This window comes from Mesorhizobium sp. C120A (assembly GCF_030323105.1).
In the GTDB taxonomy this organism is placed as follows: domain Bacteria; phylum Pseudomonadota; class Alphaproteobacteria; order Rhizobiales; family Rhizobiaceae; genus Mesorhizobium.
Map to the genome: position 1 here is coordinate 5,317,160 of NZ_CP100476.1, position 55,179 is coordinate 5,372,338.

Consider the following 55,179-nt stretch of genomic DNA (forward strand, 5'->3'; position numbering starts at 1 on the left):
AACGGCAGATTGTAGCTGTGCCCGGTGACCAGCGGATAGGCGTCGGCCTGCAGGCGCACTTCGCCAGGCGTTGGCGGCGCGAGCACGTTCATGTCCTTGGTGCGGTCGCTGGTCTCGAGCACCGGCGGATTGTCGAGGTCCGTCGAAATGTCCCTCAGGGGCGGCGTGGTCGCCGCCAAATAGGTGGCAAAGCCGTAGGGCGTCAGCACCAGCAGCGCCAGCAGGGCGCCGACCGAGAGGTCGCGGCCGCCACGGTCACCGAAATGCCACAGCCGGGACAAAGCGAGGCCGGCAAACAGCAAAGCGAACGCGGCAAGCAAGGCGACGATCGCCAGCACCCACAGGAAGGCCGGCGTTTCGACCAGTTCGAAATGATGGCCGGCCAGCACGGTGAGCAGCAGGACCAGGGCAAAAGCGCCCGTGCGCCGCGACCAGCCGGCCGCCTTCGATGTCTGCCGCTCGTCAATTTCCATTGTCTTCAGCACCGCCCCAACCCGCACAGACGCTTAGAGCAAAGGATGCTCAAATTGAACATCCCCTGCCCTAACGTTTTTGCGGCCGGTAGCTTGAAGGTCAAGGAAACGCACGGTCCCGGTCAATCCGTCGGCAGGCGGTAGTCGCTGAACTGCTTGCGCAAGGTGATCTTCTGGATCTTGCCGGTGGCGGTGTGCGGGATTTCACTGACGAAAGCGACGTCGTCGGGTATCCACCATTTCGGCACCTTGCCGTCCATGAACGCCAGTATATCGGCCTTGCTCGGCTCCTTGCCGGGCTTGGCGACCACGACCAGCAAGGGCCGCTCGCCCCATTTCGAATGATGGACGCCGATCGCCGCGGCCTCGGCGACATCGGGATGGCCGACGGCGAGGTTCTCCAGGTCGATGGTCGATATCCACTCGCCGCCCGACTTGATGACGTCCTTGGCGCGATCGGTGATCTGCATGTAGCCGCCGGAATCGATATGGGCGACATCGCCAGTGTCGAACCAGCCGTCCTTGTCGAACTGCTCGGCTCCGACGCCGCCATAATAGGCGCTGGCGACGGCTGGACCGCGCACCTTCAGCCGGCCGAAGGTCTTGCCGTCCCAAGGCAGTTCCTTGTCGTCGTCATCCGTCACCTTCATCTCGACCCCGAAGGGCGGGTAGCCCTGCTTGCCCTGGATATCGAGCCGGTCCTCGCCCTCGAGCGCTTGATACTGCGGCTTCATGGTGCACAGCGTGCCGAGCGGTGACATTTCGGTCATGCCCCAGGCATGGATGACTTCGACACCGTAATTGTCCTGGAATTTCCTGATGATGGCGCGCGGGCAGGACGAGCCGCCGATGACGACTTTGCTGAGATAGGGAAGCTTCTTGCCGGTGTCTTCCAGATGCTGCAGCAGCATCATCCAGACGGTCGGCACGGCGGCGCTGAAGGTCACCTTCTCGGTGTCGAGCAGCTCGTAGATCGAGGCGCCGTCCATCTTGCAACCGGGCATGACCAGCTTGGCGCCGATCATCGGCGCGCTCTGGCCAAGGCCCCAGGCATTGGCATGAAACATCGGCACGACGGGGAGGATCGTGTCCCGCGCGGAGAGGCCCATGGCGTCGGGCATGGCAGCAATCATGGCATGCAGCACATTCGAGCGGTGGCTGTAGAGCACACCTTTGGGATCGCCCGTCGTGCCGGAGGTGTAGCACATGCCGGCTGCGGTGTTTTCGCCGAAAACCTTCCAGGCGAAGTCGCCATCGGCCTCGTTCAACCAGTCCTCATAGGCAACCACATTCGACAGCGTCGTTTCAGGCAGATGCGCCTTGTCGGTCAGGACGATCACCTTTTTCAGCGATTTGACCGCGCCGGCGATCTTTTCCAGCAGCGGCATGAAGGTCAGGTCGACGAAGATCCCTCTATCCTGCGCATTGTTCATGATCCAGACGATCTGCTCGGGGAACAAACGCGGGTTGAGCGTATGGTAGATGGCGCCGATGCCCATGATGCCGTACCAGGCCTCTATGTGGCGCGCCGTGTTCCAGGCCAGGGTCGCGATGCGGTCGCCGAGCACAAAGCCATCGCGCTCCAACCGTTGAGCGACCTTGAGCGCGCGGCGATGAACTTCAGCATAGGTGGTGCGAACGACAGGACCTTCGATCGAGCGCGAGACGATCTCGCGCGTCCCGTGCTGCCGCTCGGCATTGTCGATCAGCTTGTGGCAGAGCAGCGGCCATTCCTGCATCAGTCCGAGCATCTGGTTCCTCCCATTGCTTCCTCGTTTTTCCCGTCTTTTGTTCCATTGTGGGACGAACGGACGGATTGTCCAGCCATGACGTCTCCAACCGTTAACGGCTGAAGCAAGCAGTGATCGAAAGGCGGGGAAAACCGCCACAATCCGGCCATCGTCGACGTTAAGGTTCGTTAACGGGGTAGGGGTGCGGATTGGCGACTGAAAGAGGTTCGCATGGACACGCAGCTCGACGGCAAGCAGATCGACGGCAAGCAGATCGATTACAGGCAGATCGACGACAGGCAGCTGGATGACAGCGAGGCCCAAGACGTGCAGTTGGACGATATTCAACTCGACGACAAAGAGCTTGAAGACACGCTTGCCGCAAGTCTGGCCGATCTCGTGCCGGAGGCCAAAAAGGTCTCCGAAGACGAATTTGTCGAGGTGGTCGGCGGCGCCCTTGAAGCGGTCGGCGGCACGCTGCTGTTCAAAATGTGCGTCCAGAACGAAGGCGAAGGCCAGCATGTCGCCGCCGCATCGATCGGCGATGGCGGCAATCGCCAGTTCCTGCTGCTCACCTTGCCGACAGGCGGCGGCCCACTGAAGGTCGAGACGACGTCAAGAAGCACCAACCCGGTAGCCGGTATTGCCGCGGCCTATGCCGGCCTCATGGACGTGTTCAAGACCGCAGCCTGAGCATTCCACGCGGGATCGTTTTTAGTGATCGGAAGGCCAGCTCTGGGCTACTGGCGAAGGCTTGCGCAACGGGTTCTCCAGACACATTTTAGAGACATGGGAAGCATCCCGCACGCTCTCAATCGGACTGTGCTCCCAATCGAACAAGGAGAACCCCGCATGGACCAGATCGCCAACCCCGCCCCCGGCTTTCAGAGCAATCCCGGCAAGGTCATCACCGTCGAACCCTATCGCGGTACCGTGGTCGTGCGTGCCGGCGATACGGTGATCGCCTCATCGACGCGGGCGAAGCTTCTGTCCGAACCGCCCTACCGCCAGGCATTCTACATCCCCTTCGAAGACATCGACTTCACCCAGCTCGGCAAAACCACCCTGTCGACCCACTGCCCCTACAAGGGCGACGCCAGCTACTGGAGCGTGCTGCCGGCCAGCGAGACCGGCAAGGACGCAATGTGGGGCTATGAGCAGCCGTTCGACGAAATGGCTGAGATTCGCGACCACGGCGCCTTCTATCCCGACAGGGTGACGATCGAAGCAGCACCGGCCTGAGCAAGCGACTCAAGCCGCCGTTGCTCGCTTCGTCATCCCAGGGTCTTCGCGACGGAGCTTCGCTCCTGTTTCATCCTGGGATGACGAAGCTCAGAGGCCTCGGCTAATCTCAAACGTCGGCGACGTCAGTCCAAAGGCGGTGAAACTGCCTGCCGCCGCCTGATCCTAATCAGTCGTCCCGTCGTTGCCGACACCGTCGGCGTCATCCAGCCGCACGAACATCAGCCCCTTGGCCTTCAGCGCGAGCAGACCTTGCACGACGCCCTCGCCGGCGGCGTGGGTCGGCTGGTTGATGTGGGCGATGATGACATCGCCATCCTTGGCGGCGGCGATGCGCCGGGCGGTTTCTTTTGCGCCGAGCAACGAGCCGCCATCGCCGTTGATCGAAAAGCCGGCGACCTTGAAGCCAAGCTTGCGGATCATGGCGATAGCCGACGGGCTGTATTCGGCGGTCGCGCCGCGAAACCATTTCGGCGCCGGCTCGCCGGTGCCAGCGAGAGCGGCAGCGCCCGATTCGACTTCGGCCTGCACCGCTTCCGGGCTGCCGGCGCTGCGGATGCCATAGATCTTGCGCGGCGTGTCGACGGCCGGGATGTGATGGCCGCCATGGTTTTCCAGTTCGAACAGGTCCGGATGCGCGCGCATGATCTCGACGGCGGCGGCGTTGCGCTTCAGCCAGATACCGGTGACGAAGATCGTCGCCGGAATCCGGTTCTCCACCAGCGCCGACAGGATCCTCGTATCGGTCTGGCCGCCGCAGGCGTCGAGCGTAAGCGCGACGCGGCCGACACTGCTACCGTCCTCAGCCTTCAGATGCAGCGCCGGCTCGACAAGCGGCGCGGCCTGGGCCGAGGACACGGCCACGATAGATAGCGCCAAGGCGCAAAACAGCTTTTGCAAGGGATGCCTGTCTTGTCTGAGAATCGGCGCTGTCATAGCCGCATCCCAGGACCCGCAACAAGGCGGAAATCGGGATAGTGGCCGTGAGAAAGCTGATATCCCGACAATGTGACCGCCGCGCACCGTCAGACGGCGTGTTCCAGTTCCACATGCGTGCGTGACAGGACTTCGCGCACGGCCGCGACGACCGGTTCGACCTCGAGGCGCCAGACGCAGCAGGCCTTGCTGGGATCGAGCGGATTGCACAGGCTGCCCGCCACGCAATTGCACGGCATGGATGGCTGCAAGGCGAGGCTGGGCACGCCGACCGGTCCCCAGACGGCCGGGCTGGTCAGGCCGAAAAGGCCGACAACCGGCGTTCCGGCCGCTGCTGCCATGTGCATGGGGCCGCTCTCATTGCCGACAAACAGCCGCGCCTGCTGCAACACCGCCAGCAGCGTTTCCAGCGACAGCGCGCCGACGAGGTTGACGATCGACGCGGCACTGGCGAGGATCTGCTCGGCCGGCTTGCGCTCGTCAGGGCCGCCGACGAGTACGAAATCCAGTCCGGTTTCGCGCGAAATCGTGTCGATCACGGCGGCAAAGCGTTCATGCTGCCAGCGCCGGCCGTGAAAACTTGCGCCGGCATGCACCGCGATAAAGCCGTTTGGCCGCAAATGGTGTTTGTCCAGCAATGCCTGGGCCCTCGCCGTCTCCATCGGCAATGGCCGAATCGACGGCACCCGCACGCGCAGGCCGACGCCGAGCGGCTCGAGCGGCGAAAGGTAGCGGTAGAGATAGTGACGTTCGCCAAAACCGAACGGCTCGGCAAAGACATTGGCGGGCTGGCGCTCATGCCAGCGCAGCGGCCTTTCCGGAGGATTGTAGCCGATGCGGGTGCTGGCGTTGAGGAACCTGACGATGAGCCGCGATGTCTTTGAATCGGTGAGGTCGATGGTCAGGTCGAAACGGAATTGGCGCAGCTTGCTGATCATAGAATAGAGCTCGCGCCCACGCTCCAGCGGGGTGCCGCGCATGGCGGCGCGGCGGAAGCTGACGACCTCGGCGGCGATGCCGTGCGCGGTGACGAAACTGGCGAGGCGCGCCTCGCAGAGAAAGACGATCCTGACACCGGGATATTCGAGCTGCAGGTTCTTGGCGAGCGTGGAGGACAGAACAATATCGCCGATGAACTTGGTCTGGATAATCAGGATCGAGCGGAAGGGTCTGGGCGAAATCTGTAACATCTTTTTCTCGGCACCGGGCGGGTTGGGGGGCCGTGAAATTGGGAAGAAACGATGTCGGGATTGCGTGTTGGGGCGCGCACATCAGCGTGAATTTGCTTACAAAATCGTAAGCTTAGCGCCAAACGGCCACCCACGGGTGGCCGTTTCATCGATACCGAAAGGACTGTGTCGAAATCAGGATGCCGCGGCGCTCTTTTTGGGGCGCGGCACTGCTGTTTTGGCAATCTGCACCGCGGCTTGGGCTGCGGCCAATCTCGCGATCGGCACGCGGTAGGGAGAGCACGAGACATAGTCGAGGCCGACCTCTTCGCAGAAGCGGATCGAGGCCGGATCGCCGCCATGTTCACCGCATATGCCGAGCTTGATGTCGGGCCGTGTCGCCCTGCCCTTTTGCGCAGCCATGCGCACCAGTTCGCCGACGCCCTCGATGTCGAGCGAGACGAACGGGTCCTGCTCGATGATGCCTTTCTGCCGATAGGTCTCGAGGAAGGACGCCGCATCGTCGCGCGAGATGCCGAAAGTGGTCTGGGTGAGGTCGTTGGTGCCGAAGGAGAAGAACTCGGCCGTAGCAGCGATGACGTGGGCGCGGATCGCCGCGCGCGGAAGCTCGATCATCGTGCCGGTGAGATAGTCGATCTTGACGCCGGTCTCGTCCATGACAGCCTTGGCGACCGCATCGATGCGCGCCTTGACGTAGTCGAGCTCCTTCACCAGGCCGACCAGCGGCACCATGATCTCGGGAACGACCAGCGCGCCGGCTTTCTTGCCGGCCTCGACGGCTGCCTCGAAAATGGCGCGCGCCTGCATCTCGGCAATCTCGGGATAGGAGACGGCGAGGCGGCAGCCGCGATGGCCGAGCATCGGGTTGAACTCGTGCAGGGCTTCGGTGCGCTGCCTGAGCTTGTCGAGCGAGACGTTCATGGCGGCGGCGACCTCCGCCACCTCCGCTTCCGTCTTGGGCAGGAATTCGTGCAGCGGCGGATCGAGCAGCCGGATCGTCACCGGCAGGCCGGCCATGATCTCGAACAGTTCGAGGAAATCCGAGCGCTGCATCGGCAACAGCTTGGCAAGCGCGGTGCGGCGGTCCTTCTCGGTATCGGCCAGGATCATCTCGCGCATGGCGACGATACGCTCGCCGTCGAAGAACATGTGCTCGGTGCGGCAGAGGCCGATGCCTTCGGCGCCGAAGGAGCGCGCCATGCGCGCATCGAGCGGCGTCTCGGCATTGGTGCGCACCTTCATGCGGCGCACCGCATCGGCCCATTCCATGATGGCGGCGAAATCGCCCGACAGTTCCGGCTGCAGCATCGACACGGCGCCCTTCAGCACCTGGCCGTTGCTACCATCGATGGTGATGATGTCGCCCTTGCGGAAGGTCTGGCCCATCGACATCAGCGTGCCGGCCTTGTAGTCGACACGCAGCGAGCCGGCGCCCGAAACGCAAGGCTTGCCCATGCCGCGCGCGACCACGGCGGCGTGGCTGGTCATGCCGCCGCGCGTGGTCAGGATGCCTTCTGAAGCATGCATGCCGTGAATGTCTTCGGGGCTGGTTTCGATGCGCACCAGGATTGCCTTGCGACCTTGCGTCTTCAGATCCTCGGCATCGGCGGACGAGAAGACGATCTCGCCGGTCGCGGCGCCCGGAGAAGCCGGCAGGCCGACGCCGATGACATCGCGCGCGGCCTTGGGGTCGATGGTAGGATGCAACAGCTGATCGAGCGAGGCGGGATCGATGCGGGCGACCGCCTCCTCCGTCGTGATCAGCTTGTCGCGCGCCATTTCGACGGCAATCTTCAGCGCCGCCTTGGCGGTGCGCTTGCCGGAACGCGTCTGCAGCATCCACAATTTGCCGCGCTCGATGGTGAATTCGAGATCCTGCATGTCGCGGTAGTGCTGTTCCAGGCGGTCGGAGATGTCGACGAAGGACCGGAACGCGTCCGGCATCAGTTTCTGCAGCGACGGCTTGTCGGAGCCGGCGGCGATGCGCGCCGCCTCGGTGATGTTTTGCGGCGTGCGGATGCCGGCTACGACATCCTCGCCCTGCGCGTTCACCAGGAATTCGCCATAGAGCATCTTTTCGCCGGTCGAGGGGTTGCGCGTGAAGGCGACGCCGGTGGCCGACGTCTCGCCCATGTTGCCGAATACCATGGCCTGGACATTGACCGCCGTGCCCCAGCTTTCCGGGATGTCATGTAGGCGCCGGTAGGTGATGGCGCGGTTGTTCATCCAGCTGGAAAACACCGCGCCGATCGCCCCCCACAGCTGCTCGTGCGGGTCCTGCGGAAACGGCTTGTCGAGTTCCTCCTCGACCTTGGCCTTGTAAAGGGCGATGACGCTCTGCCATTCCTGCGCTGTCAGTTCGGGGTCGAGCTCGTGGCCGAGGCTCGCCTTCTGGTCCTCCAGGATTTCCTCGAACACTTCGTGGTCGAGACCCATGACGACATCGGAATACATCTGAATGAAGCGGCGGTAGCTGTCATAGGCAAAGCGGGCATCGCCGGAATCGGCTGCCAACGCCTCGACCGTCTCGTCATTGAGGCCGAGATTGAGCACGGTGTCCATCATGCCCGGCATCGAGGCCCTGGCCCCGGAGCGGACCGAGACCAGAAGCAGCTTCGACGGATCGCCGAAACGGCGCCCCGTCAGCTGCCCGATATGGTCCAGCGCCTTGACGACATCGGCCTGCAACGCGGCCGGATAGCTGTTGCCGTTGGCGTAATAGGCGTTGCAGACTTCGGTGGTGAGGGTGAAGCCCGGCGGCACGGGCAGGCCAAGACTGCACATCTCGGCCAGATTGGCGCCTTTGCCGCCGAGAAGGTTGCGGTCGCCCGCACGTCCCTCCGCGGCGCCATCGCCGAAGGTGTAGACCCATTTGGTCATGCTCGCCCTCCAAGTCCTCGGAAGATAGAACACCGGGGCCAAGACCCGGTTCCCCCGCGTTCCGACCCGAGCGTTATTATGCTGCAGTGCGAAAGGCAAGGTGTGGCAGCGAAGCCCGGCGACTACAATCGATTAAGCAAAAGCTGCGTCGAAAAGACTTGCCGGATCGCTGCCCAGGATATAGAACATATAGGGAACAAGTTGGGAGCAGCGTGATGAAACTCAACGGAAAACTCGACTATCTCGAACTGCCCGCGACCGGCGCGACGCTGGACAGCGTCAAGGCTTTCTACAGCGCCGCCTTCTCGTGGTCGTTCACCGATTACGGGCCGACCTATTCGGCCTTCGGCGAAGGGCTCGATGGCGGCTTCCAGGCCGATGCAGCGGAGGCGCCGGCGAAACCATTGCCGGTGCTCTATTCGCAGGATCTGGAAGCAACGCTCGACGTTGTCGAAAGCGCCGGCGGCACGATCGTCAAGCCGATATTCTCGTTCCCGGGCGGCAGGCGGTTCCATTTCACCGATCCCGCTGGCAACGAGTTGGCGGTCTGGGGCGAATAGCGCGTCCCCGCGCCAAGCGGTGGATCAGTTTTGCACAGTGGCCAACTCGGCATTGAGCTTTCGTGCCGCTCGTCCTATAAGGCCGCGCGCAACGGGCAAAGCTCGCTTGCTGGGGCGTCGCCAAGTGGTAAGGCATCGGTTTTTGGTACCGACATTCCCAGGTTCGAATCCTGGCGCCCCAGCCAAATCACATGCCTTTGGAATCAATGATTTACCGACCTTATCGATGGCTGCCGTCAGGAGCTATCTGACTCCCACGCGACCCCGACTCCGTTGACAGAGCCGGGGCCGTGCGGAGAGGATCAGTAATCGTTGTCGTCCTGGATGACGACGGGATGATGCCGATGATGTCGATAATAGCGATGATGGCTGCGCTCGATCGAGCCGGTCACGATGACCGTATCCCGGCGATGATGTCTGCGGCCGTGGTCGTAGAAGGCAACCGTGCCGTGTCTGCGGTGATGAAGGCGTTGACCCTGGTCATTGATGACCTTTACGCTCCTGTGATGATGTCGATGGTGGGTCGTGATGACCACGTCAGCTTCGGCTGCCGGAGCTATCGTCGGCATGGCAATGAACAGCGCCAAGGCGCTCACGATCATTGTTTTCATTGTAATATCTCCACCTGCTAATTATCCCTTCGCGGGGATAACCGCGTCCCATCCCTTTGGTTCCGAGTAGCGTCGTCGGTCCACGGGCGCGATCAGTGACGGCTGCTCCCGTGCAACACGGCGTATCGAAAGAAGAAGTTGCGACAGCAGCTCCTGTTGGCAACTTCTGGTAAAGGCGCTCTTTCAAGCCGACCACCAGGGTTACGCCACTCGACAAAGGAGCGCTGCACAGGACCCTTCTATGTCGTCGCGTTCGATCTCCTGATCTGTGACGGGAAACACCCGTCTTGCGAGGAAGACCGTCGGCACAATTTGTGAGATTTACGAGACCAATCAGGCCATCTTAGATCGCCTAAGTCGGGCCGTCTCAGATCCCGTAAGAAAGTGCAAGGTAAACCACCGGCGCCAAGATCAGCAGAACCGCGATTCCGATAACCACTGCGATTGCCAGGCGCTCTGTTCGCCTGACAAGCTCAGCGACCTTGTCGTCGTCAGCCGATGGTATGAGGTCAAGAACGGAAGAAACCTCCGCAGGACTGTCGTTGTCGTTTGCGGGTCGGGTTGCGCCGTCACGCACAGATCTCTGGACAAAGGTCACTGTTAGCCTCGCTATTGAAACGCACGCCGTTGGCGGTGTCACGACAATCGGGTGCCCGCTAACCTCTCAGGAATGGCGGGCACCCGATTGACCACCGATGAAGGGACTCATGCTCGGCAGCCCGGTTCCAATGTATCGGGAGGGCATAGGTTGCCCGCCTTCAGGCCTATGGCTCCGACGTCAGGACTTCAGTCATACCCTGTTCGGACCTTGGTCTGGCAATCGACGAAGCGATGGCCGCCATTTTGTTTCGACGCAGAAAATGCGGGAACATTAGTAGGCTCTTACGAGTTCACTCCCAGCAACTAGTTCGGGAGAGATACGGTGAACAACATAATCTGGCTCATCGGAGCAGTCGTTATCGTGATTGCGATACTGAGCTTCCTGGGCTTCCGATAAACGTGGCAGCTGAATTGCGGTCGGAGCCTATTGCCATCTGCGCCTTGTAGGCATCGCTTTCGCGTTGGCCGGGCGCTTTGCATGTGGGCTTTGGCGTTCGCTCTCAGGTGGCGCTTAAATTCCTTCTCTTCGAACCTTACAGAATGCGCGTCGCAAGCAGGTCGCAAGGGCGACGGTCCTATTGCAACAGTCGGATCGACGCCATCGCCGACGAAATCAACAAAGCATGCTGCGTCAGCTCGCCTCGCGCATCGCCTCGGCGGCCTGCAGATCGACCGAGACCAGTTGGCTGACGCCCTGCTCGGCCATGGTCACGCCGAACAGGCGGTTCATGCGCGCCATCGTGATCGGGTTGTGGGTGATGATGACGAAGCGCGTCTCGGTGGTCGCGGCCATTTCGTCCATCAAATTGCAGAAGCGCTCGACATTGTGATCGTCGAGCGGCGCGTCGACTTCGTCGAGCACGCAGATCGGCGCCGGATTGGTCAGGAACACCGCAAAGATAAGCGACATCGCCGTCAGCGCCTGCTCGCCGCCGGACAGCAGCGTCATGGTCTGCGGCTTCTTGCCGGGCGGACGGGCCAGGATTTCGAGCCCGGCTTCGAGCGGGTCGTCGGATTCGATCAGCTGCAATTCGGCCGTGCCGCCACCGAACAGATGCGAGAACAGCCGCTGGAAATGGCCGTTGACCACCTCGAAAGCGGCAAGCAGCCGTTCGCGGCCTTCGCGGTTCAGGCTCTGGATCGCTTGCCTGAGCTTGCGGATCGCCTCGATGATGTCCTCGCGCTCGGAAACGATGGCCTCCAGCCGGTCCGACAGTTCCTTCTGCTCTTCCTCGGCGCGCAGATTGACGGCGCCGAGCCGCTCGCGCTCAACCTTCAGCCGGTCGAGCTGGCGCTCGATGTCGGCCATTTCCGGCATCGGGCTGTCGGCTTCCAGGCCGGTATGGCGGATGACCAAATGCGGCGGCGTGTTCAGCGTTTCCTGGATGCGCGCCTCGACCTCGAGCCGGCGCTCGTCGGCGGCGGTCAATCGCTCTTCGGCGCGGACGCGGGTTTCGCGGGAATCGGCCAGCGACTGGATCGCCGCGGTGGCGGCCTTGTCCAGCTCGGCCTGCTTGGTCTCGGCCTCCTGCAAGCGGTCGGCGGCCGCCTTGCGCAAGGTCTCTGCCTCGGTCAGCTGCGACAGCAGCGCGCGGCGCCTGGCGTCGATCTCGTCGGGGGCGTCGGCCAGCGTTTCGCGCTCGGCCTCGGCCTCGGCCCTGCGCTCGCCGAGCGAGGCGATCTGCGTCGAGGCGTTTTCGGCCCGCTGCAGCCAGTTGCTGCGCTCGGCGCCGATGGCATCGAGCCGGCGCGTGCGCGCCTCGGCTTCGCGGCGCAGGCCTTCATGGACGGCACGCGCGTCGGCCAAGGTTGCGCGATCGCGGCTGACATTGGCGGCGGTCTGTTCGAGCTGAAGTTGCAGGTCGCCGAGATCGGGGGCGTCCTGCAGCAGCATTTCGGCCTCGGCGAAGGCGGCGGCCGTTTCTTCATGGCTGTCGACGATTCGCGCGCGCGCCTCGTCCAGGGCGGCGCGGCGGCTTGCCAGCTCGCCACCGGCCTTTTCGGCCTCGGCCAGCGCGCTGCGGGCGGCGTCCAGGCCGTGCTGGGCATCGCGCCCGGCCTGGCGGGCGTTGCGTTCGGCCTCGCTCGCCTCACGCAGCGCCTGTTCGGCCTGGGCAAGGGCAGCCTCTGCCTCACGCATCATCTGCGTCGCCTGCACCGCCTCGGCATCGAGCTCGGCCAGCCGGTTCTTCTGCGCCAGCCTCTGCGCGGCCGCGGTCGGTGCATCGGCGCTGGCGGTCAAGCCATCCCAACGCCACAGCGCGCCGTCACGGCTGACCAGCCGCTGGCCGGGGGCAAGCAGCGTCTGCAGGCGTTTGCCGTCCGCCGCATCGACGATGCCGATCTGCGCCAACCGGCGGGCAAGCTGCGAAGGCGCGCGCACCACGCTGGCGAGGCTCTTGAGGCCTTCCGGCAAAGCCGCATCGCCTGGTTCAACCTGGCTTTCGCCCCAATGCACCGGCGCGCTGCGGTCGAGCGGCACGTCGAGATCCTCGCCAAGCGCAGCACCGAGGGCCGTCTCATAGCCGCGTTCGACGCTGAGTTGCTCCAGTACCGACGGGAAAAGATCGCCGCTGGCGGCATTGAGGATCTTGGCCAGCGTGCGGGCTTCGGTCTCGATGCCGGCGAGTTCGGCCCTGGCATCCTGCAGCGGCGGACGGGCGGCACTCTCGGTGGCGCGCGCCTCGGCGACCGCCTGTTCGGCAGCAATGGCGCCGGCCTCGGCCTCCTCCAACCGGGCGAGCGCGTCCTCGACCAGAGCGCGCTTCTCGGCGGGATCGGGCAAGCCCGCAACCTTCGACACAATCTCGGACAATTCGCGGTCGACATCGGCCAGCTGGCGGGCAAAGCGATCGCGGCGTTCGGCGTTTTCGCGCAGCGTGCGTTCGATCTGATTGCGCGCGGCGGCGGCCTCGGCGCGTTCGGCGGTCAGCGCAGCGAGCTTGGCTTCGCTCTGCGACAGCGTTGCGCCGGCCTGCTCGAAAGCGGCCCGCGTCGTGGCCTCGCGTTGGGCGGCGCCGGCATTTTCGGAATTGAGCGTGGCTTCTTCCTCGCGCAGGCGCTCAAGAATATCCGCATTGTCGCGGACCATGCGCTCCTCGCGCGCGATGTCGCCGTCGAGCTGCTGCAGCCGGCGCTCGAGTTCGGCCTGGCGGGCGCGGATGCGGCCTGCCTCCTCCTCGATCTGCGCCTTGGCGATGGACAGGCGCTGGAAGGCGGCGGCAGCCGCGGCCTCGGCGTCACGCAGGTCCGGCAGCCGGTGGGCGCCGATGCCTTGCTCCCGGGCGGCAGCCATCTGGGCGGCGGCGCGGTCGCCGACCAGAGCTGTGGCAACCGCCAGCGCCGAACGCGCATCGCCCTCCTGGGTCTTGGCCAAGGTCCAGCGCAGATGCAAGAGCGTGGCTTCCGCCTTGCGGATATCGGCCGACAGGTTCTTGAAGCGCGATGCCTGGCGCGCCTGGCGCTTCAGGCTTTCGATCTGGCTCTCCAGTTCGCCGACGACATCGTCCAGCCGTTCCAGATTTTGTTCGGCCGCCTTCAGCCGAAGCTCGGCCTCGTGACGGCGCGTGTGCAGGCCGGAAATGCCGGCGGCCTCTTCGAGCAGCGCGCGGCGCGCCTGCGGCTTGGCCTGGATCAGTTCGCCGATGCGGCCCTGTCCGACCATGGAAGGCGAGCGCGCGCCGGTCGACTGGTCGGCGAACAGAAGCTGCACGTCCTTGGCGCGGGCTTCCTTGCCGTTGATGCGGTAGAGCGAGCCGGCTTCGCGCTCGATGCGGCGCGACACCTGCAATTCATCGGCGTCGTTGAAGGCGGCGGGCGCGGTGCGGTCCGAGTTGTCGAGGAACAGCGTGACTTCGGCGGTGTTGCGGGCCGGGCGCGTTCCCGAGCCGGAAAAGATCACGTCGTCCATGCCGGACGCGCGCATGTTCTTGTACGAGCTTTCGCCCATCACCCAGCGCATCGCCTCGACAAGGTTCGACTTGCCGCAGCCATTCGGCCCGACAATGCCGGTCAGGCCGCGTTCGATGACGAACTCGCCGGGTTCGACGAAGGATTTGAAGCCGAGGAGGCGAAGGCGCGAAAACTTCATTCGCGCCTGCCTATAAGGCACAAAGGTGCGCTGACGCCGAAGCGCAGTCGCTCCGGCGCCGCCTGGACGTCAGAGCAGAGGGTCGATGATGGCCGATATTTCCTCAATCGACATCGCACCTTTGTAGGTTTTCCCGTTGATGAAGAAGGTCGGCGTCGAGTCGACCTTGAATTCATCGGCGCCGCGCTTCTGGACCGATCTCACATCGTCCAGAAGTTTCTGGTCCGTCAAGCAGGCCTCGAAGGACTCCTGTGTAAAACCGGCGAGCTTGGAGATCTGCAGCAGCGCATCCTTGGTATTGTTGACGCCGACCCAGTTGGCCTGCTGCTTGAACAGCACGTCGACCATCGGGAAATAATTGTCCTTCGAACAGCGCGCCAGCATGAAACCGGCCTCGGCGCTTGGATCGAACGGGAATTCGCGCAGGATGTAACGCGCCTTGCCGGTGTCGATGTACTTCGTCTTCAACTCAGGGAAGGTGGTCGCGGCGAAATGCGCACAATGCGGGCAGGTCATCGAGGCATATTCGACGATGGTGACCTTGGCGTCATCCTTGCCGAGCTGCTTGTCGGGCAAAGCGCCGGGCTTCAGCAGTTCGGCCATGTCGACATTGCCGGAAGACTCCGGGACCTTGACGGCGGCCAGCGTGGCAGGCGTCGAAGCAGGCGCGGGAGCCGCAGGCTTCACATCCGCTGCTTTGGCATCCTCGCCTGAATCGCTGCATGCGGCGAGCATAGCCACTGCCGGAATGACGGCCAGCGAAGACAGGAGGTTTCTGCGGGACAAGCTACGGTTCATGCGAATCACCTGACTGTGGTTTGATTTTGCAACGCAAAGGCTAGAAAAGGCGAGAGTTGGCGGGAATTAAGGCATCGCCGTCCCCATTCCAATCGCCAAACTCTACATGCAGGATCACGAATGCGCGAGATAGATGACGCGTTCATGACCGACTGATTTCCAGTTGATTACCTTGGCCGCTTCCTTTGGCCAAGAATTGTGGCGCCAAGACGCTCCAGCGAGGCGCGCAAGCCTTCATCCTCGATCTTGCCGACGGTATCGGACAATTTGGCCTTTTCGACAGGAGTCAGTGCTCTCGGCGACGGTTTCGGCCGGGCTTTGTCCCCCAGCACCGGCTTTTGCACGATCCGGATCCTGCCGATCGCGTTGAAGCCGAGAAAGGCATTGACGCGGTTGATGATCTCGCCGGTCTCGTGCTGTAGGTGCAGCGCGGCCATGCCCTCGCAGGCGATGACCAGCACCGCCGGCTCGAACGGATCGTCCTCATGCATGCGGCGCGGCCACTGGATTTTTTCGGGGCGCGAATGGCCGGCGAGCCTGGGGCCGGCGATCTCTTCCCATGACTGCACCAGCCCGATCGAAATGCCGGCCCGCTTGCGCAGCACGGGGTCGAGGATCGCGGTCGCGAGATCGCTCACCGGAACGGGATTGCCGTAAGGCGTTCTCCCTGCCATGTACGTTCTCCAGCCACGCTCCTCACCAGCCTAGAGCCAGCCCGCGATCAATGGCACTGCACGAACAGACCCGCAAGGCCGCATCCGGACCAACTCTATCGGGAGAGATCGCCGCGCGTCTGCTTGCCTGGTACGACGCGCACCATCGCGAACTGCCGTGGCGGATCACGCCGCACGCCGCGGCCGGCGGTGCACGGCCGGACCCCTATCGCATCTGGCTTTCGGAAGTGATGCTGCAGCAGACCACGGTCGAAGCGGTAAAATCCTATTTTCGCGCCTTTGTCGAGAAATGGCCTGATGTGAAGGCGCTGGCGGCTGCGCCGGCCGAGGATGTGATGAAGGCCTGGGCCGGGCTCGGCTATTATTCACGAGCGCGCAACCTCAAGGCCTGCGCCGATCTGGTTGCGAGCCAGGGCGGCCGTTTTCCCGACAACGAAACGGGATTGAGGGAATTGCCGGGGATCGGCGCCTATACGGCGGCGGCGATCGCGGCGATCGCCTTCGACCGTCCGGCGGCGGTCGTCGACGGCAATGTCGAACGTGTCATCTCGCGGCTCTATTCGATCGCAACGCCGCTCAGCGAGGCAAAGCCTGAAATCCGCGCGCTCGTCGAAAGACTGGTTCCGCAGACAAGGCCGGGCGACTTCGCCCAGGCAATGATGGACCTTGGCGCCACGATCTGCACGCCAAGACGGCCGCGCTGCATGCTGTGCCCGGTGCGCGAGGATTGCAGCGCCATCCTGTCCGGCGACCCCGAGCGCTTTCCGGTCCGCCTGCCCAAGGTCGACAAACCACTCAGGCGGGGTGCCGCCTTCGTCGCCGAGCGCGGCGACGGCGCCATCCTGTTGCGCAAGCGGCCTGACAAGGGCCTGCTCGGCGGCATGACCGAGGTGCCGACCACAGGTTGGACAGCACGGATCGACGGTGCAACCACTTCGGAGGCAGCGCCCTTCCCTGCCGACTGGCGGCGCGCTGGAGAGATCGCGCATGTCTTCACCCATTTCGCGCTCGAGCTCGAAGTTTTTCACGCTCAAGTGAATAGTGATGCGCCGGAAGGGCATTTCTGGTCGCTGGCCCATGACATTTCCGGAGAAGCGCTGCCGACGGTCATGAAAAAGGTCATCGAAGCAGCGATACCGGGCGCAACCAAAAAGCACCGCCCCATTGACTAGCATTCGCTTTGAAAGGCCCGAAATGACTGAAATCCGCCATATCGTGTTCGACATCGGTCGCGTCTTGCTCCACTACGATCCGAACATTCCGTTCAGCCGCCTCATTCCCGATGCCGAAGAGCGCAAGTGGTTCTTCGACAATGTCTGCACGCATGACTGGAACATCGAACAGGACCGTGGCCGGACGTGGGAAGAGGCGGAAGCGCTGCTGATCGCGGATTACCCGGATCATGCTGAAAACATCCGCAATTTCCGACGCTATTGGAACGACATGGTGCCGCATGCCTATGAGGACAGCGTCGCCATCATGCTCGGCCTGATCGAGAGCGGCCACGACGTGACCATGCTGACGAACTTCGCCGCCGACACACTTGCCGAGGCACGACTGCGCTTCGATTTCCTTAGCCGCCCGCGCGGCGTGACCGTGTCGGCCGATATCCGTGAGATCAAGCCCGACCGCGCCATCTACGACCATCACGTCGCCGCGTTCGGTCTCGAACCGTCAGCCACGCTGTTCATCGACGACAGCCCCAGAAATGTCGATGGCGCCAGGGTGGCCGGCTGGAATGCTGTGCTGTTCACAGATGCAAAGACGCTCAAGGCGGACCTTGAGCGGTATGGCATCGCGACCTGAGCTACGCAGAGGGGTCGAAGGTAGCGCTTTATGGCGCCCCCCTCTGCCCTGCCGGGCATCTCCCCCACGAGGGGGGAGATTGGCAGCCTCGCCGACGGCTCTTTCTTACAACGTTGAAGGTTGGCGAAAACAATGAAGCGCGCGATCTCCCCCCTCGTGGGGGAGATGGCCGGCAGGCCAGAGGGGGGCGCCCTAGGGCGCCGACCTTTATGTGGTAGCGTCAGGCCCCTGCCCGCTCCATGCCGAGCCTGGCGATGCGGCGCAGTTCGTCGATCGGGGTCAGGCCGCCCGAGCGCTCATAGTGCCAGAAGGTCCAGCCGTTGCAGGCGTCCAGGCCCTGCACTTCGGCGCCGATCTTGTGGATCGAGCCGGCGCTGTCACCGATGGCAACCGTGCCGTCGGCGCGTACCTTGGCCGACCAGCGCTTCTTGGCATCGTAAAGCGTGGCGCCGGGCTGCATAAGCCCGGTATCGATGAGGCTGACAAAGGCGACGCGCGGCTCGGCGCGCTTGCCGGTGAGCACGGCGAGATCGGCGCTTTCCAGCGGCCGCACCGCATCGATGCGCTCGTTGGCGGCGTCGATATAGGCCTGTTCGCGCTCGATGCCGACGAAATGGCGGCCAAGCCGCTTGGCCACGGCGCCGGTGGTGCCGGAGCCGAAAAACGGGTCGAGCACGATGTCGCCCGGCTTGGTCGAGGCCATCATGATGCGGGCGAGCAGCGCTTCCGGCTTCTGCGTCGGATGCAGCTTGTCGCCATTGTCGTTCTTCAGCCGCTCGCCGCCAGTGCAGATCGGGAACAGCCAGTCGGAGCGCATCTGGATGTCGTCGTTCGATGCCTTCATGGCTTCGTAATTGAAGGTGTAGCCCTTGCCCTTCTGGTCGCGCGAGGCCCAGATCATGGTCTCATGCGCGTTCTGGAAGCGGCGACCGCGGAAATTCGGCATTGGGTTGGTCTTGCGCCAGACGACATCGTTGAGGATCCAGAAGCCGAGATCCTGCATCTTGGCGCCGACGCGGAAGATGTTGTGGTAGGAGCCGATGACCCAGATGGTGCCATTGGGCTTCAGCACGCGGCGTGCCGCCAGGAGCCAGGCGCGGGTGAAGGCGTCATAGGCCTCGAAACTCTCGAACTGGTCCCAGTCGTCGTCGACGGCGTCGACCTTGGACTGGTCGGGCCGGTGCAAATCGCCGTCGAGCTGCAGATTGTAAGGCGGATCGGCGAAGATGACGTCGATGGATTTTTCCGGCAGCCGGTCGAGCGCGGCGACACAATCGCCCTTGAGGATCGTGTCCAGCCACTCGGATTGCTGGGGGGCGTGGGAGAGGTCGGCGAGAAGACGCACGGCAGACATTTTTACACCCAAGGCACGCGTTACTGTTTACTCCCCGTTATGGTTACCGATCAGCGTAAATATTCGGTGAAGGACGCAACAGGCCAAGCAGCCCTGAGGTCGTCAATTTGCGCAGCCCGGCCCGTTGGTGTATGTCGCGCCGCTTGAGCCTTGCCGGGCCTCTCATCACCCTCCCTCGTTCGGATTGCCATGCCCCAGCCAGACCTTGTCATCTTCGATTGCGACGGCGTGCTCGTCGATTCCGAAATCATCGCAGCCCGCGTCGAGGCCGAATTGCTGACCTTGGCCGGATATGAAATCTCGGCTGAGGAATACGCCGAAACCTATGCCGGACTGACCTTCAAGGACATCATGATGCGGGTCGAGGCAAAGTCCGCGATCCCGTTCCAGGCCTCGATGATCGACCGGGCCGAAGAGCTGGTCGACCGCAAACTGCGCAGCGACGTGCGCGCCATCGACGGCGTGCGCGAGGCGGTCGCGGCGGTGACCGCGCCGCGCTGCGTCTGCTCGAACTCACGCTTGGAGCGGATCGAGTTCATGCTGGAGAAAGTGGGCCTGCTGCCGTTCTTCGCCGGCCGGATTTTTTCAGCGCTGGAAATACCAAGCAAGAAAACCAAGCCCGCGCCGGATGTGTTCCTGATTGCGGCGGAGCAACTCAACGCCAATCCGGCAAACACCTTCGTCATCGAGGATTCGGTGCACGGCGTCACCGGCGCCAGGGCCGCCGGCATGCGCGTGATCGGCTTCACCGGCGCCGCGCACAGCTATCCCGGCCATGCCGATGTGCTGACCGAAGCCGGAGCCGAAACCGTCATCCGCCGCTGGGCCGAACTGAAAAGTGTGATTGCCGCTCTGTCGGAGTGGTCGGACGCCTGAACCGATCAGTCCTTGGCTTTGGCCGATTTGGCCGGTTTCTTCTTTGCCCTGTTGTAGGCAATCGCGGCACGGACGAGCGCTTTCAGCGCATCCGCATCGATCTCGTCGCCCTCCGACACATCGATGGCGCGCCACACCTTGCCGTTGAGCCCGTTGTTGAACAGCCTGTCGGGATCCGGCAGGTTGGCGCCGTGGGAAAAGGTCAGCTTCACCTTGTCCTTGTGGGCGTTGCCGACGGCGATCATGCCGTCGCGCGACCATACCGGGCTGCCCATCCACTTCCACTCCTCGATGATTTCCGGATCGGCATCGAGGATGGTCTTGCGCAGGCTGGCCAACGTCTTGCCCCGCCAATCGTCCAGCTCCCGGATTCGGGCATCTATCCGCTCGGAGGCAGAGGCGCCTCCCTCGTCCTTGCTCGACATACTGGTCTTCATGGTCTGCCTCCGTTCACATCTTCTCGCCGGGCAATCGGCTGGCCTGCTTCACCCAGGAGGCGAAGCGGGCTTCGTCGATCTCTTCGCCTTCATGGATGTCGAGATAGCGCACTTCCTTTTGCCTTGAACCGCCGGGAGGCACAGGATCGAGCGACGTGCCGCGAAAGTAGGCGACTTTGACGTATCTGGTGAAGCAATGCAGGCTGAGGAACCAACCCTCGCCCTCGATGCCATAGAACGGTGAGTTCCACTTCACCGCCTTGCAGACGCCGGGGACGGCGCTGACGATAAGTGCGTCGATCCGGCGCCCGACATCGCTTTTCCAGCCCGGCATGGCAGCAATATATGCCTGCACCGGAGCGTCCCCATAGGCCTTCGGGATCTGCGGGTTGCCGCCCGAAAGCAGGACCGGCTTTTCCGGCTTGTCTGGGGCCGGTTTTGCGACCTTCGATTTTCCCGGCGCCTTGGCCATGTCCTACCCTTGCGCGCCCTGCTCGCCACGCGATCTCGCGACGTAAGGCAGCACGAACATATAGAGGCCACTGAACAGCAGCAGGAAGAGCGGCAGCAGCGGCGAATAGACCACCCAGGCCGGAGGTTGCTCGAATGCCATGGTGATGAAATTGGCTGCCACGGTCAGCGTGAAGATGATCGACAGCCAACGATGGGTTTGACGTATCCATTTGCTCAAGTTCATTGCAACCCTCCTCTTGAAACCAGCGCCTACCAACGCGCCAGTTGGGTGATCTGGATGAGATTGCCGCAGCTGTCGTTGAGCTGGGCGATGGTCGAGCCGGTCACTTCTGTCGGCGCCGTGGCGAACGCACCGCCGCGTCCCTTGATGCGCTCGTAATCACCCTTGACGTCGTCGGTGAACAGCATGAGCGCGGGCTGCCCCTGCTTGAAGATGGCCTGCTGGTAGGCCTTGGCGGCCGGATTTTCGTTGAGCGCCAGCTGTAGCTCGGTTCCCTCGGGCTCATCGGGTGAGATGACGGTCAGCCAACGAAAAGGCCCATTGCTGAAGTCGGCCTTCACGGCAAAGCCCAGCACGTCGGTGTAGAAGCGCAGTGCGTTGTCCTGGTTGTCCACATAGACGCTGGTCAGCTTGATCTTCATCGATTTCCTCCTTTTTGCATTCGGTTGCCCCCGCGGTCAGGGCGTGGTCCGGCAGGCTTCAATCCGGCTTCGCCAGAAGCTGCTCCAGCTTGGTGAGGAATTGCTGCCACCCGGCCCTGGCGCCGCCATAGGCCTGCTTCTGGCTCGGATGGAAACCCGACTGCTCGACGCGCAGATGGGTCCCCGTGCTGGTGGGCGTGAGCGTGAACGTCACCACGCTCTTCAGATTGTAGGCGGCATCCTCATGCGAAAAATCCCAGCTGTAGGACAGCGTCCTGCCTTGCTCGATGGCCAGCACCTCGCAATCGAGCACGCCGCCCCAGTCGCCGCGAAGATTGAAGCTGTGGCCGACGACAGGCTTGAAATCGTTCTTCATGAGCCATTCCTCCATCAGATGCGGCTGCGTCAACGCGCGCCAGATCTTCTCCGCCGGCCAGGATATTTCACGTTCGACGACGACGGTGCGCAGCTCGGGATTGCTCACTGGTCCATCCTTTTCAGCAGGTTCTCGAGATCATCGAAGCGGCTCTCCCAGAATCCTGTCATTTGAACTGTCCAGTCGGTCAGCGGGCCAAGTGCCGCGGGCTGGGCGCTGTAGTGGGTCTGGCGTCCGGCGTGGCGGTCACGCACCAGGCCGGCCAGCTTCAGGACGCCGAGATGCTTCGACACCGCCGGTTGCGAGACCCCGGACTGCGCCGTCAGCGCCCCACGGTCTGCTCACCTTGGCGGCACAAGCGCTCGAAGATGGCCCGCCGGGTCGGGTCGGCAAGCGTTCTGAACAAAGTATCGTGGGCGTCCGGCATCGGGATCAATAACCTGCGAGCTATTGATTGACGTATAACCGCCGGGATATGGATGAGTCAAGTGCGCTGGCGGAATGGATCGAGATTAAAGCGCAGACGCGACCTGCCGCAGGCGCACGCCTGCAGGATTACGATCGGATCGTTTGGATCTTTCAAAGAGTTGACCGGCACCGTCGCAGCAGCGACGGCGCCCAGGCGCTTAGTTCGTCGCGGGAGCGCGCTTCTTTTTCTTGCCGGACTTCTTGTCCGCCGCCGCCGGCGCGGTGTCGTCATAGCCGGCATAGACAGTGTAATCCCGGGCGGAGGGTTCGGGCACGACGACGTTGGGATCGGTGAACACGAATTGGGTGGCGGTCGAGGGATCGCTGACCTGGATCTGATAGGGGTGAATTTGCGAATAAAGCACGTCGGGGCCGTGCATGACGGCAATGCGGATCGGCATGGTGATGGTGCCGGGGGCGAACAGCGGTCCCGGCACGATCTTGCCGGCAACGCCAACCTTCATCGTCAACTGGCCGTTGGCACGGCTGCAATCGCGGCTCACATCGCTGATCGAGGCCTGGTAGATGATCTTGGCCGGATCCTTGTTCGGATCGACGATGGAGCCGTCAGGCGCCGTCTGCGCGGCGGCAGCGGCCTCGGCATCCTGTGCCGCATCAGCCTTTTTCTTTCTCGGCTGCGGCGCGCCCTTGGCGTAGGTATTGAAGTAGGCGGTGCCATCGCGCACCGTCACTTTCGGGCAGTAGGCCTGCAACTGGCTGGCGAGAACCTTGGGATCCTGCGGCGGTATTGGCGCATTCGGGTCGGTCTTCTTGCCGAAACCGAGATTGAGGATGCCATTGTCGCTCGATTGGCAACCGGCGGCGGCAAGCATAAAGCCGGTGAGCGCCAGACCCGCGACAAAGCGACGGTTGAACTTGTGAAACGCCATGAAACTGCACTTCCCTCTCGCAAAGTTGGTGACGTATAGCAACGCCACGGCAAAAATGCGACTGAGCCGGCTCGGAAAATTAACCAATTGCCGTGGATGAACCGGCGGCAGCAATGGACCTTGACGATGCGCTATGTGAGTACCCGCGGGGATGCACCCGTGCTTGGATTTGCCGACGCGGTGCTGGCGGGGCTGGCCCGCGACGGCGGGCTTTATGTGCCGCAGACATGGCCGCAGTTTTCGGCAGCCGAGATCCGCGCCATGCGCGGCCTGCCCTATGCGGACCTCGCCATCCGCGTGCTGACGCCGTTCCTCGGCGGCGAGATCGCCGCACCCGTCTTCGAGCGCCTGGTGCGAGAAGCCTATGCCACCTTCCGCCACCAGGCCGTCTGCCCGCTGGTGCAGACCGGCGCCAACACGTTCATCCTTGAACTCTTCCACGGTCCGACGCTGGCCTTCAAGGACGTTGCCATGCAGCTGCTTGCCCGGCTGATGGACCATGTACTGACTGAGCGCGGCCAGCGTGCAACCATCGTCGGCGCGACCTCGGGTGACACCGGCGGCGCCGCCATCGATGCCTTCGCCGGCCGCGACCGAACTGACATTTTCGTGATGTTTCCGCATGGCCGCGTCTCGCCGGTGCAGCAGCGGCAGATGACGACATCGACGGCCACCAACGTCCAGGCGCTGGCCATCGAAGGCAATTTCGACGATTGCCAGGGCCTGCTGAAGGATATGTTCAACGATCATGGTTTTCGTGATCGCGTGTCGCTGTCGGGCGTCAATTCGATCAACTGGGCCCGCATCATGGCCCAGATCGTCTATTATTTTTCCTCGGCGCTTTCGCTCGGCGCGCCGGACAGGCCGGCCTCCTTTACCGTGCCGACCGGCAATTTCGGCGATATTTTCGCCGGTTACGCCGCCAAGAAGATGGGCCTGCCGATCGAGCGGCTGATCGTCGCCACCAACGACAACGACATATTGGCGCGCACTTTCGCGACCGGTGAATACCGCACCAAGGGTGTGTTTGCGACGACGTCGCCATCGATGGACATCCAGGTATCGTCGAACTTCGAGCGACTGCTGTTCGAGGCCTGCGACCGTAACGCAGAGACGGTGCGGCGTTACATGGCCGGCCTCAAGCAATCCGGCGCCTTCACCATCGAAACCGCAGAAATCGACCGGATGCGGTCCGAATTCGACGCCGGACGCGCTGATATGGACGAGGTTGCCGCCACCATCCGTTCAACGCTCGAATCCAGCAATTATCTGCTCGATCCGCACACGGCCGCGGCCGTGCATGTCGCCGCCGGCAAGGCTGACGGTGCAGTGCCGATGGTGGTGCTGGGCACGGCGCACCCGGCCAAGTTCCCGGCCGCGGTCGAAGCCGCCTGCGGCGTGTCGCCGGCCCTGCCCGCATGGCTGGGGTCCTTGATGTCAGCCGACGAAAAGTACACGGTACTTCCATCCGACCTGAAAATGGTGGAAGATTACGTGAGCCGCCACTCAAGGGCAGCGCGTTAGGGAGTACTTGCCATATGGGTGTTGAGGTAAGCCGTCTGTCGAACGGCCTGACAGTCGCCACCGAAACCCTTCCAAGCCTCGAATCCGTTGCCCTTGGCGCCTGGGTCAAGTCCGGCGCCCGCAATGAGCGTGACGACGAGCACGGAATGGCCCATCTGCTCGAGCATATGGCCTTCAAGGGTACGAAAAGGCGGACGGCCTTCGAGATCGCCTCGGAAATCGAGGATGTCGGCGGCGAGATCAATGCCGCCACATCAGTCGAGACGACGTCCTATTACGCCAGGGTGCTGTCCGACGATGTGCCGCTGGCGGTGGATATCCTTGCCGATATCCTGCAGGAGTCCGAATTCGACCCAGAGGAACTGGAGCGCGAGCAGCATGTGATCCTGCAGGAGATCGGCGCCGCGCACGACACGCCCGACGACATCGTCTTCGACCGTTTCACCGAGACCGCCTTCCGCCACCAGACGATCGGCCGCTCGATCCTCGGCACGCCGGAAACCGTCAAATCCTTCACCTCCAAACAGCTGCATGATTTCATAGAGCGCCAGTATGGCGCCGAGAAGATGGTGATCGTCGCGGCCGGCGACATCAAGCATGACAATTTCGTGCGCGAGGTCGAAAAGCAGCTCGGCGGTTTCCGCAGCAAGTCCGACAGCACGATGCCGCAATATGCGCAGTATGTCGGCGGCGATTTCCGCGAGGATCGCGACCTGATGGACGCGCAGATCGTGCTCGGCTTCGAAGGCCGAGCCTATCATGTGCGCGATTTCTACGCTTCGCAGGTGCTGTCGATGATCCTCGGCGGCGGCATGTCGTCCCGGCTGTTCCAGGAGGTCCGCGAAAAGCGTGGCCTGTGCTATTCGGTCTATGCCTTCCACTGGGGTTTTTCCGATACCGGCATCTTCGGCGTTCATGCCGCGACCGGGCAGAGCGACATTGCCGAACTGGTGCCGGTCATTATCGACGAGCTGCAGAAGGCCGGCGAGAATATCCTTCAGGAAGAGCTCGACCGCGCCCGCGCGCAATATCGCGCCGGCCTGATCATGTCGGCTGAAAGCCCGGCCAGCCGCGCCTCGCAGATCGCCAGGCAGCTGCTTCTGTTCGGTCGGCCGATCGCCAAGGAGGAATTGATGGAACGGCTGTCGGCGCTGACCGTCGAGCGGCTGACCGACCTTTCGTCCCGGCTGTTTTCGACCAAGCCGACGCTGACTGCGGTTGGACCGGTGGGTACGCTCGCGCCCTATGAGGCGATTCTCGATTCGCTTGCGGGCACGCACACCACGGCCCGCAAGCTCGCCGTCTAAGCCTTCAAGCGCCGGTGTTCGCGCTCCCTTTCTTTCGCCGTGACCTGCCGGCACTGAAAGGCGACCGGGTCATGCTGCGCGTGCCCTACACCAACGACTATCGCGAATGGTCAGCGGTGCGCGGCGAAAGCCGTGCCTTCCTCGAACCGTGGGAGCCGCGCTGGACGCCCGATGAACTCGACCGCACCGCCTGGCGGCTGCGCATCGGCCGCTACCGCGAAGACTATGCGCAGGGGACAGCCATCGCCTTCTTCATCTTCGAGAAGGCGAGCGGCAAGCTTGCCGGCGGCATTACGCTCGGCAATATCCGCCACGGCGTCTCGCAAAGCGGCCATGTCGGGTACTGGATCGGGGAGCGGTTTGGCGGCCGCGGCCTGATGACCGACGCGGTCAAGGTGGTCTGCCGCTTCGCCTTCGATACGCTGAGGTTGCACCGGATCGAAGCTGCCTGTATTCCCGACAATGTCCGGTCGATCCGCGTGCTTGAAAAAGCCGGATTCCGGCGCGAAGGACTTCTGCGATCCTACCTCAGGATCAACGGCATCTGGCAGGACCACTACCTCTACGCCCGGATCGCGGACGATCCACCGGGCGCTGGAACGAAGGACTGATTTTTGACGAATTTCCTGCGAAACGGGTCGCTGTTGGCCTTTGTTCTGGCGGCTGTCGTCACGCTTTGCGCGGCGCTCCCGGCCTTCGCCGTCGAACCGATCAAGATTGCCCGCGACGACGTAGCGCTCGACCTGTCGCGCGCCGTCGAGATCTACCGCAACCAGGGCGAAAACTTCCAGGTGTCGACCGCGCCCGGCCCCGACGGCATCGTGCGGCGCATCGAGGTCGAGGCCAATGACGCGCGATCGAGCGGTGACTGGGCGGTGTTTGCGCTCGCCAACACCACCGACCAGCAGCTCGACCGGCTGATCGTGGCGCCGCATTTCCGGTTGGTGAACTCCGGCATCTTCTGGCCCGATCTCGGCGCCACCCGCATCGCCGCGATCACACCCAGCGAGGGCTTCGCGCTCGACCGCCAGTCAAGCTCCGACGCCGACGTGTTCCGGGTGACGCTGAACCCGGGAACGGTGATCACCTTCATCGCCGAACTCGCCTCGCCGAAGCTGCCGCAGGTCTATCTATGGGAGCCGGAAGCCTACAAGGACTCGGTCAATTCCTATACGCTGTTCCGCGGCATCGTCATCGGCATCGCCGGGCTGCTGGCGCTCTTCCTGACCATCCTTTTCGTCGTCAAGGGAACCTCGATGTTTCCGGCGACAGCCGCACTTGCGTGGGCGGTACTTGCCTATATCTGCGTCGATTTCGGCTTTCTGAACAAGATCATAGAGATATCGCCCGGCAACGAGCAGATGTGGCGGGCGGGAACGGAGGTGGCGCTTGCGGCGACCTTCGTGGTGTTCCTGTTCGCCTATCTCAACCTCAACCGGTGGCACGGCCATTTCAGCTATGGCGCGCTGGTCTGGATCCTCGGCCTGGTGCTGATTGCGGGTGTGGCCATCATCGATCCGGCCGTCGCCGCCGGTATTGCCCGGCTGTCCTTTGCCGCCACCGCGCTGACCGGGCTCGGCCTCATCATCCTGCTCGGTCTTCGTGGTTACGACCGTGCGATCATGCTGGTGCCCAGTTGGGTGATGGTGCTGCTATGGCTGTGCGGGTCGTGGATGGCGATCACCGGCATGCTCGACAACGACATCGCCCAGCCGGCATTGGGCGGCGGGCTGATCCTGATCATCCTTTTGATCGGCTTCACCGTCATGCAGCATGCCTTTGCCGGCGGCGCGCTGCATCAGGGCCTGTTCTCCGATCTCGAGCGCCAGGCGCTGGCCGTCGCCGGCTCCGGCGACACGGTGTGGGACTGGGACGTGCTGCGCGACCGCGTCGTCACCAAGCCCGACGTCAGCATCCAGCTTGGCCTCGCGCCCAACAGCCTGGGGGGTGCGGCCCGCAACTGGCTGCCGGTGCTGCATGCCGACGACCGCGACACGTTCCGCACCACGCTCGACGTGGTGCTCGAACATCGGCGCGGCCGGGTCTCGCAGAATTTCCGCCTGCGCGGCGCCGACGGGCACTACCACTGGTTCTTGCTTCGGGCGCGGCCGGTGATCGGCTCGGATGGCGAAGTGATTCGCTGCGTCGGCACCATGGTCGACGTCACCGAGCAGAAAAAGTCCGAGGAAAGGCTGCTGCACGATGCCGTTCACGACAATCTGACCGGCCTGCCCAACCGCGAACTTCTGATGAACCGGCTGGAAGCCATCATCTCGATCGCGCGCACCGAAGAGAAGGTGCGCCCGACCGTCTTCGTCATCGACATCGACCGTTTCAAGCAGGTCAATGACGGGCTTGGCATCTCGGCCGGCGACACCATCCTGCTCACCATTGCGCGCCGTTTGCACCGGCTGTTGAAACCGAAGGATTCGCTGTCGCGCTTTGCCGGTGACCAGTTCGCCCTGATGCTGCTCTCCGAACAGGAACCCTCCCGCATCGCGGCGGTGGCAGACGCCATCAAGCACGCCATCAACAACCCGATCACCTTCGCCAAGCGCGAGATCGTGCTGACTGCCTCGATCGGCCTGATCACCTGGACCTCGGCGCAGACTTCGGCAGAAGACATGGTCAAGGACGCCGAGCTTGCCATGCACCAGGCCAAGCGCTTCGGCGGCGACAGGATCGAGCCGTTCCGGCCGGCCTTCCGCACCGTCGGCACCGACCGGCTGCAATTCGAATCCGATCTGCGCCGCGCCATCGAGCGGCGCGAATTCACCCTTGCCTACCAGCCGATCGTGCGGCTGGAGGACGGCAGCATTGCCGGCTTCGAAGCGCTGCTGCGTTGGGACCATCCGCGCCGCGGCATGATCCCGCCCGGCGATTTCATTCCGGTCGCCGAAAGCTGTGGCCTGATCGTGCAGCTTGGGCTGTTTGCCATGCAGCAGGCGGCCGAAGACCTCGCCGGCTGGCAAAAGCAGATCGGCGACACCCCGCTGTCGGTGTCGGTCAATCTGTCCAGCCGCCAGCTGATCCGCCGCGACCTGGTCAGCGATGTCCGCTCGGTCATCGCCCGCGCCAATCTGAAGCCGCGCTGCTTCCGGCTCGAACTTACCGAATCGCTGGTCATGGACAATCCAGAGCAGACCTCGCATGTGCTGACCAAACTCAAGCAGCTCGGCATCGGCCTGTCGCTGGACGATTTCGGCACCGGCTATTCCTCGCTCGCCTATCTGACCCGCTTCCCCTTCGACACCATCAAGATCGACAAGAGCTTCGTCGACGACGCGACGCCGAAGCGGGCGGTGCTGCTCAAATCCATGGTCAACATGGCGCATGAACTCGGCCTGTCGGTGGTGGCCGAGGGCATTTCCGACGAAAGCGATGCGCTGGAATTGCGCCAGATGGGCTGCGAATATGTGCAAAGCTTCATGTTCGGCGCGCCGATGCCAGGCGACCAGGTGCTGAAGGCGTTGAAAGAGCAGTACCCGATGACGCAGGCGTGATGGGTGAGGCATGCGTCGTGCAGGCGCGTGGTTACATTGGAATGAACCCCGAAAATTAGCTGAAGCGACCGCGCCTTCGTCATCCTGGGGCGAAGCAAGGAGCGCAGCGACGCAGCGCAGACCCTAGGATGACGAAAGTGGCGGGCGGCTTCGGCTAGTCGCGAAGGTTCGGCGGAACGTCGGCGAGGCGAGGCCTCAGGCGTGCCCCGCGGCCAGGCTCAAATGCGCCAGATCAATTCCGATCGATGCCAGGATGCGGTCGTATTTGCGCTCGATGTCGGCGTCGAACAGAAGCTCCGGCGTGGCCGGACAGGTCAGCCAGCCATTCTCGGCGATCTCGGTTTCCAGCTGGCCGGCGCCCCAGCCGGAATAGCCGAGCGCCATCAACGCGCGCCGCGGGCCGCGGCCGGACGAGATGGCGCGCAATATGTCGACCGTCGCGGTCAGGCAGATATCGTCGGAGACGGTGAGCGAGGATTCCACCCGGTAGTCGCCCGAGTGCAGGACGAAGCCGCGGCTGCGGTCCACCGGGCCGCCATTGCGCACGACGAAGTCGCGGGCCTGCGCCGGCAGCCTGATCGCCTCCTGTTCGTTCATGATGCCGAGCTGCACCAGAAGATCGGGAAACAGCATCTGCTGCGTCTGGTTGATGATCAGGCCCATGGCGCCTTCATCGCTGTGCGCGCAGATGTAGATGACCGAGCGCGTGAAGCGATCGTCCTTCATGCCGGGCATGGCAATCAGAAACTGGTCGTCAAGAAAGCCGCGTCCACCGGCCGTCTTTTTGTGGCGCAAAAAGTCCATGAACGGGAGCGTAACGCGTTTCCGGGACGCCGAAAAGATGCGCCGCGTGCGATTCGGCCAAAGCCCAATGGTTGGAACAACTGGATCTTGAGTGCGAACTTCGCTCGGCCGATTGCTTGAACCCAACTGTTGCTTGCCCGAAGGTCACGCAAATATGATACGCAGAGCGCCATGAAAACATTGCGCGGCCATGAACTGACGATCAAATCAACGCCATGCAAAGCTTGAAAATCCTGCTGCTCGGCGCCGCCATCGGATGCGGAGCAGCCCTTCCCGCCGCCGCCTCGTCTTCCGACTGGTACAACAGCGAAGGGGGCAAGGTGCGGCTGGTGACAACAGGCAAGGCCGACGAGGCCGGTCGCATACAGGGCGTTCTCGACATCGCGCTCAAGCCCGGCTGGAAGACCTATTGGCGCGATCCGGGCGACGCGGGCGTGCCGCCGCAGATCGACATTGCGGCCAGCACCAACATCACCGATGCGGCGTTTTCCTTCCCTCCGCCTCAGCGCCATGACGACGGCTACGGCAAATGGGCCGGCTACAACCATCCGGTCTCGCTGCCGGTGACGTTCACTTTGTCGTCGCCTGGGGATGCGGCCGTCATCGACGCCGACATCTTTCTTGGCATCTGCGAGACGATCTGTATTCCGGTGCAGACGCGGCTGAGCGTCGATCCCGCCGCCGATCCCGACAATGCCGAGGATGCGGCGCTGGTGAAGGCTGCACTCGCCACCTTGCCCGCGCCTGCCAAGCCCGATTTCGGGATCAAGGTGCTGCCGGGCGACCATGAGACGCTGATCGTCGAGGCGACTTTTCCCGGCGATCCGGAGGCGGCGGATTTATTCGTCGCCGGGGGACGCGACTATATGTTCGGGGCGCCTGCACGCAGCGAAAAGGACGGCCGGCTGGTGTTTACCATTCCGATCCTCGACCGGCCGTCGACGACACCGACCGATGGCGGGTTGTATTACACCCTGACAAGTGCCGAAGGCGCGGTCGAGGGCGTTCTGCCGTTCCCCTGATACGGAACCCGATCCAGGCTTTCCCTTGATCCAGGCCTTGTCGGCGGTTGCGGGAGATGCCCGATTTCGCTATCGCAAGAAACCTTCCCTGCTTTTCACACGAGGACCATCATGACGATTGCCGTTGGCGACAAACTGCCCGATGCGACCTTCAAGGAAATGACCGCCGACGGCGCCAAGGTGATCACCTCGGCCGAGATTTTTGCGGGCAAGAAAGTGGTGCTGTTCGGTGTTCCCGGCGCGTTCACGCCGACCTGCAGCAACAACCACCTGCCGGGCTATCTTGAGAACCACGATGCCATCCTGGCCCGCGGCGTCGACACCATCGCCGTCGTGTCGGTCAACGACGTCCATGTCATGGGTGCCTGGGCCAATTTCACCGGCGGTCAAGGCAAGATCCTCTATCTCGCCGACGGCAATGGCGACTTCGCCAAGTCGATCGGCCTCGACTCCGACTATTCCAGCGGCGGCATGGGATTGCGCTCGAAGCGCTTCTCGATGATCGTCGACAACGGCAAGGTCACCGCGCTCAACGTCGAGACCAAGCCAGGAGTCGACACGTCGGGTGCCGCTCACATTCTGAGCCAGCTCTAAACCGCGGCGGCCGCCTCGGCTCATGAACGCGATGGCCTGACGACCACGCGCTTCCAGCCGGATTGCCTGCTTTGGGGGACATCGACGATGTTTGACATCATCTGGCGCAGCATTGCGATTGGCATCGGCGCCACGGTGCTGATGGATCTTTGGGCGCTGTTCCTGCATCTGGCGCTCAGCCAGCCGCGGCCGAACTGGGGGCCGCCCGGCCGCTGGGTCTGGCACCTTAGGGAAGGCAAGGTTTTCCACGACGATATCGCCCATGCCGCACCCTATGCGCATGAGCAGGCGCTGGGCTGGGCCTTCCATTATGTCACCGGCATCGTCTACGGCTTCATCCTGGTGGCGCTGGCGGGCACGGCATGGCTGGACGCGCCGACCTTCCTGCCGGCCTTCATCCTCGGCATGGTCACCATCGGCGCCGGCTGGTTCCTGCTGGCGCCCGGCATGGGCGCCGGCTGGGCTGCGTCAAAGCGCCCCAACGCGATGCAGATCCGCGCCTTCAACGTGATCTCGCACACGGTGTTCGCGCTCGGCCTCTACGGCACGGCCCTGCTGATCCGCTGAGGACAGGTTCTATCCGCTGGTCGCCAGCGGCTTCATCGCGGCTACGGTATCGATGATCTCCTGACATCCGCTTTAGCGCGGCGCCAGACTGTCTATCGGCCGCCATCCGTGGACGACGCGGCGCGTGCCGACATCATAGGCGAAGTAATTGCCGCCGCCGGCCGGCTGATCCGCCGCGCGGCTGATTGCGCGGCCGCTGAGCGAGAGCAGCAAGAGCGTTCCGACGCCGCCATGGCCGACGAAGGCAATGTCGCCGCCGTCGGCAGCACCCAGCACCGTTTCGACCTCGCTGACAATGCGTTGCTGGGCGTCGATGGCCCGTTCCCAGCCGCGAATGCTTTTGTGCGGATTGGCGAAGAACTGGTCGGCGACCGCCTCGAACTCCGGCGGCGGCAGGAAGCCGGTTGCCGACCGATCGTTCTCATGCATGCGCTCCTTCACCTCGACCGCGAGGCCGAGGTGTTTGCCAAGGATCTCGGCGGTTTCGATCGCCTTGCGTTCGGCCGACGAGACGACCCGCCGGATCGACCCGACCCATGGCTGCTCGAGCATGGCTGATGCTCGAGCCCGTCCGATCTCGGACAGCCCCCAGTGCGGCACGGGAACGTTGGCATCGATCTGAACCTGGGGATGGGCGATGTAGTATACGATCGGCATGAGTGAGGTCTCCTGCCGGTAGCTTGAGCTCAATAGCTCTGGGTCGAGCGCCGTGCCCGTGGCGCCGCAGGCTGCTTCTCGGATGCCGCCGGCTTCAGCGCCGCTTTCGGCGCCGCAGGTTTGGCTGAGCCCCTCTTGAACGGCGCCATGCCTTCCCTTGCGAGTTCGTCGGCGCGTTCGTTCTCGGTGTGGCCGGCATGGCCCTTGACCCAGTTCCAGGTCACCTTGTGGCGCCGATTGGCCTCATCCAGCGCCTGCCACAGTTCACCGTTCTTGACCGGCTTCTTGTCAGCGGTCTTCCAGCCGTTTTTCTTCCAGCCGTGGATCCATTTGGAGATACCGTCCATGACATATTTGCTGTCGGTGTGAAGCTCGACGGCGCACGGCTCCTTCAGCGCATTCAGCGCCGAGATGGCGGCCAGCAGCTCCATGCGGTTATTGGTCGTCTCGGCCTCGCCGCCCGACAATTCCCTGGTCTTGCCGTTGAAGCGCAGGATGGCGCCCCAGCCGCCGGGACCGGGATTGCCCGAGCAGGCACCGTCGGTGAAGATTTCAACCTGCTTGGTCATGTCAGTCCGTATTCCGAAGGCGACTTGATCGCGCGGTGGAAGCGCATGCGGCGGATATATTCGGTCGGATCGCGCTTCATGACCAGCCCGCCCTCGGGAACGGTCAGCCAGTCATAGAGCCGAGTCAACATAAAGCGCAGCGCCGAGCCGCGCGAAAGCATCGGCAGCGCTGCTTTCTCGCCATCGCTCAAAGGCCGCACGCTCTGATAGCCGGCCAGCAGCGCCGTGCCTTTGGTCAGGTTGAAGGAGAAATCCTTCTCGAAACACCAGGCGTTGAGACAGGTGGCGACGTCATAGGCGTAGAGGTCGTGGCAGGCGAAATAGAAGTCGATGAGGCCGGACAGTTTCTCGCCGAGGAAGAAGACATTGTCGGGAAACAGATCGGCATGGATGATGCCTGCCGGCAGGCCCTGCGGCCAATGGCGTTCGAAATCCGCGAAATCCGCGTCGACCTCGGCCGCCAGTCCCGGCTCGACCTCGTCGGCTCGGTCGCGCGAGGCATTCCAGAGTTTGCGCCAGCCCTCGATGGCCAGTGCGTTGTCACGCGTCATCGCAAAATCCTGCCCGGCCAAATGCAGTGCGGCGAGGGACTTGCCGACCTCCGCGCAATGCGCCGCTGTCGGCCGCCGCAGCGACAGGCCTTCGAGGAAGGTGATGATGACCGCGGGCCGGCCGGCCAGCGTGCCGATGACGGTGCCGTCATGCGCGGTCACCGGCAACGGGCAGGAAATGCCTTTGCGGGCGAGATGGCCCATCAGGCTGAGGAAGAACGGCAGGTCGGCCTTGTCGACGCGCTTCTCGTAGAGCGTCAGTATGTAAGAGCCGCTTGAGGTGTGCAGCAGGAAATTCGAATTCTCCGTGCCTTCGGCGATACCCTTGTAGGACAAGAGTTCGCCGACCGGATATGCCCTCAGGAACGCGCCGAGTTCGCCTTCATTGACGTCGGTGTAGACCGCCATGGGCTGTTCACGCGGCTCCGTTGACGAAGGCCATGTCGGCCCGCGTCAGTTCGACATCGCGCAGAACCCGCATGACTGGAAAATCCTCCGTTTCGGTGGCCGTGATCGCCAGGTCGATGGTCACCTCGAAGCGCTGGCGGAAGGCGTCGATGATCTCGTCGACGATGATCTCCGGCGCCGACGCGCCGGCAGACAGGCCGAGCGTCGAGATATTTGTGATGTCATTCCACGGAATTTCGGCGGCGCGCTGTACGAGAAGCGACATGGTGGCGCCGGCGCGCTCCGCCACTTCGACAAGACGGCGCGAATTGGAGGAATTGGGCGCACCGACGATCAGATAGAGATCGGCGCCGGCGGCGGTTTCCTTGACCGCTTCCTGGCGGTTGGTGGTGGCGTAGCAGATCGATTCGGCGGCCGGTGCATGCAGCTGCGGGAAGCGCTCCTGCAGCACCCGCAATATGCCGGCAGTGTCTTCGACCGACAACGTTGTCTGGCTGACGAAGCCGAGGGCTTCCGGGTCGGCGGGGGCAAAGGTCGCAGCGTCGGCTTCGGTCTCGATCAGCGTGACGGCGCCTTCCGTCAACTGGCCCATGGTGCCGATCACTTCGGGATGGCCGGCATGGCCGATCAAAAGCACATGGCGGCCGAGCCGCTGATGGCGCATCGCCTGCTTGTGCACCTTGGACACCAGCGGGCAGGTGGCGTCGAGATAGAAGAGCTCGCGTGCCTTGGCGTCGGCCGGCACCGATTTCGGCACGCCGTGGGCCGAGAAGACAACCGGCGACTTGCGGTGCTCGGCCGGGATTTCCGAGAGTTCCTCGATGAAAACCGCGCCAAGGCTTTGCAGGCCCTCGACGACATAGCGGTTGTGAACGATCTCGTGGCGGACATAGACCGGCGCGCCGTATTTCTTCAACGCCAGCACGACAATCTGGATCGCGCGGTCGACGCCGGCGCAAAAGCCGCGCGGCTGGCAGAGCCGGATCGTCAGCGGTGGTTTTGTGGCGGTCTGCAGCATGATTCCAGATCGGTTGATCGTATCGTGACGCGAAATGAGGTGTGCACCCCTGCCCTGTCAAGGGCAGTTGAGATCAGGTTGAATGGTCAACCTGATCCAACTCTTTGTTGGAGCATGATCTTGTCCGAAAAACCGGTTCCCAGTTTTCGGGATCATGCTCTGGATCATTCAGTCTTTGCCGGACGGCGCAGCCTGACGATCAGAACCGCGGCAAGAGCCGCCGCCAGGCCAAACCAGGTGAAGGCATATTGCAGATGAGAGTTCGGCAGGTCGATGATGGTGACGCCGCCGACCGGCAGCCCGCCCGGGTTCGGCGTCTTGTCGGCGTCGATGAAGATCGGCACCAGCACGGCACGCGCCGGCAGGCCGGCACTCGCCGCCATGGCATCGCGGTCCTTCCAGTAGAAGATGTTCTTGGCCACGTCATTGTCGGGCAGCATCATCGACGGCTTGGCCGGCAGCGGGTTGCGCGCCAGGCCGGTGACCGTGACCTTGCCGGTCACCTGCCCTTGCGGGCGCTTGGCGGCATCCTTGAGATCATAGGGAACGAAGCCGCGGTTGATCAGGACGTAGCGGCCATCGTCGAGGGCCAGCGGGGTATAGACGTTGAAGCCGGCGTCGCCGTCCCATGTGGCGTAGAAATGCCGCTCGCCGGAGTGCAGGAACGTCCCGCTGACGGTGACCGGCGTGTAGTCGACATCACCGGTGGCGGCGAATTCCTTCTCGACGTCCGCCAGCGGCCGCGGCGCTGAATGGGTGCGCTGGTCGATGGTCTGCAGAAGGGCTTCCTTCCAGTACAGGCGCTGCACCTGCCATGTGCCAAGCCCGAGCAGGATGACGAACACCACCAGGCCGAGGCCGAGCAGCAATGCCGTCTTCGGCCGCGAGCGGCCGGCGGGCTTGGTCAGCGCCTCGCTCATTGCCCCTGGTCCAGGCGGCCTTCGGCCGCCTTGTTGGCGTATTGAAGCGTCAGCAGCACCCCCTTGATCAGCCTCAGCGCCGTCAGGCACAGCGCCACGGCCAGCGGTATCCAGATGATGAAATGCAGCCACAGCGGCGGGCTCAGCGTCACCTCCACCCACAGCGCCAGCCCGACGACGATGAAGCCGATGATCAGGATGACGAACACCGCCGGGCCGTCGCCGGCATCGGCGTAGGAATAGTCGAGGCCGCAATTGTTGCAGCGCTTGCCGACGGTGAGGAAGCCGGAAAACAGCCGTCCTTCGCCGCAGCGCGGGCAGCGTCCGTGCAGGCCGGCCGAGATCGGCTCGATGGGTGGCCAGATCGCCCTATCTTCACTCATGGATAGTCATGCTTTACGGCTCGATTTCGATCAGCGTTCCATCCGGCACCATAGTCCAGATTTGGTCCATGTCGCAGTCGGTAACCCCAATGCAGCCATCGGTCCAGTCGACCAATTGAAGCAGCCAGCCCGACCAGCCGAATCCGTTGGCCATTGATGGGCGCCGAAAAGACGAAAGGCGACCGCGTTGCCGCGACCGCCCTTCTGATTTGTCGGTTCGGTGAAAGCCGTCAGTGGCCTTCGATCACCGCGCCGACCGATCCCCAGACGTAGATCGATGCGAACAGGAACAGCCAGACCACGTCGACGAAGTGCCAGTACCAAGCAGCCGCCTCGAAGCCGAAATGCTGCTTGGGCGTGAAGTCGCCTTTCCAGGCGCGGATCAGGCAGACCAGCAGGAAGATGGTGCCGATGATGACGTGGAAGCCATGGAAGCCGGTCGCCATGAAGAAGGTGGCGCCGTAGATGGAATCCTTGAAGCCGAACGGAGCGTGCATGTACTCGTAGGCCTGCACCATGGTGAACAGCATGCCGAGGCCGACGGTCAGCACCAGGCCGTTGATCAGGCCCTTGCGGTCGCCATGGATGAGCGAATGGTGCGCCCATGTCACCGTGGTGCCCGACAGAAGCAGGATGATGGTGTTGTAGAGCGGCAGATGGAAGGGATCGAGGACTTCGAGACCCTTCGGCGGCCAGACGCCACCAGTGAAAGCGGTGCGGGCGTAATTCTGCACTTCGCTCGGAAACAGGCTGGCATCGAAATAGGCCCAGAACCAGGCAACGAAGAACATCACTTCCGAAGCGATGAACATGATCATGCCGTAGCGCAGATGCAGCGACACGACGCGCGTGTGGTGGCCCTCATGCGCTTCCTTGATGGTGTCCGACCACCAGGCAAACATCGTGTAGAGGACGATGACCAGGCCGATGAAGAACAGCCATGGATTGGCGATGTTGTGGCCGAAAATTGGAAAATCGCCGTTCTTGAGATACTGCATCAGGGCGACGCCGCCGACTGCAGTCACCAGTGCGCCGATCGACCCCAGGAAGGGCCACGGGCTCGGGTTGACGAGATGGTAGTCGTGTTGTGGTTTTGCGTGCGCGTCTGCCATATCAACCCCCGAGATTTGCTTCGGTATCTGAAACTTTGCTGCTGCTGTTCGGCGTCGATGACGCCACCGGCTTGTTCTTTTGGACCGGGAACATCGTGTAGGACAGGGTGATCGTCTTCAAGTCCTTCAGTTCCGGCACGTTGACGATATCGGGATCCACATAGAACACGACTGGCATGTCCAGCGTCTCGCCGGGCTTCAGCGTCGTGTCGGTGAAGCAGAAACACTCGACCTTGTTGAAGTAGGGGCCCGCCAGTTCCGGCTGCACGTTGAAGGTGGCGCGGCCGGTAACGGCGCGGTCGAGCTTGTTGGTGGCGCTGTAATGCGCCTGCGTGGTCTCGCCGATCTTGATGGTGACCGAACGGGCGACCGGCTGGAACTGCCACGGAATGCCGTTGGTGTTGGCGTCGAAGCGCACGGTGATGTCACGGTCGAGGATGCGGCCGGCATATTGCTTTTCGGCGCGCTGCGTGGTGCCGCCATAGCCGGTGGCCTGGCAGAACATCTTGTAGAGCGGCACCGCGGCGTAGGCCATGCCGATCATGCCGCCGAAGAAGGCGACGCAGACGGCGGCGACGACGCGGTTGGTGTTCTTCTTCCTGGGATCGGTCACGGTCTGGCGGGTCATCATCGGCCTCATCCGGTATGGCCGAATTTCACGATGGTCGCGACGTAGAAGATGACGACCAGAATCGCCAGCGCGACGCCGATCGCCGCCGAACGGTTGCGCCGCGCCTTCTTCTGGCTTTCGGTCAGCGTGACCAGTTCAAGCTTCTTGTCGATCATAGTCATGCTCCACCGATGGCCAAAGCGCGACCGACGACACAGTCGGCAAGATAGATGGCGAAGATGGCGAAGAGGTAGAGCAGCGAATAGGCGAACAGAGCCTTGGCCGGCTTCATGACGCGGTCGCTATCGGTCATGCACAGCACTTTCCAGGCATACCAGACGAAGCCGGCGCCGAGAGCCACTGATGCGACGCCATAGAAGGCGGTAGTGAAACCGAGCACCCAGGGCAGCACGCCGATCGGCGCCAGGATCAGGGCGTAGGCAAAGATCTGGCGGCGGGTCGAGGCCTGGCCGGCAACGTTCGGCATCATCGGGATGCCGGCCTTGGCGTAGTCGTCGGACTTGAACAGCGCCAGCGCCCAGAAGTGCGGCGGCGTCCACAGGAAGATGATCAGGAACAGGACGAGGCTTTCCAGGCTCACCGTTCCGGTCACCGCGGCCCAGCCGATGACCGGCGGGATGGCGCCGGCGGCGCCGCCGATGACGATGTTCTGCGGCGTCGAGCGCTTCAGCCACATCGTGTAGACGACGGCGTAGAAGAAGATGGTGAAGGCAAGCAGCGCCGCCGACAGCCAGTTGACCAGCACGCCCAGGGTCATCACCGACAGCACCGAAAGCACAAGGCCGAAGCTCAGGGCTTCGCCGGGCAGGATGCGGCCGGACGGTACCGGGCGGCCGGCGGTCCGGCTCATCACCGCATCGATGTCGGCGTCGTACCACATGTTGAGCGCACCCGAGGCGCCGGCGCCGATGGCAATGGCCAGGATGGCGATCACCGCCAGCAGCGGGTTGATGGTCACGGGCGCAGCGACCATGCCGACAAAGGCCGTGAACACCACCAGCGACATGACGCGCGGCTTCAGCAGGGCGAAGAAATCGCCCGACGTGGCTTCCGACATGCGAAAGCCCGCTTCGTCAATCATTGGGTCGTCGACAAGGGCCATGCGTACATAAGTCCAATCATTCCGTTGGCCGAAAACCGCCGGCGGGCCGGCGGTTTCGTATTCGGGCTGCCTTACTTGATCTTCGGCAGCTGTTCCCACTGGTGGAAAGGCGGCGGCGAAGGCAGCTGCCATTCGAGCGTCGTTGCACCCTCGCCCCACGGGTTGGCGCCGGCGACGCGCTTCTTCTGGAAGGCCTCGAACACGCCATAGAGGAAGATCACCACGCCGACGGCCGATATATAGGAGCCGTAGGACGACACCATGTTCCAGCCGGCGAACGCGTCGGGATAGTCGATGGTGCGGCGCGGCATGCCGGCCAGGCCGAGGAAATGCTGCGGGAAGAAGATCAAATTGACGCCGACGAAGGTGACCCAGAAGTGGGTGTTGGCGATCACCGGCGAGTACATGTAGCCGGTCATCTTGGGGAACCAGTAGTACCAGCCGGCGAAGATGGCGAAGACCGCACCCAGCGACAGCACATAGTGGAAGTGGGCAATGACGAAATAGGTGTCATGCAGCGAGCGGTCGAGGCCGGCGTTGGCGAGCTGGACGCCGGTGACGCCGCCGACCGTGAACAGGAAGATGAAGCCCAGCGCCCACAGCATCGGCGTCTTGAACGAGATCGAGCCGCCCCACATCGTCGCGATCCAGGAGAAGATCTTCACGCCTGTCGGTACGGCGATGACCATGGTGGCGAAGACGAAGTAGCGCTGCGTGTCGAGCGACAGGCCGGTCGTGTACATGTGGTGCGCCCAGACGATGAAGCCGACGGCGCCGATCGCGACCATGGCGTAGGCCATGCCGAGATAGCCGAACACCGGCTTCTTCGAGAAGGTCGAGACGATGTGGCTGATGATGCCGAAGCCCGGCAGGATCAGGATGTACACTTCGGGGTGACCAAAGAACCAGAACAGATGCTGGAACAGGATCGGATCGCCGCCGCCATCCGGGGCGAAGAAGGTGGTGCCGAAATTGCGGTCGGTAAGCAGCATGGTGATGCCACCGGCCAGAACCGGAAGCGACAAGAGCAGCAGGAAGGCGGTGATCAGAACCGACCAGGCAAATAGCGGCATTTTGTGCAGCGTCATGCCCGGCGCGCGCATGTTGAAAATGGTGGTGATGAAGTTGATGGCGCCGAGGATCGAGGACGCGCCGGCAATGTGGATCGACAGGATCGCCAGATCCATGGCCGGCCCGGGCTGGCCGGAGGTCGACAGCGGCGGATAGAGCGTCCAGCCGCCGCCAACGCCATAGGCGCCGGGCGCGCTCGGCATGAAAGCCGAAGCGATGAGCAGCAGGAAGGCCGGCGGCAGCAGCCAGAACGAGATGTTGTTCATGCGCGGGAAGGCCATGTCAGGCGCGCCGATCATGATCGGCACCATCCAGTTGGCGAAGCCGCCGATCAGCGCCGGCATGACCATGAAGAAGATCATGATCAGCGCGTGCGCGGTGCCGAAGGCGTTGTACATGCTCTTGCCGCCGTCGATGGCGGCATCGCCGTTCATGCCATAGACCATCTGCGCCAGACCGGTGAAGATCTGGATGCCCGGCTCCTGCAGCTCCATGCGGATGACGACCGAAAGCGCGCCGCCGACGATGCCCGCGAAGATCGCGAAGATCAGGTAGAGCGTGCCGATGTCCTTGTGGTTGGTGGAGTACACCCACCGGACCCAGCCATGATAGGGCTTGTGGTCGTGGTCGTCGTGAGCTGCAGCTTCTGCCATGGTCGGCTCCGTTCCCTAATTCTTGCTAACCCGCGGCATCAATTGCCGGCGGCCGCTACCTTGTTGGTACCGTCGACCTCGGCCATCAGCGCCTTGTTGGCGCCGGGGAGGTCGGTCTTGGCTGCTGCCAGCCAGGTCTTGTACTGCGCATCGGATACGACGCGGACGGCGATCGGCATGAAGGCATGGTCCTTGCCGCAGAGCTGCGAGCACTGGCCGTAATAGATGCCTTCCTTTTCCGCCTTGAACCACGTCTCGTTGGTGCGGCCGGGAACCGCGTCCATCTTGATGCCGAAGGCCGGAACGGCAAAGGAATGGATCACGTCGGCTGCGGTAACCAGGACGCGCGTCATGGTGTTGACCGGCACGACCAGCTCGTTGTCGACCGCCAGCAGGCGCGGATAGACCTTGCGGTCTTCCTTGCCGATCGCGGCGCGGTCGGCGTCCTGCAGGATGGCCGAGTTGAAGGAGAGCGTGTTCTCGGTCTGGTACTCATAGTCCCAGTTCCACTGATTGCCCGTTACCTTGACGGTCAGCTTGGCCTCTTCCGGCGGCGTGTACTGCGCCGTCAGCAACTGGAACGAGGGAATGGCGATGAACAGCAGGACGACGACCGGCCCGACTGTCCAGATGATCTCGATCAGCGTGTTGTGGCTGGTCTTGGACGGAACCGGGTTTTTGCTGGCGCGGAACCTGAAGATGCACCAGGCGAGAAGCGCCAGAACCAAAGCAGTGATCGGGACGACGAACCACATCGTGTAGTTCCCGAACCACTCGATCTGCCGCATCATGTCTGTCGCCGGCGGCTGAAAAGTCATCTCCCACGGCTGCGGCTGGGCCGCATGGGCGGAGGCACCGGCGAAAAATGCGGCGGCGGCGCCTGCCGTTGCCATCAATTTGGCGCTTGCTGGGAATTTTCTCATCGCCCTCTTCATCTCCCGGTTCCTCGCGATCGCGACGCAAGAATATCGAACAATGCCGGGATGGGAATCCCGGACAGTCCCAAGGGTGGTTCAAACCATACTCTATTTCCCTCCGCAAGAAAGGAGCGGGCGAAACCGTGCGGCATTTTTGCGCGCAAGTGCTGCCGCGCTGTTTCGACGGCCTCGTGGCCCGCGCGGGTGGTCGACAGACAGGCTATGCGGGCTTGTGTCAGGAATGCGCCCGACGGTCGCAATTCGGGCGAATTTGCTAGGGAAAAGCGCATTATTGCGCCTGCCGGGGCTGACCGGCGGTCGCCCTATCCTTTACTTGGCCTTGGCGCGGCTTAAAGTGCCGTGATTCGCAATGGAGCCGTCATGACCTCTTGGCTTTCGAGAAACGCCTGGCATTCGAAGAGCGCCTGGCATTCGAAAAGCGCTTGGCTTTCGAGAAGCGGGGCGAAGGTCGTTTTTCTCGCCGCCCTGATCGGTATCGGCTCGTCCGCAACCGGCGTCGCCAATGCAGCGCAGCCCAGCGGCACGGTCAAGTCAACGCATGGCGCGTGGTCGATCATCTGCGACACGCCGGCCGGCGCCACCTCGGAACAATGCGTGATGATGCAGAACGTCGTTGCCGAGGATCGCCCGGAAATGGGACTGTCCGTCGTCGTCCTGCGCACCGCCGACAACAAGGCCGAGATCCTGCGCGTGCTGGCCCCGCTCGGCGTTCTGCTGCCCAATGGCCTGGGCCTCAATGTCGACGGCAAGGATATTGGCCGCGCCTATTTCGTGCGCTGCTTCCAAGACGGCTGCTATGCCGAGGTCATTCTCGAAAAGCCGCTGCTCGATACGCTGAAGACCGGGACGTCGGCCACCTTCATCGTCTTCCAGACGCCGGAAGAAGGCATCGGCATCCCCGTCGACCTCAAGGGCTTCGCCGACGGTTTTGCCGCCCTGCCCTGAGCTTGATGCTTGCGAAACCGTCTTTCCTCACAATTCCCACGGGTTTGATCTTTGGCTGTGGGGGTCATCATGCGTGCTTGTTCTTTGCTTTTGTCGACCGGTCTAATCCTGACCGGCGCCGTTTCCGTCGCCTTTGCCGAGGATTCCGAAATCATCACGGCGCCCGATCCGGCCGTCATTTTCGAGCTTGCGAAAGGCTATGGCTCGGCCAAGATGGACAAGGACGACGGGGCGATCCGATGGTCTCGGGCCGGCTTCAGGGCATGAAATATGTCATCTACTTCTATGGCTGCGAAAACCATGAGAAGTGCAAGTCGATCCAGTTCTCCTCGGGCTATACCGACCCCTTCACGGCCGACCAGGCCAATGAATGGAACAAGAAATATCGCTGGGTGAAGGCCTTTTCGGGTGACGGGTCGAACTTCAAGATGGATGTCATGTTCAGGGGCGGGGCTACCCGCTCCTACCTGCTGCGGATCGTCATTGCGGATTGTGCAGGCGCGTCTTCGCGCCTACATCGTGGCAACACCATTCCTCCTGTGAGCGGACCTGCCATGAACAGCCTGACCGGCCAATTCGACATTTCAGATGATCGCATCAAGCGGATCGTCGCCGACACACTGAACGGCGCCGACGACGGCGAACTGTTCCTCGAATACAGCGAGAGCGAAGCGCTGATGTTCGACAATGGCAGGCTGAAGACCGCCAATTTCAACACCGACCAGGGTTTTGGCCTGCGCGCCGTGGCCGGCGAGGCCAGCGGCTACGCTCATTCCAGCGATCTTTCGGAGGCGTCGCTGCTGCGCGCCGCCGACGCCGTCTCGACAGTCAGGGGCGGCTATTCCGGCACGCTTGCCGCGGCACCCGCGCGCACCAACCGCCATCTCTATGGCGAGGAGAACCCGATCCCCTCGCCCTCCTTCGAGGTCAAGGCCAAGCTGTTGCAGGAAATCGACGCATGGCTGCGCGCCGAGGACCCGCGCGTGCGCCAGGTGACGGCCTCGCTCGCGGCGTCCTGGCAGCATGTCGAGATCGTGCGCGCCGACGGCCAGATCGTGCGCGACATCCGCCCGCTGGTCCGCATCAACGTTTCCGTCGTCGTCGGCGACGGCGACCGCCAGGAAAGCGGCTCCTATGGCATGGGCGGGCGCAAGGCGTTCGGCGAGTTCCTGGTCGAGGACGCCTGGAAGCATGCGGCCAGGGAGGCGCTCAGGCAGGCGCTGGTCAATCTCGAAGCCATTCCCGCGCCGGCCGGAACGTTCGACATCGTTTTGTCCAGCGGCTGGCCAGGCGTGATGCTGCACGAAGCCGTCGGCCATGGGCTGGAGGGCGACTTCAACCGCAAGAAGACCTCCGCCTTTGCCGGCCTGCTCGGCCAGCAGGTCGCCGCCAAGGGCGTTACCGTGGTCGATGACGGCACCATGCCGGAGCGGCGGGGTTCGCTGACCGTCGACGATGAAGGCACGCCTTCGGCCCGCAATGTGCTGATCGAGGACGGCAAGCTTGTCGGCTACATGCAGGACCGCCAGAACGCCCGGCTGATGGGCATGAAAGCCACGGGAAACGGCCGGCGCGAAGGCTATGCGCACCAGCCGATGCCGCGCATGACCAACACCTATATGACGGCGGGCGACATGGAGCCGGACGAGATCATCGCCTCGGTCAAGAACGGCATCTATGCCGTATCCTTCGGCGGCGGCCAGGTCGACATCACCTCAGGCAAGTTCGTGTTCGGCTGCACCGAGGCCTACATGATCGAAAACGGCAAGGTGACGCAGCCGATCAAGGGCGCCATGCTGATCGGCAACGGACCGGACGCCATGCACCGTGTGTCGATGATCGGCAACGACATGAAACTCGACACCGGCATCGGCATGTGCGGCAAGGCCGGACAAGGCGTGCCGGTCGGCGTCGGCCAGCCGCATCTCAGGATGAACCAGATGACGGTCGGCGGCACCAGGGTTTGAGCGAGGAGACGTCGGCGGGCTTGAATAGTTCCCCTCACAGGGATATCTTACCTTTGTCTTACACAAGGGTAATACCGCAATGGGTGCAATAGAAAAGCTTATAACGACCGTCTCGACCAAGGGACAAGTCATCCTGCCCAGCGCTATCCGCAAACGGAGGGACTGGGGCGCGGGCACGCGCCTGCAGGTCGAAGACACACCGGACGGTGTACTTTTGAGACCGGCGCCTGCCTTTGCCCCGACACGACCAGAAGATGTCTTTGGTGTCCTGCCGCACAGTGGCAGACCGAAGACCTTGGAGGAGATGGACGCGGCCGTCCTTGCTGAAGCACGGCGGCGCCATGCTCGCGATTGATACCAACGTTGTCGTCAGGTATCTAACGAACGACGATCCCGAGCAGTCCCCGCGAGCCCGGCGGCTGATCGACGGTCAGCCCGTTTTCGTCGCCGTCACGGTGATCCTGGAGGCTGAGTGGGTGCTGCGCAGCGGCTATGGTTATGATCAGGCCTCGATCGTCAATGCACTGCGGGTGTTCGGCGGGCTTCCCACTGTCGAGATAGAGGATGCTGCGATGGTCTCTTCCGCGGTCGATCTAGCCGAGACGGGAATGGATTTCGCCGATGCGCTCCATCTGGGCAAGTCCTCGCACTGCTCAGCATTTGTGTCCTTCGACCGTAAGTTCATCAAGGCCGCACAAGCGGCCGGGTACGAAAGCGTTCGCGAAGGCTAGTTTGCCAGCCGGCTACGTCTTGCGGGGGGCGGCAAACTCAAGCACGGCCTTGTGAAAATCGGCGGATTAACGTCGCCGTTTCGGCTTCTCCAGCAGCGCCACGGCCTCGACATGCGGCGACCACAGGAACTGGTCGATGGGCGTGACGCTCTTCAAGATGTAGCCGCCGTCAATCAGGATGCGCAGGTCTCGTGCCAGCGTCACCGGATTGCAGGAGACGGCGGCGACGAACGGCACATCCGAGCGGGCGATCTGCTTCGACTGGTCCTCGGCGCCGGCGCGCGGCGGGTCGAAGACGACGCCATCGAAAGCATTCAGCTCCTTGAACGTCAGCGGCCGCCGGAACAGGTCGCGGCGTTCGCCGGTTACCCGCTTCAGGCCGGTGGCGAAGCGCGATCCGCGGTCGAGCGCCGAAAGGGCTGCCGCGTCGCCTTCGACCGCGTGGACTTCGGATTTGGCCGCCAGCCGAAGCGCAAAGCTGCCGCAGCCGGCGAAAAGATCCGCGACTTTCCTGGCACGCTTCAGATGTCCGCCAACGAGATCGGCCATCGTCTGTTCGGCGGCTTGCGTTGCCTGCAGGAAGGCGCCAGGCGGTATGGCGACAGCGACGGTGCCGAACATGACCACCGGCTTTTTCGGCTCGATGACAATCTCGTCGTCGATCGAAAGCCGGGCAAAGCCATTGGCCATGATGAAGTTGGAGGCGACCCGGCGCTGGTTCTCGCCCAGCTTGCCCGACTCATAGACAGCGACGTCAAGCCCCGAGCCCGTCACAGTGACCGCCATCCGGAACGATTTGGTGGTGGCGCAAACCAGGTCGGCGACCGACCTCAAGCGATCGAGCGCGGCAACGATCTCCGGCAGCGAGATCGGACATTCCTCGATGGGGATGATTTCCGGCGACAGATGGCGATGGAAGCCAAGCAGCATGCCTGTGTCGGCGCGCCTGGCGGCAAGCACGACGCGGCGGCGTGTGTGTGGCGCACACGGCACCAGGGCGCCGATGTCGCCGGCAATGCCTTTCAAGGCATGCACGACCTTGTCGCGTTTCCATTGCTGGTAAGCGTCGGCTTGCAGATGCTGGACGGCGCAGCCGCCACATTCGGTGAAATGCCGGCAGGCCGGATCGATACGCAGCGGCGACGTCTCCAATACCGCCATCAGCATGGCGCGATCCCTCTCGCGCGCGGCGGTGACGGTCTCGCCGGGCAGGGTGAAGGGAATGAACAGCTCGCCGGTTTCCGTCTCGGCGACGCCGTCGCCCTGCGAACCCAGTCTCTTGATGGTGAAGCCCGTGCTCATCGGTCCTTGGTCCCGGCATCCTTGGTCCCGGCATCCTTGATCCCGGCAAGCAGGAATTCGCGGTTGCCGTCCCCGCCTTCGATCGGCGACATGTGCAAGCCCAATGTACGCCAGCCAGGGACGCCTTCGAGCCATTCCTGCAGCAAGCCGGCCACACGGGCGGCGTCATAAGGGTCTTTCAAAAGACCGCCCTTGCCGATCGCCTCGCGGCCGGCCTCGAATTGCGGCTTGACCAGAAACACCGCACGAGCGCCGTCCCGTGCCAATGCCAACGCCGGTGGCATCGCCAGTTTCAACGAGATGAAGCTTACATCGGAGACGATGAAATCGGGGATACGGCCGCCGAGATCGGCAGCCGCGAGCTCGCGAGCGTTGAGGCCCTCGATAACCGTCACGCGCGGGTCGCCCGCAATGTCGGGATGCATCTGGCCGTGGCCGACATCGATGGCCGTGACATGGGCCGCGCCGCGTTCGAGCAGCACCTGGGTGAAGCCGCCTGTCGAGGCGCCGATATCGAGAGCTTCACTGCCCGCGGGATCGAGACTGAAATGGTCGAGCCCGGCGATCAGCTTCAGCGCCGCGCGTGAGACATAACCCTGCGCCGGGTCGTCGATGACGATGAGACAGCGCGGCAGAACCGTCTGGCCGGGCTTGCGGGCGACCACGCCGTCGACCATCACGGTGCCGCGCTCGACCGCGTCGCGGGCGCGCGAGCGGCTCGCAAACAGGCCGCGCTGGACGAGCAATTCGTCGAGCCGCTGGCGTGTGCTGGCTGGCAGAGGGGAGTTCATCGGCCTTCATGGCGAAAGCCGGCCGCGAAGGCAAGGACATTGGCATGGGAGGACGTCGAGACCCGGGCCGCAAGCCAGTCCGCCCGGTTGAATAGCGCAGCCAGTCCGGCAAGATGTAGAGGCTCAGGCAATGCGGAGGAAGACGAATGCTGACGGGAACCTGCCATTGCGGCGCCGCCCACTGGACGCTGGAAGGCGATCCCGGCCCGATCACGGCCTGCAATTGCACGCTTTGCCGCCGCTATGGCACGCTCTGGGCCTATGACTTTGTCGACGAGCGTATCCGGCTTGCGGGGCCTGTGCAGTCCTACACCCGCGCCGGCAAGGAGACGCCGTCGCTGGAAATCCTGTTTTGCCCGACATGTGCCTGTGTGCTTGCCTGGCGCGGTTTGCGCCGCAGCGACAGCAGCCGCACGCGTATCGCCGTCAATGTCAGGCTGGCACCGCCTGAGGCGGTCGCCGACCTGCCGATCGACCATTTCGACGGGCTGGACACTTATGACGACCTGCCGCGCGATGGGCGCTGCGTGCGCGATATGTGGTTTTAGAAGATCGTCCGTGAGACCTGCCGTTCAACGGCCGGCATCAGGCCGTCGCTTCCGTCATCTGAAGCCTGCTTGCGCGGGCGCTCGACAGCAACGACTGGTGCGTCCGGCACGACGACAAGCTGCGGCACCTGCTTGTAGGAAAAAGCGCCCCTGATATCGCCCATCTTGCGGGCGACGATGCCTGCCACCGCCTGTTCGAGCTTGCGGTCATAGCGCGTCTCGGCCATGGCCGGCGCGGCGATGACGGCCAAAAGGGCCGCGCCGCACAGAAGCGTTCGCATTGTTTTTAACTCCCTGCCTAGAGGCAGTTCTAGCAGGGCGGCGTTGAAAAACGGCCAAAAGAGACGGTAAGCGAAACGCCAAAGAGAAGCGTTAACAAAGTGTTAAGCTTGCACAGGCAACTGCTTCAGCTGCGTGAGGTTTGATTCAGGCGCGCTGCGCGCGCGCGGAATGGCCGAGCGCGACGAACACGGTGCGCACGATGCCGGCCGCGTCGAGCCCGGCATCGGCATACATTTTTTCCGGCTTGGCGTGGTCGGTGAACTCGTCTGGCAGCACCAGCGGCCGAACTTTCAGACCGCTTTCCAGCAAGCCTTCATGGGCGAGGAACTGCAGCACGTGGCTGGCGAAACCGCCGACAGCGCCCTCTTCCACCGTCACCAGCACTTCGTGCGAGCGGGCGAGACGGCGGATCAAATCCTCGTCCAGCGGCTTGGCGAAGCGGGCGTCCGCAACCGTCGTCGAAAGCCCTGCCGCGCCGAGTTCCTCGGCCGCCAGCAGACAGTCCTGCAGTCTTGTGCCAAAGGACAGAAGCGCCACCTTGGTGCCTTCCCTGACGATGCGGCCCTTGCCAATTTCGAGCACCGAGCCGCGCTCCGGCATGTCGACGCCGACGCCATTGCCGCGCGGATAGCGGAAGGCGATCGGGCCTTCGTCATAATAGGCGGCGGTGCGCACCATGTGGCGAAGCTCCGCCTCGTCGGCGGCCGCCATCACCACGAAGCCCGGCAGCGTCGCCAGGAAGGTGGTGTCGAAGGCGCCGCAATGAGTGGCGCCGTCGGCGCCGACGAAACCGGCGCGGTCGATCGGGAAACGCACCGGCAGTTTCTGGATCGCCACATCATGGACGACCTGATCGTAGGCGCGCTGCAGGAAGGTCGAATAGATGGCGGCGAAGGGCTTGTAGCCCTCGCTGGCGAGGCCGGCGGCGAAGGTCACGGCATGTTGCTCGGCAATGCCGACATCGAAGGTCCGGGTCGGAAACGCTTCGCCGAACAAATCGAGGCCGGTGCCGTTCGGCATGGCGGCGGTGACGGCGACGATACGTTCGTCCAGGCGGGCTTCCTGGACCAGGCTTTCGGCAAACACCTTGGTGTAGGCCGGCGCATTGGCCGGGGCCTTGGTCTGCGCGCCGGTGATGACGTCGAACTTGTTCACGCCATGATATTTGTCGGCCGCAGCCTCGGCCGGCGCGTAGCCCTTGCCCTTCTGGGTCACGACATGGATCAGCACCGGACCGTCGGCATGGTCGCGGACGTTCTTCAGCACCGGGATCAGATGCTCGAGATTGTGGCCGTCGATCGGGCCGATATGGTAGAAGCCAAGCTCCTCGAACAGCGTGCCGCCGGTGACGTAGCCGCGCGCATGCTCGACCGCCCGCTTGATGGCGCGATCGGCACGCTTGCCGAGATAGGAGGTCAGTTTCTTGCCGAAGTCGCGCAGGCCAAGATAGGTCTTGCCAGAGGCAAGCCGCGCCAGATAGGCGCTCATGGCGCCGGTCGGCGGCGCGATCGACATGTCGTTGTCGTTGAGAATGACGATCAGGCGAGCATCGAGCGCGCCGGCATTGTTCATGGCTTCATAGGCCATGCCGGCAGACATGGCGCCGTCGCCAATGACGGCAATGACATTGTTGTGGCCGCCGGAGAGGTCGCGCGCCATGGCCATGCCGAGGCCAGCGGAAATGGAGGTCGAGGAGTGCGCGGCGCCGAACGGGTCGTATTCGCTCTCGGCGCGACGGGTGAAGCCGGACAGGCCGCCCTCCTGGCGCAGCGTGCGGATGCGGTCGCGGCGGCCGGTCAGGATCTTGTGCGGATAGGCCTGGTGGCCGACATCCCAGATCACGCGGTCTTCCGGCGTGTTGAAGACATAGTGCAGCGCCACCGTCAGTTCGACGACACCGAGGCCGGCGCCGAGATGCCCGCCCGTATGCGAGACGGCATCGATCAGCTCGGCGCGCAGCTCCGAGGCCAGCTGCGGCAGCTCGCTTTCGTCAAGCTTCTTCAGGTCGGCTGGAATGCGGACCTTGTCGAGAAGCGGCGTATGCAGCGTTGCGTTCACTGGTAAAGGGCCTGCTCAGCTATGATGCGCGTCGATCATGGCGAAATATGCCTGCGTCGCCGGAATGTAAATGCGTGTCAGTGACGCGGGTGATGCTGACGTTAATTGTCCGGTAACGGAATGAACTCTTCCTCGTCTCCGGGAACGATATCGAAGCGGCCCGTCTTCCATTCCTGCTTGGCCTGTTCGATGCGTTCCTTCGACGACGAGACGAAGTTCCACCAGATGTGGCGCGGGGAGCCGAGCGAAGCGCCGCCGAAGAGCATGAAATGGGCGCCGCGCTCGGACGACACGACGATCTCGTCGCCAGGCCGGAACACCAGCAGCCGTTCGGCCGGAAAACGGTCGCCCGAGATTGAGACATCGCCGTCCAGCGTGTAGATGGCGCGTTCCTCGGCGTCGGCGGGAATTTTGACGCTGGCGCCGGGCGCCAGCCTCAGATCGGCGTAGAGCGTCTCGGTGTCGGCTCTTACCGGCGAGCGCAGTCCCTGGAAATCGCCGATCACCACGCGGCCGGAAACACCTTCGGCGTCGATCTCGGGCAGAAGGAGCGCGGCCGTGTTCTCGAACACCGGCGCCACTTCCTCCTTGCCGTCGGGCAAAGCCAGCCATGTCTGCAGGCCGGAGACCGACATCGGCGCGCCGCGCAGTTCTTCGGGCGTGCGCTCGGAATGGACAATGCCGCGGCCGGCGGTCATCAAATTCACGTCGCCGGGCTGGATGACCATCTCGGTGCCGAGCGAATCGCGGTGCCTGATATTGCCGTCGAACAGATAGGTGACGGTGGAAAGCCCGATATGCGGGTGCGGGCGCACATCCATCGCCTGCCCGGCGCGCAAGATGGCCGGCCCCATGCGGTCGAAGAAGATGAAGGGACCAACCAGCCGCCGCTTTGCCGTCGGCAGAGCGCGGCGAACCTGGAAGCCGCCAATGTCCTTGGCGTTTGGAATGACCATGAGCTCGATCTGGTCGCTGGCGAAGGCATCGCCAGGCTCAGGGTCCTTGCCGGGGAAGAAACTCATCTGGATGTCCTCAGGCGAAGCGGAGCGCCGATTTGGCTTTTGCCTTGGCCGCCACCTCTTCACGATTGCGCGGATGATGCGTGGTTTCCAGCGAATGCAGCAATTCATGCGCCGATTCGGCGATCGCCTCGACGGCACGGTCGAAGGCTGCCTGGTTGCGCTGCGAGGGGCGCGTCGTTCCGCTCAGTTTGCGCACGAATTGAAGGGCGGCGTCGCGGATCTCGTCATGGGTCGCCGGCGGCTCGAAATTGAACAGGGTCTTGATGTTTCTGCACATGCTTGAACTCCTATCTGCTTTATGCCCGCCCCATTCCACTACTCCGCGTCGAGCGGCTCCGTTCCCACCGGTTTGCCATCACGCGACAGCCTGATCTTCTCGACCTTGTCTTCGGCCGCCTTCAGCAGCCGGTCGCAATGGGCCTTCAGCGCCTCGCCGCGCTCATAGATCTTGATCGATTGGTCGAGCGGCACGTCGCCGCGTTCCAGATCATCGACGATCTTTTCCAGCGCGTCGAGTGCCTGCTCGAAGCTCATCGCCTTCACGTCTTCATTTGCTTCGCCAGCCATACTTTACCCCTTCATCAGCCGCCCGACATGGGCGGCGACCGAAAATGCCAGTCCCTGCAGATCGTAGCCGCCCTCAAGCAGGCTGACGAGCCGGTTGCCGCTGTGGCGCCCGGCGCGTTCCAGCAACTGGCCTGTCGCCCAGTCGAAATCGTCCTCGCTGAGGTTGATCTCGGCCAGCGGGTCGCGATGGTGAGCGTCGAAGCCTGCGGAAATGATGATCAGATCGGGCGCGAAATTGTCGAGTGCCGGAAGGACGCGCGACAGCAAGGCATCGCGAAACATGTCCGAGCCGGTCTGCGGCGCCAGCGGCGCGTTGACGATGTTGCCGGCGCCGGTTTCGCTCTTGGCGCCGGTGCCGGGATAGAGCGGCATCTGGTGCGTCGAACAATAGAGCACCGAGGGATCGTCCCAGAAGATGTCCTGCGTGCCGTTGCCGTGATGGACATCCCAATCGACGATAGCGACGCGCTCGGCGCCGTGTTTCTTTTGCGCATAACGCGCGGCAATCGCCGCGGTGTTGAACAGGCAAAAGCCCATCGCCGTGGTCTTTTCGGCGTGGTGGCCGGGCGGACGTGAGGCGACGAAGGCATTGGCGACGCGGCCCTCGAAGACGTCGTCGACAGCGGCGTTGGCGGCACCGATGGCGGTCACCACCGCCTGCCAGCTTTTCGGGCTGGCGCTGGTGTCGGCGTCGATCGAGGCAATGCCGCTTTCAGGGATCGCGGCGCGGACGCGGGCGACGAAATCCTCGGGGTGGGCGTAGAGGATTGTGGCCTCGTCGCCTTGCGGCGCCGTTACCCGATCGAGTGCGGTGAAGGCCTCGTCGTCGAGCACGCGCTCGATAGCGCGCAAGCGGTCCGGCCGCTCCGGATGACCGGGGGGCGTCAGATGTTCGAGGAAGATCGGATGGGTGTAGAGCCTGGTGACCATGACCCGATATAGGCGCGCCCGGCCGCTTTGACCATGGTTTGACGCCTCACCGCCCCGACGTTCAACAGGGATTACACCCCGGGCGCCGGCTGCGTCCAGCGCGAGCCGCCGAAGGAGGCCAGCGCCTTATCCCTGAGTTCCCTGAACTTGGACGACCCCTCGGCCAGCCGCTGGTCCCATTCGGCGTTCGGCACCTGGCCTTCGATGGTCTTGAAATAGACCTGCATCAGGCAGGCTATGGCGAAGGGTTCGATGAAGGCCGCCTTGAAGGCCCAGGCAAGGAGGATGGCGAGCACGAAGGCCCAGCCGCCGAGCTGCCCCGGAATGAACCACATGATGGCGGCGGCCGGCGCCAGCATCAAAAGGAAGATGACGAAGGACACACCCCACATGATGACCGCCAGCCAGACGGCGTTCTTGACCATGGTCTTGCCGTTCTGGGCATAGAGCACGACGCCTTGCCGGGCGGTTTCGAAGGGCGACGACGAGTTGATACGGATGTTGTAGCCGAGGATGATCTCGTCAACATAGGTCAGCGACAGGCGGATGACCGTATTGATGAAAGCGACCAGGCCGCCGAGGCCCGGAATGGGCAGGAAGGCGGCGATGCCGCCGATCAGGCCGGTGATGGCGCGGATGGCGCCCTTGACCAGCTGGTCGACCACGAAAAGGATGTTGGCCTCGGCGAAACGTTCCTTCACCACCTCCTTGGCGTAGGCGATCTGGTCCTGGCCATTGGGAATCTCGCGGCCATCGATCAGATGGACCATGACGGCGATATGGCCGGCCTTGACGACATAGAGGATGTATTCGCGGATCCAGTACAGCGCGATCGAAACGACGCCGATGCCGACGATGCCGCCCCAGAGCGCAAAGGACAGCGGCCCGTCGGGATCGGTGGAGACATGGCCGACGCCATAGCCGACGGAGGCGCCGCTGCCGGTCGCCACGATATAGGCGAGCGTGATGCCGAAATAGATGATCATGCGAAGGGCAATGAAAGGCCATGTCCTGATCATGATGGACACCGACCTGCCGATTTCGAAATCCCACATGCGCCCGAATCTCCCCTCAGAGATGGACGGCGAGGATGAACCCGGGCCGGGAATTGTCAATCTCGGCAATGCCGGGGATCGGCTGGCGAGATTTCAGACCGGCTGCGAGTCCTGCTTTTTAAGCAAGCCTTCAAGCAACTGCTGGAAGGCCGCCACCACGGTCTTCGACGTGGCTTCGGGGTCGTTCGAATTGGCGATGCGCTGTGCCGCCTGGCTGCTGGCGCCGTTGATTAGTCTTGCGGCGGTTTCCGGGTCGACGCCGGGGACGACCACCCCCTCCTGCTGCAGCCTGGTCAGATGATCGGTCATTGAACCGACGCAGGCATTGGCATTCGGCCATTGCGCCGGATCGCCGAGCACAGCCGGACCGTCGCGAAACATGATGCGCTGGATTTCCGGCTCCAGCGCCATCTCGATATAGGTCGTGCATTCGTCGACGAAACGCTGCCAGCGGCTTGGCGCCCGCGACGCAATCTCATGGATGCGGACGGCCATCTCGCCATCGATTTCGGCGATGACGGCCTGCAGCAGGCCCTTCTT

59 protein-coding genes, 1 tRNA gene and 1 pseudogene (2 of these 61 only partly in view) are annotated in these 55,179 nt (G+C 63.3%); 20 read left to right on the forward strand and 41 right to left on the reverse strand.

The features are described from left to right. Positions 1–473, reverse strand: partial view of a DUF1499 domain-containing protein gene (locus NL532_RS26105; protein ID WP_023703206.1) — the 5' portion only. It extends 310 nt beyond the left edge of the window; 473 of the gene's 783 nt are visible here — the first part of the coding sequence; its start codon is at positions 471–473; its stop codon lies off the left edge, out of view. Between the two features lie 122 nt (positions 474–595). Beyond that, complete coding sequence (locus NL532_RS26110; protein WP_023703205.1) at positions 596–2,224, reverse strand: fatty-acid--CoA ligase; 1,629 nt, start codon at positions 2,222–2,224, stop codon at positions 596–598. A gap of 312 nt (positions 2,225–2,536) precedes the next feature. On the opposite strand from NL532_RS26110, the gene NL532_RS26115 reads away from it, so the two are divergent. Together NL532_RS26115 and NL532_RS26120 are read left to right on the forward strand one after the other, a co-directional pair. Next, positions 2,537–2,896, forward strand: coding sequence for a hypothetical protein (locus NL532_RS26115; RefSeq protein WP_023670697.1), 360 nt, complete (start codon positions 2,537–2,539; stop codon positions 2,894–2,896). Between the two features lie 159 nt (positions 2,897–3,055). Then, on the forward strand, positions 3,056–3,445 hold the full coding sequence (locus NL532_RS26120; RefSeq protein ID WP_023670696.1) for a DUF427 domain-containing protein: 390 nt from the start codon (positions 3,056–3,058) through the stop codon (positions 3,443–3,445). 165 nt (positions 3,446–3,610) lie between these two features. Here the strand turns inward: NL532_RS26120 and NL532_RS26125 are convergent, their stop codons facing one another. The 3 genes from NL532_RS26125 to ppdK all read right to left on the reverse strand — a co-directional run bounded on the left by NL532_RS26125 (position 3,611) and on the right by ppdK (position 8,451). Continuing rightward, positions 3,611–4,381, reverse strand: a complete 771-nt coding sequence (locus NL532_RS26125) for a polysaccharide deacetylase family protein (RefSeq protein ID WP_050485822.1) — start codon at positions 4,379–4,381, stop codon at positions 3,611–3,613. Positions 4,382–4,470: 89 nt separating this feature from the next. Beyond that, entirely contained in the window at positions 4,471–5,571 is a 1,101-nt protein-coding gene (locus tag NL532_RS26130; RefSeq protein ID WP_023670694.1) for a glycosyltransferase family 9 protein, read from the reverse strand. 174 nt (positions 5,572–5,745) lie between these two features. Next, positions 5,746–8,451, reverse strand: a complete 2,706-nt coding sequence (ppdK, locus tag NL532_RS26135) for a pyruvate, phosphate dikinase (protein ID WP_023829110.1) — start codon at positions 8,449–8,451, stop codon at positions 5,746–5,748. A 215-nt stretch (positions 8,452–8,666) separates the two neighbouring features. On the opposite strand from ppdK, the gene NL532_RS26140 reads away from it, so the two are divergent. After that, positions 8,667–9,011 (forward strand): VOC family protein, encoded by a 345-nt coding sequence (locus tag NL532_RS26140; protein WP_023670692.1) that lies wholly within the window; start codon positions 8,667–8,669, stop codon positions 9,009–9,011. A 110-nt stretch (positions 9,012–9,121) separates the two neighbouring features. Beyond that, a tRNA-Gln gene (locus NL532_RS26145) sits at positions 9,122–9,196 on the forward strand. A 117-nt stretch (positions 9,197–9,313) separates the two neighbouring features. Here NL532_RS26145 and NL532_RS26150 read toward each other — a convergent pair. The 4 genes from NL532_RS26150 to NL532_RS26165 all read right to left on the reverse strand — a co-directional run bounded on the left by NL532_RS26150 (position 9,314) and on the right by NL532_RS26165 (position 15,784). Continuing rightward, positions 9,314–9,622 (reverse strand): hypothetical protein, encoded by a 309-nt coding sequence (locus NL532_RS26150; RefSeq protein WP_023670691.1) that lies wholly within the window; start codon positions 9,620–9,622, stop codon positions 9,314–9,316. A gap of 1,231 nt (positions 9,623–10,853) precedes the next feature. Continuing rightward, on the reverse strand, positions 10,854–14,312 hold the full coding sequence (gene smc, locus NL532_RS26155; protein ID WP_286439414.1) for a chromosome segregation protein SMC: 3,459 nt from the start codon (positions 14,310–14,312) through the stop codon (positions 10,854–10,856). Between the two features lie 69 nt (positions 14,313–14,381). Beyond that, a complete protein-coding gene (locus NL532_RS26160; RefSeq protein WP_031203554.1) occupies positions 14,382–15,110 on the reverse strand; it encodes a DsbA family protein in 729 nt (242 codons plus the stop codon). 167 nt (positions 15,111–15,277) lie between these two features. Next, positions 15,278–15,784 (reverse strand): DUF721 domain-containing protein, encoded by a 507-nt coding sequence (locus NL532_RS26165; protein WP_031203552.1) that lies wholly within the window; start codon positions 15,782–15,784, stop codon positions 15,278–15,280. A gap of 50 nt (positions 15,785–15,834) precedes the next feature. On the opposite strand from NL532_RS26165, the gene mutY reads away from it, so the two are divergent. Next, the gene (mutY, locus tag NL532_RS26170; RefSeq protein ID WP_023830054.1) at positions 15,835–16,956 is read left to right on the forward strand and encodes an A/G-specific adenine glycosylase; all 1,122 of its coding nucleotides are present in this window, start codon (positions 15,835–15,837) and stop codon (positions 16,954–16,956) included. A 22-nt stretch (positions 16,957–16,978) separates the two neighbouring features. Then, complete coding sequence (locus NL532_RS26175; RefSeq protein ID WP_023701993.1) at positions 16,979–17,590, forward strand: HAD family hydrolase; 612 nt, start codon at positions 16,979–16,981, stop codon at positions 17,588–17,590. Between the two features lie 220 nt (positions 17,591–17,810). On the opposite strand, the gene NL532_RS26180 is transcribed toward NL532_RS26175, so the two are convergent. Next, the gene (locus tag NL532_RS26180; RefSeq protein ID WP_023687165.1) at positions 17,811–18,944 is read right to left on the reverse strand and encodes a site-specific DNA-methyltransferase; all 1,134 of its coding nucleotides are present in this window, start codon (positions 18,942–18,944) and stop codon (positions 17,811–17,813) included. Positions 18,945–19,133: 189 nt separating this feature from the next. Here NL532_RS26180 and NL532_RS26185 point away from each other — a divergent pair, with 189 nt between their 5' ends. Continuing rightward, positions 19,134–19,820 (forward strand): HAD family hydrolase, encoded by a 687-nt coding sequence (locus NL532_RS26185; protein WP_023830053.1) that lies wholly within the window; start codon positions 19,134–19,136, stop codon positions 19,818–19,820. Between the two features lie 5 nt (positions 19,821–19,825). On the opposite strand, the gene NL532_RS26190 is transcribed toward NL532_RS26185, so the two are convergent. The 7 genes and pseudogenes from NL532_RS26190 to NL532_RS26220 form a co-directional block, all read right to left on the reverse strand. Next, entirely contained in the window at positions 19,826–20,257 is a 432-nt protein-coding gene (locus NL532_RS26190; RefSeq protein ID WP_023830052.1) for a DUF1801 domain-containing protein, read from the reverse strand. A 13-nt stretch (positions 20,258–20,270) separates the two neighbouring features. Further along, positions 20,271–20,729, reverse strand: a complete 459-nt coding sequence (locus NL532_RS26195; RefSeq protein ID WP_023830051.1) for a DUF1801 domain-containing protein — start codon at positions 20,727–20,729, stop codon at positions 20,271–20,273. 3 nt (positions 20,730–20,732) lie between these two features. Further along, positions 20,733–20,954 carry a hypothetical protein gene (locus NL532_RS26200; RefSeq protein ID WP_023830050.1) on the reverse strand — a complete coding sequence of 74 codons (222 nt, stop codon included), beginning with the start codon at positions 20,952–20,954 and terminating at the stop codon, positions 20,733–20,735. Positions 20,955–20,980: 26 nt separating this feature from the next. Continuing rightward, entirely contained in the window at positions 20,981–21,373 is a 393-nt protein-coding gene (locus NL532_RS26205; RefSeq protein WP_023830049.1) for a VOC family protein, read from the reverse strand. A 58-nt stretch (positions 21,374–21,431) separates the two neighbouring features. Next, on the reverse strand, positions 21,432–21,857 hold the full coding sequence (locus NL532_RS26210) for an SRPBCC family protein (RefSeq protein WP_023830048.1): 426 nt from the start codon (positions 21,855–21,857) through the stop codon (positions 21,432–21,434). Beyond that, a pseudogene (locus NL532_RS26215) lies at positions 21,854–22,176 on the reverse strand (ArsR/SmtB family transcription factor). The gene NL532_RS26210 and the pseudogene NL532_RS26215 overlap by 4 nt, the downstream one beginning before the upstream one ends. Before the next feature lie 199 nt (positions 22,177–22,375). Beyond that, the gene (locus NL532_RS26220; protein WP_023668400.1) at positions 22,376–23,107 is read right to left on the reverse strand and encodes a hypothetical protein; all 732 of its coding nucleotides are present in this window, start codon (positions 23,105–23,107) and stop codon (positions 22,376–22,378) included. Positions 23,108–23,233: 126 nt separating this feature from the next. Here NL532_RS26220 and thrC point away from each other — a divergent pair, with 126 nt between their 5' ends. Genes thrC through NL532_RS26240 form a run of 4 tightly spaced genes read left to right on the forward strand, consistent with a single transcriptional unit; the run spans position 23,234 to position 29,441 of the window. Next, entirely contained in the window at positions 23,234–24,631 is a 1,398-nt protein-coding gene (gene thrC / locus NL532_RS26225; protein ID WP_031203550.1) for a threonine synthase, read from the forward strand. 14 nt (positions 24,632–24,645) lie between these two features. Beyond that, positions 24,646–25,938: a M16 family metallopeptidase gene (locus tag NL532_RS26230; protein WP_023668402.1), complete on the forward strand. Its 1,293-nt coding sequence runs from the start codon at positions 24,646–24,648 to the stop codon at positions 25,936–25,938. 14 nt (positions 25,939–25,952) lie between these two features. Further along, entirely contained in the window at positions 25,953–26,549 is a 597-nt protein-coding gene (locus NL532_RS26235; protein WP_023668403.1) for a GNAT family N-acetyltransferase, read from the forward strand. A 3-nt stretch (positions 26,550–26,552) separates the two neighbouring features. Next, complete coding sequence (locus tag NL532_RS26240; RefSeq protein WP_031203549.1) at positions 26,553–29,441, forward strand: EAL domain-containing protein; 2,889 nt, start codon at positions 26,553–26,555, stop codon at positions 29,439–29,441. A 195-nt stretch (positions 29,442–29,636) separates the two neighbouring features. On the opposite strand, the gene NL532_RS26245 is transcribed toward NL532_RS26240, so the two are convergent. Then, a complete protein-coding gene (locus tag NL532_RS26245) occupies positions 29,637–30,245 on the reverse strand; it encodes a YqgE/AlgH family protein (RefSeq protein WP_023698524.1) in 609 nt (202 codons plus the stop codon). 215 nt (positions 30,246–30,460) lie between these two features. Between NL532_RS26245 and NL532_RS26250 the strand changes: the two genes are divergently transcribed. The 3 genes from NL532_RS26250 to NL532_RS26260 all read left to right on the forward strand — a co-directional run bounded on the left by NL532_RS26250 (position 30,461) and on the right by NL532_RS26260 (position 32,428). Further along, on the forward strand, positions 30,461–31,267 hold the full coding sequence (locus NL532_RS26250) for a protein-disulfide reductase DsbD domain-containing protein (protein WP_023830043.1): 807 nt from the start codon (positions 30,461–30,463) through the stop codon (positions 31,265–31,267). Positions 31,268–31,378: 111 nt separating this feature from the next. Then, positions 31,379–31,861: a peroxiredoxin gene (locus NL532_RS26255; RefSeq protein ID WP_023668407.1), complete on the forward strand. Its 483-nt coding sequence runs from the start codon at positions 31,379–31,381 to the stop codon at positions 31,859–31,861. A gap of 87 nt (positions 31,862–31,948) precedes the next feature. Further along, positions 31,949–32,428, forward strand: a complete 480-nt coding sequence (locus NL532_RS26260; RefSeq protein ID WP_023816782.1) for a DUF2938 domain-containing protein — start codon at positions 31,949–31,951, stop codon at positions 32,426–32,428. A 72-nt stretch (positions 32,429–32,500) separates the two neighbouring features. Here NL532_RS26260 and NL532_RS26265 read toward each other — a convergent pair whose 3' ends face one another. The 13 genes from NL532_RS26265 to coxB all read right to left on the reverse strand — a co-directional run bounded on the left by NL532_RS26265 (position 32,501) and on the right by coxB (position 42,438). Next, a complete protein-coding gene (locus tag NL532_RS26265; protein ID WP_023830042.1) occupies positions 32,501–33,085 on the reverse strand; it encodes a histidine phosphatase family protein in 585 nt (194 codons plus the stop codon). Between the two features lie 29 nt (positions 33,086–33,114). After that, positions 33,115–33,654 (reverse strand): ribonuclease HI, encoded by a 540-nt coding sequence (gene rnhA / locus NL532_RS26270; RefSeq protein ID WP_023727481.1) that lies wholly within the window; start codon positions 33,652–33,654, stop codon positions 33,115–33,117. Continuing rightward, positions 33,651–34,613, reverse strand: coding sequence for a homoserine kinase (locus tag NL532_RS26275; protein WP_023830041.1), 963 nt, complete (start codon positions 34,611–34,613; stop codon positions 33,651–33,653). Before NL532_RS26275 ends, rnhA begins: the two co-directional genes overlap by 4 nt. A gap of 7 nt (positions 34,614–34,620) precedes the next feature. Next, positions 34,621–35,631 carry a 4-hydroxy-3-methylbut-2-enyl diphosphate reductase gene (ispH, locus tag NL532_RS26280; RefSeq protein WP_023830040.1) on the reverse strand — a complete coding sequence of 337 codons (1,011 nt, stop codon included), beginning with the start codon at positions 35,629–35,631 and terminating at the stop codon, positions 34,621–34,623. A gap of 164 nt (positions 35,632–35,795) precedes the next feature. After that, positions 35,796–36,551: an SURF1 family protein gene (locus NL532_RS26285; protein WP_023735577.1), complete on the reverse strand. Its 756-nt coding sequence runs from the start codon at positions 36,549–36,551 to the stop codon at positions 35,796–35,798. Next, on the reverse strand, positions 36,548–36,934 hold the full coding sequence (locus NL532_RS26290; protein WP_023668414.1) for a DUF983 domain-containing protein: 387 nt from the start codon (positions 36,932–36,934) through the stop codon (positions 36,548–36,550). The genes NL532_RS26285 and NL532_RS26290 overlap by 4 nt, the downstream gene beginning before the upstream one ends. 13 nt (positions 36,935–36,947) lie before the next feature. Continuing rightward, on the reverse strand, positions 36,948–37,088 hold the full coding sequence (locus NL532_RS26295; RefSeq protein ID WP_023732093.1) for a L,D-transpeptidase family protein: 141 nt from the start codon (positions 37,086–37,088) through the stop codon (positions 36,948–36,950). Between the two features lie 76 nt (positions 37,089–37,164). After that, the gene (locus NL532_RS26300) at positions 37,165–38,046 is read right to left on the reverse strand and encodes a cytochrome c oxidase subunit 3 (protein ID WP_023668416.1); all 882 of its coding nucleotides are present in this window, start codon (positions 38,044–38,046) and stop codon (positions 37,165–37,167) included. Position 38,047: 1 nt separating this feature from the next. Further along, positions 38,048–38,674, reverse strand: a complete 627-nt coding sequence (locus NL532_RS26305; protein ID WP_023687150.1) for a cytochrome c oxidase assembly protein — start codon at positions 38,672–38,674, stop codon at positions 38,048–38,050. Between the two features lie 8 nt (positions 38,675–38,682). Continuing rightward, on the reverse strand, positions 38,683–38,838 hold the full coding sequence (locus NL532_RS26310; protein ID WP_023668418.1) for a cytochrome c oxidase system small membrane protein: 156 nt from the start codon (positions 38,836–38,838) through the stop codon (positions 38,683–38,685). Then, positions 38,835–39,779 carry a heme o synthase gene (locus tag NL532_RS26315; RefSeq protein WP_023668419.1) on the reverse strand — a complete coding sequence of 315 codons (945 nt, stop codon included), beginning with the start codon at positions 39,777–39,779 and terminating at the stop codon, positions 38,835–38,837. Before NL532_RS26315 ends, NL532_RS26310 begins: the two co-directional genes overlap by 4 nt. Positions 39,780–39,850: 71 nt before the next feature. Beyond that, positions 39,851–41,503, reverse strand: coding sequence for a cytochrome c oxidase subunit I (gene ctaD / locus NL532_RS26320; RefSeq protein WP_023668420.1), 1,653 nt, complete (start codon positions 41,501–41,503; stop codon positions 39,851–39,853). Positions 41,504–41,541: 38 nt separating this feature from the next. Further along, positions 41,542–42,438, reverse strand: coding sequence for a cytochrome c oxidase subunit II (gene coxB, locus NL532_RS26325; RefSeq protein ID WP_050485823.1), 897 nt, complete (start codon positions 42,436–42,438; stop codon positions 41,542–41,544). A 363-nt stretch (positions 42,439–42,801) separates the two neighbouring features. Between coxB and NL532_RS26330 the strand changes: the two genes are divergently transcribed. From NL532_RS26330 to NL532_RS26350, 5 genes are all read left to right on the forward strand, one after another. After that, on the forward strand, positions 42,802–43,386 hold the full coding sequence (locus tag NL532_RS26330) for an invasion associated locus B family protein (protein ID WP_023668422.1): 585 nt from the start codon (positions 42,802–42,804) through the stop codon (positions 43,384–43,386). 69 nt (positions 43,387–43,455) lie between these two features. Further along, positions 43,456–43,653 carry a hypothetical protein gene (locus NL532_RS26335; protein ID WP_155923284.1) on the forward strand — a complete coding sequence of 66 codons (198 nt, stop codon included), beginning with the start codon at positions 43,456–43,458 and terminating at the stop codon, positions 43,651–43,653. Next, the gene (gene tldD / locus NL532_RS26340; RefSeq protein ID WP_023816786.1) at positions 43,650–45,353 is read left to right on the forward strand and encodes a metalloprotease TldD; all 1,704 of its coding nucleotides are present in this window, start codon (positions 43,650–43,652) and stop codon (positions 45,351–45,353) included. The genes NL532_RS26335 and tldD overlap by 4 nt, the downstream gene beginning before the upstream one ends. 79 nt (positions 45,354–45,432) lie before the next feature. After that, the gene (locus tag NL532_RS26345) at positions 45,433–45,708 is read left to right on the forward strand and encodes an AbrB/MazE/SpoVT family DNA-binding domain-containing protein (protein ID WP_081725433.1); all 276 of its coding nucleotides are present in this window, start codon (positions 45,433–45,435) and stop codon (positions 45,706–45,708) included. After that, the gene (locus NL532_RS26350; protein WP_023687145.1) at positions 45,695–46,084 is read left to right on the forward strand and encodes a type II toxin-antitoxin system VapC family toxin; all 390 of its coding nucleotides are present in this window, start codon (positions 45,695–45,697) and stop codon (positions 46,082–46,084) included. Before NL532_RS26345 ends, NL532_RS26350 begins: the two co-directional genes overlap by 14 nt. A 66-nt stretch (positions 46,085–46,150) precedes the next feature. Here NL532_RS26350 and NL532_RS26355 read toward each other — a convergent pair whose 3' ends face one another. Then, on the reverse strand, positions 46,151–47,386 hold the full coding sequence (locus NL532_RS26355) for a class I SAM-dependent RNA methyltransferase (protein WP_023668426.1): 1,236 nt from the start codon (positions 47,384–47,386) through the stop codon (positions 46,151–46,153). Next, positions 47,383–48,177: a TlyA family RNA methyltransferase gene (locus NL532_RS26360; RefSeq protein ID WP_023824247.1), complete on the reverse strand. Its 795-nt coding sequence runs from the start codon at positions 48,175–48,177 to the stop codon at positions 47,383–47,385. The genes NL532_RS26355 and NL532_RS26360 overlap by 4 nt, the downstream gene beginning before the upstream one ends. Before the next feature lie 146 nt (positions 48,178–48,323). Here NL532_RS26360 and NL532_RS26365 point away from each other — a divergent pair, with 146 nt between their 5' ends. Beyond that, positions 48,324–48,725, forward strand: coding sequence for a GFA family protein (locus NL532_RS26365; RefSeq protein ID WP_023668428.1), 402 nt, complete (start codon positions 48,324–48,326; stop codon positions 48,723–48,725). Here the strand turns inward: NL532_RS26365 and NL532_RS26370 are convergent. The 8 genes from NL532_RS26370 to NL532_RS26405 all read right to left on the reverse strand — a co-directional run. Continuing rightward, the gene (locus tag NL532_RS26370) at positions 48,722–49,006 is read right to left on the reverse strand and encodes a hypothetical protein (RefSeq protein ID WP_023668429.1); all 285 of its coding nucleotides are present in this window, start codon (positions 49,004–49,006) and stop codon (positions 48,722–48,724) included. The genes NL532_RS26365 and NL532_RS26370 overlap by 4 nt on opposite strands. A 145-nt stretch (positions 49,007–49,151) precedes the next feature. After that, entirely contained in the window at positions 49,152–51,065 is a 1,914-nt protein-coding gene (dxs, locus tag NL532_RS26375) for a 1-deoxy-D-xylulose-5-phosphate synthase (protein ID WP_023685414.1), read from the reverse strand. A 101-nt stretch (positions 51,066–51,166) separates the two neighbouring features. Further along, positions 51,167–52,087, reverse strand: coding sequence for a pirin family protein (locus NL532_RS26380; protein ID WP_023685413.1), 921 nt, complete (start codon positions 52,085–52,087; stop codon positions 51,167–51,169). 10 nt (positions 52,088–52,097) lie between these two features. After that, entirely contained in the window at positions 52,098–52,364 is a 267-nt protein-coding gene (locus NL532_RS26385) for a DUF2277 domain-containing protein (RefSeq protein ID WP_023668432.1), read from the reverse strand. Between the two features lie 38 nt (positions 52,365–52,402). Next, positions 52,403–52,654: an exodeoxyribonuclease VII small subunit gene (locus NL532_RS26390; RefSeq protein ID WP_023668433.1), complete on the reverse strand. Its 252-nt coding sequence runs from the start codon at positions 52,652–52,654 to the stop codon at positions 52,403–52,405. Positions 52,655–52,657: 3 nt separating this feature from the next. Beyond that, positions 52,658–53,584: a histone deacetylase family protein gene (locus tag NL532_RS26395; RefSeq protein WP_023747548.1), complete on the reverse strand. Its 927-nt coding sequence runs from the start codon at positions 53,582–53,584 to the stop codon at positions 52,658–52,660. A gap of 71 nt (positions 53,585–53,655) precedes the next feature. Beyond that, positions 53,656–54,639: a hypothetical protein gene (locus NL532_RS26400; RefSeq protein WP_023830038.1), complete on the reverse strand. Its 984-nt coding sequence runs from the start codon at positions 54,637–54,639 to the stop codon at positions 53,656–53,658. A 93-nt stretch (positions 54,640–54,732) separates the two neighbouring features. Then, positions 54,733–55,179 carry the 3' portion of a TetR/AcrR family transcriptional regulator gene (locus NL532_RS26405; protein ID WP_023747550.1) on the reverse strand. It continues 162 nt past the right edge of the window, so 447 of the gene's 609 nt are visible here — the last part of the coding sequence; the start codon falls outside the window, past its right edge; the stop codon is at positions 54,733–54,735.

Coding starts and splice junctions, on each gene's coding strand:
- NL532_RS26110 (WP_023703205.1), bottom strand. CDS start 2,224: ATGCTCGGACTGATGCAGGAATGGCCGCTGCTCTGCCACAAGCTGATC.
- NL532_RS26120 (WP_023670696.1), top strand. CDS start 3,056: ATGGACCAGATCGCCAACCCCGCCCCCGGCTTTCAGAGCAATCCCGGC.
- NL532_RS26125 (WP_050485822.1), bottom strand. CDS start 4,381: ATGACAGCGCCGATTCTCAGACAAGACAGGCATCCCTTGCAAAAGCTG.
- NL532_RS26130 (WP_023670694.1), bottom strand. CDS start 5,571: ATGTTACAGATTTCGCCCAGACCCTTCCGCTCGATCCTGATTATCCAG.
- ppdK (WP_023829110.1), bottom strand. CDS start 8,451: ATGACCAAATGGGTCTACACCTTCGGCGATGGCGCCGCGGAGGGACGT.
- NL532_RS26140 (WP_023670692.1), top strand. CDS start 8,667: ATGAAACTCAACGGAAAACTCGACTATCTCGAACTGCCCGCGACCGGC.
- NL532_RS26150 (WP_023670691.1), bottom strand. CDS start 9,622: ATGAAAACAATGATCGTGAGCGCCTTGGCGCTGTTCATTGCCATGCCG.
- smc (WP_286439414.1), bottom strand. CDS start 14,312: ATGAAGTTTTCGCGCCTTCGCCTCCTCGGCTTCAAATCCTTCGTCGAA.
- NL532_RS26160 (WP_031203554.1), bottom strand. CDS start 15,110: ATGAACCGTAGCTTGTCCCGCAGAAACCTCCTGTCTTCGCTGGCCGTC.
- NL532_RS26165 (WP_031203552.1), bottom strand. CDS start 15,784: ATGGCAGGGAGAACGCCTTACGGCAATCCCGTTCCGGTGAGCGATCTC.
- mutY (WP_023830054.1), top strand. CDS start 15,835: ATGGCACTGCACGAACAGACCCGCAAGGCCGCATCCGGACCAACTCTA.
- NL532_RS26175 (WP_023701993.1), top strand. CDS start 16,979: ATGACTGAAATCCGCCATATCGTGTTCGACATCGGTCGCGTCTTGCTC.
- NL532_RS26180 (WP_023687165.1), bottom strand. CDS start 18,944: ATGTCTGCCGTGCGTCTTCTCGCCGACCTCTCCCACGCCCCCCAGCAA.
- NL532_RS26185 (WP_023830053.1), top strand. CDS start 19,134: ATGCCCCAGCCAGACCTTGTCATCTTCGATTGCGACGGCGTGCTCGTC.
- NL532_RS26190 (WP_023830052.1), bottom strand. CDS start 20,257: ATGAAGACCAGTATGTCGAGCAAGGACGAGGGAGGCGCCTCTGCCTCC.
- NL532_RS26195 (WP_023830051.1), bottom strand. CDS start 20,729: ATGGCCAAGGCGCCGGGAAAATCGAAGGTCGCAAAACCGGCCCCAGAC.
- NL532_RS26200 (WP_023830050.1), bottom strand. CDS start 20,954: ATGAACTTGAGCAAATGGATACGTCAAACCCATCGTTGGCTGTCGATC.
- NL532_RS26205 (WP_023830049.1), bottom strand. CDS start 21,373: ATGAAGATCAAGCTGACCAGCGTCTATGTGGACAACCAGGACAACGCA.
- NL532_RS26220 (WP_023668400.1), bottom strand. CDS start 23,107: ATGGCGTTTCACAAGTTCAACCGTCGCTTTGTCGCGGGTCTGGCGCTC.
- thrC (WP_031203550.1), top strand. CDS start 23,234: ATGCGCTATGTGAGTACCCGCGGGGATGCACCCGTGCTTGGATTTGCC.
- NL532_RS26230 (WP_023668402.1), top strand. CDS start 24,646: ATGGGTGTTGAGGTAAGCCGTCTGTCGAACGGCCTGACAGTCGCCACC.
- NL532_RS26245 (WP_023698524.1), bottom strand. CDS start 30,245: ATGGACTTTTTGCGCCACAAAAAGACGGCCGGTGGACGCGGCTTTCTT.
- NL532_RS26250 (WP_023830043.1), top strand. CDS start 30,461: ATGCAAAGCTTGAAAATCCTGCTGCTCGGCGCCGCCATCGGATGCGGA.
- NL532_RS26255 (WP_023668407.1), top strand. CDS start 31,379: ATGACGATTGCCGTTGGCGACAAACTGCCCGATGCGACCTTCAAGGAA.
- NL532_RS26260 (WP_023816782.1), top strand. CDS start 31,949: ATGTTTGACATCATCTGGCGCAGCATTGCGATTGGCATCGGCGCCACG.
- NL532_RS26265 (WP_023830042.1), bottom strand. CDS start 33,085: ATGCCGATCGTATACTACATCGCCCATCCCCAGGTTCAGATCGATGCC.
- rnhA (WP_023727481.1), bottom strand. CDS start 33,654: ATGACCAAGCAGGTTGAAATCTTCACCGACGGTGCCTGCTCGGGCAAT.
- NL532_RS26275 (WP_023830041.1), bottom strand. CDS start 34,613: ATGGCGGTCTACACCGACGTCAATGAAGGCGAACTCGGCGCGTTCCTG.
- ispH (WP_023830040.1), bottom strand. CDS start 35,631: ATGCTGCAGACCGCCACAAAACCACCGCTGACGATCCGGCTCTGCCAG.
- NL532_RS26285 (WP_023735577.1), bottom strand. CDS start 36,551: ATGAGCGAGGCGCTGACCAAGCCCGCCGGCCGCTCGCGGCCGAAGACG.
- NL532_RS26290 (WP_023668414.1), bottom strand. CDS start 36,934: ATGAGTGAAGATAGGGCGATCTGGCCACCCATCGAGCCGATCTCGGCC.
- NL532_RS26295 (WP_023732093.1), bottom strand. CDS start 37,088: ATGGCCAACGGATTCGGCTGGTCGGGCTGGCTGCTTCAATTGGTCGAC.
- NL532_RS26300 (WP_023668416.1), bottom strand. CDS start 38,046: ATGGCAGACGCGCACGCAAAACCACAACACGACTACCATCTCGTCAAC.
- NL532_RS26305 (WP_023687150.1), bottom strand. CDS start 38,674: ATGACCCGCCAGACCGTGACCGATCCCAGGAAGAAGAACACCAACCGC.
- NL532_RS26310 (WP_023668418.1), bottom strand. CDS start 38,838: ATGACTATGATCGACAAGAAGCTTGAACTGGTCACGCTGACCGAAAGC.
- NL532_RS26315 (WP_023668419.1), bottom strand. CDS start 39,779: ATGGCCCTTGTCGACGACCCAATGATTGACGAAGCGGGCTTTCGCATG.
- ctaD (WP_023668420.1), bottom strand. CDS start 41,503: ATGGCAGAAGCTGCAGCTCACGACGACCACGACCACAAGCCCTATCAT.
- coxB (WP_050485823.1), bottom strand. CDS start 42,438: ATGAAGAGGGCGATGAGAAAATTCCCAGCAAGCGCCAAATTGATGGCA.
- NL532_RS26330 (WP_023668422.1), top strand. CDS start 42,802: ATGACCTCTTGGCTTTCGAGAAACGCCTGGCATTCGAAGAGCGCCTGG.
- NL532_RS26335 (WP_155923284.1), top strand. CDS start 43,456: ATGCGTGCTTGTTCTTTGCTTTTGTCGACCGGTCTAATCCTGACCGGC.
- tldD (WP_023816786.1), top strand. CDS start 43,650: ATGAAATATGTCATCTACTTCTATGGCTGCGAAAACCATGAGAAGTGC.
- NL532_RS26345 (WP_081725433.1), top strand. CDS start 45,433: ATGGGTGCAATAGAAAAGCTTATAACGACCGTCTCGACCAAGGGACAA.
- NL532_RS26350 (WP_023687145.1), top strand. CDS start 45,695: ATGCTCGCGATTGATACCAACGTTGTCGTCAGGTATCTAACGAACGAC.
- NL532_RS26355 (WP_023668426.1), bottom strand. CDS start 47,386: ATGAGCACGGGCTTCACCATCAAGAGACTGGGTTCGCAGGGCGACGGC.
- NL532_RS26360 (WP_023824247.1), bottom strand. CDS start 48,177: ATGAACTCCCCTCTGCCAGCCAGCACACGCCAGCGGCTCGACGAATTG.
- NL532_RS26365 (WP_023668428.1), top strand. CDS start 48,324: ATGCTGACGGGAACCTGCCATTGCGGCGCCGCCCACTGGACGCTGGAA.
- NL532_RS26370 (WP_023668429.1), bottom strand. CDS start 49,006: ATGCGAACGCTTCTGTGCGGCGCGGCCCTTTTGGCCGTCATCGCCGCG.
- NL532_RS26380 (WP_023685413.1), bottom strand. CDS start 52,087: ATGAGTTTCTTCCCCGGCAAGGACCCTGAGCCTGGCGATGCCTTCGCC.
- NL532_RS26385 (WP_023668432.1), bottom strand. CDS start 52,364: ATGTGCAGAAACATCAAGACCCTGTTCAATTTCGAGCCGCCGGCGACC.
- NL532_RS26390 (WP_023668433.1), bottom strand. CDS start 52,654: ATGGCTGGCGAAGCAAATGAAGACGTGAAGGCGATGAGCTTCGAGCAG.
- NL532_RS26395 (WP_023747548.1), bottom strand. CDS start 53,584: ATGGTCACCAGGCTCTACACCCATCCGATCTTCCTCGAACATCTGACG.
- NL532_RS26400 (WP_023830038.1), bottom strand. CDS start 54,639: ATGTGGGATTTCGAAATCGGCAGGTCGGTGTCCATCATGATCAGGACA.